Source organism: Tamlana crocina (genome assembly GCA_040429635.1).
GTDB classification, from domain to species: Bacteria; Bacteroidota; Bacteroidia; order Flavobacteriales; family Flavobacteriaceae; genus Flavisericum; species Flavisericum crocinum.
This window is the reverse complement of sequence record CP158972.1, coordinates 57,672-115,342: the sequence shown is the minus strand read 5'-3', so window position 1 is coordinate 115,342 and position 57,671 is coordinate 57,672. Positions and strand designations below refer to the sequence as shown.

Below are 57,671 nucleotides of genomic sequence, written 5' to 3'. Positions count from 1 at the left end.
GTTCAACCTTTTAGAGATAAAATTATATTTCAGATTTAAACTTGTAGCTTCCTGACCCGATTTCATACATCTTATATTCTCCTTCTTGTTTTAAGAACTTTATAAGATTTGAATCTATTTCATGACCAGACTCTAAAACATTATTGCCTTCCTTTGAAGGGATGTAAACGGTTGCGCTGGTGTTTACGGGTATTTCTACTTCTAAATTAAAATAGTGGCCTTCTATGGACCAAGAGGAGGTAATGTTTCCGTTTATAGAAGCGTATTTGCCGCTGGCGTGAGATAGTGACATGTTACCTAATTTAGGTTTTATTATAATATTATTAAAACCGGCGTCTTTGGTTTTTATGCCTGCAATGTCGCTAAACAGAAATTGTGAAAAAGCCCCAAAGGCATAATGGTTAAAAGAATTCATTTCGGCATTCATTTCTCCGTTAAAACCATTTTCAGGTGTGTAACTGTTCCATCTTTCCCAGATTGTAGTGGCGCCATTTTTAATCTGGAAACCCCAGCTAGGATAATCCTTTTTTAATAAAATTTCATAAGCCAAATCAGAGCGCCCAATAGAGGATAGTGCTGGCAATAATTGTCTAATCCCCAAAATACCTGAGGATGGCAAGTTGTTGTTTTTAGCTAATAAATCCACAAGATGTTTTCCTGCTTTTTCTTTTAGGTTAGGGGGTAATAAATCAAAATAAATAGCTGTTGCGTAAGCCGATTGCGTGTGACCTGTAAAGCCTTTTTCTCCTTCAAAATAACCTTTTCCGTCTCCGTAAACAGCTTCATCAATTTGAAATTTTCCGTCTTCATCTATATAGTGCTTTATAAATGCGGTAACCGATTCGTTATATAATACCTTATAATAGTTTGCCTTTTCTTGATTACCAATGGCAGCACTCATTTCAGACATAATCTTTAATGCATATTGGTAATGCATAGATGCAAGTATATCATGTGAAAGGTGTTTGTCGGTCATGGACAACCAATCTCCAAAACCACCTATAGGTCTTGCATCTGTAAATGAGTGCTCTGGGTAAAATTTATGTACTTTACTTTTTTCTATATGATAATCCATAAATCGTGTCATAGACTCGTAATGGTTTTCAATAACTTTGGTGTCATTGTAGAATTTGTAAGTGTTGTAAGGCACCATTACACCTGCTTCCATCCACCCTGGAGAATACCAAACCAATTTAGGGTAAGGCCTAGGGGCAAAAACGGCATAGGGTCCGTTATCGTATTGCGCATCACGAAGATCTGCAAACCATTTTCTGTTAAATGCACCTATGTTGGCATTGTATAGTGCAGACCTCGAGAAAATTTGTACGTCGCCCAACCATCCTAAACGTTCATCCCGCTGCGGGCTGTCTGTAGGAACTTCCATAAAATTAGAATGTTGTGTCCATATCACATTTTGGTACATTCTATTTAGTATTTCATCGGATGATGTAAAGGAGCTTTCAAAAGGGATCGAAGACCCAAAGGGTATGCCAGTAATGGTTTCTTTGGTTGGCTTTGTTTTTAACCCTGTAACTTCAACATACTGAAATCCATGATAAGTGAATTTTGGTTCCCAAGTTTCTACACCTTCACCTTTTAAAATGTAAGTGTCTGTAGCACGCGCAAACCTTAAGTTTTCTGTCATTAATTTACCATCGTCATGTAGTCTTTCTCCAAACCGGATAACTATGGTGTCGTTTTTGTTTCCTTGTACTTGTAGTCTTGCGTGCCCTGCAAAGTTTTGCCCTAAATTAAAGATATATGTGCCTTTTTCAGGTTCTGTAATTTCAATGGGTATAATTTCATCATATACTTGTATGCTATTTCCAGGATATGCCTGAATCACACCTTCTGTTCCTTGGTGGATGTAGACAGGCGACCAATTTTTATCGTCATAGTTGTTGGTGTTCCAATTTGTTAACTCTAAATTGGCGTTATATTCAGCTCCCATAAGTAAATCTGCATAAACAAAAGGGCCTTCGTTAGCTTTCCAGTTTTCATCTGAAGTTATAATGTCTTTATCGCCATTATCATATTCAATTTCTAATTGAGATAGTAAACCAGGGTGTAGGCCGTATAATTCTCTGTTTCTTGGTTTTGATAATACTTTTGGGCCAACATAACCGGCATACCAAGCATCGCCTAAAATAGCCCCAATAGTATTTTCGCCTTTCTTTAAATAATCAATAACATTATAGGTTTTGTAATAAATGCGTTTGTTGTAATCGCTCCAACCGGGGGCCAATAAATCGTTTCCTATTTTTTTTCCGTTTAGTGATACTTCAAAAGCGCCAAGAGCAGTTATGTACAGTGTTGCGTTTTTTATGTTAGGTTTTGTGGTGAACGATTTTCTTAAATATGGCGGGGGCGGTAAATGTAAAGTGTCCTTTTTGTTTTTATCTGTTGTTTTGTAACCAATCCATTTAGCCTTCCAGTCAGATTTTTTGAGCAGACCCATAGTCCACATATTTGTTTCGCTCCAGGCCGAGGCCACGTCGTTTTCATCCCAAACCCTAATTTTAAAATAGCAATGTTGGCCAGATTGTAGCGTTTTGCCAGCATAGCGTATCTGTGAGTTTTGTTCAGATATTAATTTGCCAGAATCCCACAGAATGTTTTTATCATTGTCTAGATCTTCTTTTAAACTGGCTACTTTAATTTGGTAGGCGGTTTGTTTTTTGTTTCTACCGTTTGATGTCATAATCCAATTAATGCTTGGATTAGGGTCATCAATACCCCAAGGATTGTCAAAATAATTAACTGTTATCTTGCTGATGGTTATGCTGTTGTCTGTTTTTTTTTCGCACGAATAAAGCAGGATAAGTGATAGAAATATTAATGTGATTTTTTTCATTTGTCTTTTTTTAAATTGAATGTGAAATTTACAAAGGGGTAGTTCTTGGATTAACAAACTTATGGCTAAAATTGGATTTTTGCATCCTGTAGTTTCTGTCAGTATTTGTTTTTTGCGGGTGCTTTTGTGTTGGCAGATGTGAAAAATAGTGGTGTTTTATGAATCTGTTTTGTGGCTTATTTTGAAAACATGTGGGCTGTTTTTTTTAGACCATAAAAGGAAGGGCGTATCAAATCGAATTTATGTTTTTATCTACAAGATTTTATAAAGAGTAAAAATATACTTATATAAAAGTGCAAGTAAACAAGTGGTTTTAGCAAACCTCTAAAGTGGTGATTAAAACCTTTGGTGCATCGTCTTTGGTTTAAATTGGTAAACCCGTTTAAAGGAGAGAGGTGTGTTTGTGTGTTCTTATTTAAAAATAACGAATAGCGAATACATTTGCCCCCCAAATTAAACACATTTGCCCCGTAAAAGTTTGAAATTGCCCCCCCTTGACGAAAACATATCTCCTCAGTTGGGAGGCGGAAACATTGTAATATTGCTATATGCTGCTTTGTGTTGGCATGAAATGGGGTACTATTTCTCATGCTATTATTTACAGGCAATACTTTAACCACTAAACTTTACTGATATGGAAATGACCAGCCTTATTAAAATCGATGATTATTCAAGAGAATCTAAATATGAACAAATTGTAAAATCGATAATCCATAATATTTCTGTTGGAAATTTGGTAATGGATCAAAAAATCCCATCGATTAATAGTTTTAGCGAAAATTTTTATGTGTCTCGAGATACTGTTGAAAAGGCGTATAATATTTTAAAGAAGCGTAATGTGATTTCGTCTGTAAGGGGTAAAGGTTTTTATGTAGCAAAAACACAGCTTATATCAAAGGTTAATATTTTGTTTTTAATAAATAGGTTGAGTGCTGATAAAATGAAAATTTATAATGCCTTTGCGCAAACAATTGGATCAAATGTGCATATTGACCTACATATTTACAATAGCGACGAAACATTGTTTTTAAATTTATTGGAAGAGCGTAAGCTGTCTTATGATTATTATGTGGTAATGCCTCATTTTAAAACAGAGAACAAAGAGCATACAGGAATGACCCCAAGAGTGTCTCATGCTTTGAAAAAAATCCCTGAAAGCAAACTTATTTTAATGGACAACGGTTTAAACTCTTATCAAAATCAGATTATAACGGTATATCAAGATTTTGAAAAAGACATTTACAGTGCCTTAATGGAGGGGTTGCATACATTGTGTAAATACCAAAAAATAACACTGGTGTATCCACAAGAATCTATTTGCCCATACCCACGAAGAATTTTTCATGGCATAAGAAAGTTTTGCAGCATGCACCAATTTGATTTTGAAGTTGTAGATGAAGTGTCTCACGATATGGTTATCGCCAAAGGGGATTTGTTTATTATTATCGAGGAGTCTGAATTGGTTGCTTTTGTTAAACAGGTAAGGGAGAAGGAGTATAAATTAGGAGAAGATATTGGGGTTGTTTCTTATAACGATACCCCCTTAAAAAATCTATTTGGAATTTCAGTGGTATCTACAGATTATGATGTTATGGGAGATATGGCTGCCAAAATGATTTTAAACAAGGAAAGAGGGAATTACAAAGTGCCGTTTAATTTTATCCACAGAGAATCGGCATAAAAACTTGTGTCGTCTTGATGATGTACAGGCTTATAGTAATCAGTATAACGATACTATTTTTGAAGCTAAGAGTGTAACCGCTTAAACGGGCTAGAAACAACAGGATTTTTCTTAATAGAATATTTCTTGCAAAACAATTTAAAACGCCCTTCATTGAGTCTTGTTCCGTAATTATTCAGAGAAGATAATAACCTTTTATTATTAGGGCAACATAGCGTAACAAAGCTAATGTCAATGGGTTTCTTAACAATTATGAGAGTGTAGATTTTTTTGGTCATGGTTCATACAACAGCCAGTAAGTGAATAACTATAGGGGTTGAGCAGATTCGACAGGATGCAATTCTATCTGAAATGATATAGATTTACAAGATACAATTTAAACATTGTGCTAAACCAATTAACTAAAATCAAACAAATTATGAAAAACAAACTAAAAAAAACTAAGAATAAAGTACTGTTCTTGTGCTTTGTTTTAATGTCTCTTGGAATGTATTCTCAAGAGAGTACAGTCAGTGGTAGAGTTACTTCGCAAGATGGTATGCCATTGGCTGGGGTGAATATTATTCAAAAAGGAACAAAAAATGGTCAGGTAACTGATTTTGAAGGTAGTTTTAATATAAAGTTAGTATCTGGTGAACAAGTGCTGGTTTTCTCTTATTTGGGATTTAGCACCAAAGAGATGTCGGTAGCTGGAAAATCTACAGTCAATGTTGTTCTTGAAGAAGACGCAGAAGGGCTTGATGCCGTGGTGGTGGTTGGTTATGGTTCACAAACTAGAGCTGATTTAGTAGGTTCCGTAGGATCTGTAAAAGGAGACGATATTGCTAAAATGCCAGTTCCTACGTTTGATATGGCCCTACAAGGTCGCACAGCAGGGTTAAACATTACCAATACATCTAGCGAACCTGGAGGTGAAGTTACCATTAGAATTAGGGGTAATAACTCTATATTGGGAGATAATTCACCTTTAATTGTTATAGATGGTTATCCAATGCCTACGGGTGGAGAAGCGAGTGCTCGGGGAGCAGGAGAAGGTAACCAAACTTCATCTAACCTTTTAAGTTTTTTGAACCCTGCCGAAATAGAATCTGTTGAGGTTTTAAAAGATGCGTCGTCAACTGCTATTTATGGTTCTCGTGGTGCAAATGGGGTAATAATTGTTACTACAAAAAAAGGGGATTACGAGCAAGCTACTCAAATTAATTTAACAGCAGAAACTGGATTTAGTGATATTAAAGATTTTCCAGAAGTTTTGGATGGACCAACGTATGCTGAATGGAGAAATGAAGTGGCTACTATAAACGGTGCGCCTTTGCTGTTTGATGGGGTTGATAGACCCTTGCCTGAAAATGCAACGACTACAGATTGGTTAGATAGGATTTTGAGAACAGCTATGACCAACAGATATCAACTTACGGCCTCTGGAGGTGGAAACAAGTCAAGATACTTCTTATCGGCTAATTACTTGAAAAATGAAGGAATTGTGAAGTTTACAGATTTTTCTAGAGCAAATATCAGGTTAAATGTAGATAATAACCTTACTGATCGTTTAACTACCAGTACATCTGTCAATTATGTGCGCTCATTGAATAACAGGTCAGGCGAAGGGTCTGGTTCTATTATAAACTCAGGATCTGTTTTTTCAGCCTATAAAAATGCTCCAACAGCAACTCCCGATGATCCTATTGACGAAGGTGACGGCACTAGTAATTTTTTTACGGACCCTTTGGTGGAGCTAAGAGACACAAGGAATGAAACCTATAATGAGAATTTAATTTTAAGTATCTTAACAAGATATAAAATAACAGAAAATTTAACCTTTAACCTTTCAACAGGTACGAATAGTTCAAACAGCCGAAGAGAAGTTTATTTCCCTAAAACAACCAGACAAGGTAGATTACGTAATTCTAGGGCTGTTTATAACGTTAGTAGCAATCGTAATTATTTAATTGAATCTTATTTGTCCTACAACAAAGCGTTTGAGAAAAGTAATTTGGATGTAACAGGCGGTTATTCATACCAAATTGATAACACACGTCGTTTGAATACTATTGTGGACGATTTTCCAATTGATATTTTAGAGACCGATAATGTTGGTTTGGGTTTAAATCCTTTAATACCTACAAGTTCTAGGATCGAAAGAGTTTTATCTTCTTACTACGCTAGATTTAATTATAATTACGATAAAAAATATTACTTATCATTAACAGCTCGAGCAGATGGATCCAGTGTTTTTGCTGAAAATAAAAAATGGGGGTATTTCCCCTCTGTAGGTCTAGGTTGGACTGTATCAAATGAAGATTTTCTAAAAGAATCAGAAACGGTGTCTAATTTGAAGTTAAGAGCTAGTTATGGTATTACAGGTTCTCAATCTATATCGCCATTACAATCTTTAACCCTTTTAGGTACTGCGAATGCTGTATATGGAGATATTCTATATTCAGGTTTAGCTCCTATTAGAATTGGAAACCCAGATTTAGAATGGGAAAAGACAAAGCAGTTTAACATTGGATTGGATTTAGGGTTTTTAAAAAACAGATTTACTGCTTCTGTAGATTATTACAATAAAACTACTGATGATTTATTGTTAAATTTCCCACTTCCAAACTCAGCCGGAATAAACTCTCTTACTGCCAATGCTGGTAGTATTGAAAACAAAGGATTTGAAATTGCGTTAGGAGGTTATATTGTAGACAATAAAGATTTTAAATGGAATACAAGCATTAACTGGAGTAATAATAAAGCAACCGTTTTAAGCCTTGGAGACAATGATGCGGATATATTTGGCCCTGGACCAGCCACAAATATTGTAACAGACCCGACAAACGTTATGCGGGTAGGTGAGCCATTTGGTGCTTTATACGGGCTTAAGGTAATAGGTATACTTCAAGAAAGTGATTTTGATACTTCTGGCACAGCAACAGTTCCAACAAACGGAAACCAAGTTCCTGGCCAATATAAATTCCAAGATATAAGTGGTCCAGAAGGAGTTCCTGATGGTGTTATAAGTGGTTTAGATCGCGGCATTATAGGAGATCCAAATCCAGATTATATTTTCGGTTGGAACAACGATTTTACATATAAAAATTTCACATTAAGTGTGTTTTTACAGGGGTCTATTGGGAATGATGTGATGAATCTCAATAACTCATTTCTAGGTACAGGTAGGATTGTTAACAATGCTTTTAAAGATTGGTATGATAACCGATGGACGCCTGAAAACCCTACAAATGATATCCGATACCCTAATTATACTGGGGGTAATGGAGGTTTTTTCGCGCCAAACTCTGCTACTATAGAGGATGCGTCATACATCAGGTTAAAAAACCTAAGTATAGGATATAATATTCCTGTTGCAAAAATTAAGGCAATAGCATCCGCAAGGGTATATGCCACTGCAACCAATCTTTTTACTATTACAGACTATTCCGGTTTTGATCCAGAAGTTAATATACGTGGCGGTAATAATCTTGCTCAAGGTATAGATTTTGCTTCTTACCCAAGAGCTCAAACGTTTACACTTGGTATAAACATTGGTCTCTAATTAAATGTTTAATTTTAAATAAAATAATAATGAAAAAATTAAAATATATAATTCTACTGGCCGGTCTCGTAGCTTGTTCTAATTTAGAAGAAGAAGTATATTCAGAAATCAGCCCATCAAATTTTTATCAAAATGTAGATGAGGCCGAAGTGGCAGTGACCTCAATTTATAATTCGTATAACAGGGCTGTTAGCCTCTATGATTTTGGTTTGTCATCATTAACTGTGGTGCCTTCTCCAAAAATACAATCTAAAATTAGTTGGAGGAGACAATGGGCGAACTATACTACCGATGCTACTGATGCCATTTCTTTACCTCGAGTTTGGAACCCCTTTTATCAAGGTATATTTAGATCTAATGTTCTTATTGCAGAACTAGAAGGGAGACAGTTTGAAAGTGAAGAGGAAACAGCAAGAAAGGAAATAATAGCTGAGGCTAAATTTTTAAGATCATGGTCTTTTTTCAATCTAATTCAACTTTTTGGTGCCGTTCCAATGCCATTAAAGCCTGCTGTTACGGCCGAAGAGGCACAACTTCCCAGAACACCAATAGCAGAGGTGTACCAGCAAATTATTTTAGATTTACAAGAGGCTGAAACAAACTTGCCTAGCGATAAGAGAGGTGATGCTCAAATAGGGCGACCTATTCAGGCCACAGCAAAGTTCTTACTTGCAAAAGTATATTTAACTATGGCGGGTTTGCCCTTAGAGGATCCAAGTGCTATGGCATTAGCAGAAACTAAATTGGGAGAAGTTCTTGATTTAGAAGATACTGCTCAAGGGTATAAACTATTAGAAAGCTATGAAGAAGCTATACGTATCGATAATAACGATGAGCGTATATTTGCTATTCAACAAACGCAATCTGTATCAAGTCAAGGTACGGCTTTTGGACATGTTTGGGGGTCTCGAAATAGGCTTAATAATGCTGGTCTTGGTCAACGACATGGTGGATTTACAAAAGATTTTTATGATTCTTTTGAAGCAACCGATGTGCGTAGAGATGTTACTATGGCATACTCATATGTAGATAGAGATGGCATTACACGTACTTTTGCAGATGGTTACTATCCTGAGCGTGAAGGTATATATCAAAATAAGTATGTAGACCTTGATCAAAATGCCGTTGATGGTGATCCAGATATGATTGTTTATAGATATTCTGACGCGCTACTAATGGCAGCAGAAATTGAGAATAGTTTAAATGGGCCTACAGCTACAGCCTATGGTTATTTAAACAGAGTGAGAACCAGAGCAAATGCAACAGATGCCCCAGATGGTATGACGCAAGAAGAATTTGCTGAATATATATATGAAGAACGTTATAAAGAGCTTTCTTTTGAATTTCAAGAAATCTATGATATTAGAAGGTTAGGTAAAGTAGAAGAAGTTTTATCGCAACACCCAGAAAATGTAACATGGTCTCCAACAAATACAGCGTACAATCCAAATTTCAATTTGTGGCCTTTACCGGTAAGTGAAATCAATTCCAATCCTAAAATCCTGGAAAATAATCCGGGATGGTAATTTTTTAAGTTAGTTTAATTATTTAGTTCTGGCTGCCCGAAAGGGCAGTCTTTTTTTTGTTAACCTTGCGATTTTTGCCGACTGTTTGGGATAGTCCTGTTTTGTAAAAAAGTACTTTACTTACCTTTTCAAATACAGCCGCCTCCTCACAGATAGGGCATGATTGTTTTTTAAAACTTTATCGATAATTTAGCTCTCCATGATTAGGATTGAATCATTTTATCAAATTTCAAAACTATTTTAAGCATATTCATCAATAAAACATAAGTATTTAAAAATGAAATCTATAATAAAACTGTCGCTTTTTGTATTATCAATGCAGATAGGAGCACAAGGCATTGATAAATCTCTTTACGCTTTTGATTTTAAAATGGATAGTTTAACCATCCCTCAGAGAGCAAAACTTTTTGATAAACTTGGCTACAGTGGTACTTCTTTTATCGTGAAAAACGATAAGCAAATAAAAAAACTACAAGAATATCTGGATACTGAAACCTTTTCTTCAGGAAAGTTGTCAATTCCTGTGGTTTACTTTCCGTTTAATTTTTCCAATGATCTTGAAAATGAAAATAAATTATGGCGTAAAACACTAAGTGTATTACCTGAAGGAACAGATTTATGGGTCATCATTTTAAAGGAAGATGCTACAGAGAAAAAAACTTTGGAACTTTTGAAAGATATGGCTGCCGAAGCTCAAAAATTAAACAAGAATATTGTTATCTATCCGCACGATAATTGTTTTATAGAATCTGCTGAAGAGGCCATTCCTTACATTGAAAAATTAAATGAGCCAAACCTGTTTCTAACCTTGCACTTATGCCATGAATTAAGAGCGGGTAATGGTAGCCGTTTGCTTGATGTTGCGATTAAAGCTTCTCCTTACTTAAAATTTGCTTCTGTTTCTGGTGCCAACATTACCATGTTTGAAAATGGAGAACAAGGTTGGGCTGATGCCATAAAACCATTGGACGAAGGGGATTATGATATCTCTGAGTTTATATCAGTCTTGCAAAAAATAAAATTTAAAGGCAAAACCATATTGCACACTTTTGGAATAGAAGATGCTCCTAAAGACCATTTATTGCGTTCTATTGAAAAATGGAACAATCTGGTTGATTCTACTTTCAAAAATCAAAACAACAACTTAAATAACATTCTTGATAATCCAGAAAACGCCTATTGGGATAAGGTGTCAAGGTCTTGGTTTATTTCTAATTTAGGAGGAGGAAAAGTAACGATTGAAAAAGATGGTTATGGTTGGATTACACGTTTAGATGAAAAAGGAAAAGTAATCTCAAATAGATGGATAGAAGGCTTAGATGCCCCTACCGGAATGGCCTCGTACAAAAACCTTTTGTATGTTGCCGACCGAGGCGTTTTAGTTGAAATAGATGTTGCTGAAGGAAAAATTATTAGGAAAATAAATTTACCAAATTCGGAGTTCGCCAATGATGTTGCCGCAACTCCCAGTGGAGACATATACGTATCCGATACGTTTACCAACAGTATCTATAAACTCCCTAAAAATAAGAATATAGAAATCTTTGTTAAAAATGATACCCTAGAGTACCCAAATGGCTTATGGGTTGATGGAAACCACTTAGTGGTAGCCACATGGGGGCCAATGACCAATCGCGCTACTTTTGAGACCAGCAGAAAAGGGACGCTAATGAGGATTGATCTTAAAACCAAAGAAATAAAACCTGTTGGAAAAGGTTTGCCGATTGCAAACTTTGATGGCGTTGTAAAATACAACAAGTCTTATTATGCTACAGATTGGACAGGTGGAAGACTTTTAAAAATTAGTGAGCACGGAGATGTGGAAGAGGTTATGTCCGGCTTTTCGCAATTCGCAGATTTAGGCATTAACATAAAAAACGGAATTGTCATGATTCCGGAAATGAGCAAGAACCGCTTTATACTTATACATCTAAAATCCTTGTTAACTCAATAAAAAATAGCTACTGCCCAAGATTTTTTGTTAACAGTCTTTTAGGTCTATGGATGGTTTAGAGAGGTACTAGATGTTGTTATTTTAAGCATACCTTCTTTGGCACAAAACAATAAACAAATTCGAATTGAATATCTGAAGCCAAAATATTGCTGCTTAGCCTAGAAGTTTATTATCTATGTTTTGTTTCCTGGTTAGATTTATTTTGTTATTTCAGAAAGAATTAAAAAAGTGTTTGTGTCTCCAAATTGCATGAGTTTATCTAACAGTTTTTGTAGGTGCAATTGATTTTCTACAACAACTTTTAAATGAATATTTTGGTTTCCTGTAATACGGTGCGCTACAGTAATTTCAGGAAATTCATTAACCTTGTTAATTACATACTTTAATTTTCCGGGAAATACTTTCAACAAAATAAAGGCCTCTAAATCATAGCCAATTAGTTTGTTGTTTATTTGTATATCATATTTTTTAATAACGCCTTCTTCTTCAAGTTTTTGTACACGTTCTCTAACCGATGATGGAGATAAATTTATTTTTCTTCCAAGATCGGCAAATGACAGGCGAGAATTCTCCTTTAAAATATCTAATAATTTTTTGTCTGTACTATCAACCATTGAATCGTTAGTTTTAGTGTTTAATTTTTGTGTTTTAAACGGTAAATATATCTAAAATATCATTTAATCAATTTTAAGATGCCTGTATTGTGTTTTATTTTTGAATAATTAATATAAATATGCTTTTTATTGTGAATATAATTCAGATAATTAGTGTTTATTGTGAAAATAAAAACCAAAAATAAATTTATGTTTGATAATTGTGTAAACAAATCGTTAGAAGCAAAGTTTGAAGCACTTGAGGCTGATAACGCTCCCGGCCAAGAGGTAAGGCAAGATTTAAGTGTCCTAGACAGTGTTATGCGGGGAGGTAAACTTAAAGGAGTACCAGTAGACTTTTCTCATGGGGATGTAGATGCTTTTACTCCAACTCCAGATTCTGAAAACTATTGGTTGGAGGGTTTCAAGCAAGGGGGCTCTCAAGCTTACACAGAATACAGAGGCGCTTTGAATATTAGAGAAATTTTATCCAAGCACCTAGGAAGGTTTACAAATGTGCCTGTGTTGCCCGATAGTGAATTAATTTTAACGCCAGGAACTCAAGGTGCGTTGTTTTTAGCTTTAGGAGCAACAGTGGCATCAGGAACTAAAGTGGCTATTGTAGAGCCAGATTACTTTGCTAATAGAAAATTAGTTAAATTTTTTGGAGGAGAAGTAGTGCCAGTTCCTTTGTGTTATTTAGAAGAATCCTCAAAAAACGGACTAAACCTAAATGCGCTAGAAAAGGCGTTTGAAAATGGCGCTAAGGTTTTAGTGTTTTCAAATCCTAATAATCCTACAGGTATTGTGTACTCTGAAGAAGTAATAAGTAAAATTGCTGTTTTAGCTAATAAATATAATGCTACGGTAATTGTAGATCAATTATACTCAAGAATGTTGTATAGTGGCGAAACATATGTGCATTTGCGTTCTTGTAAAGTGCGGCCAAAAAATATTATTACAATAATGGGGCCTTCTAAAACGGAATCTTTAAGTGGTTATCGTCTAGGAGTAGCCTTTGGAGCGTCAAATATAATAGATAGAATGGAGCGTTTACAGGCTATCGTTTCTCTAAGAGCAGCAGGGTACAATCAAGCTGTTTTTAAAACTTGGTTTAATGAGCCTAGTGGCTGGCTGGATAACAGAATTAAACAGCATGAAGCTATACGCGATGAGTTGCTTAATATTTTTAGAAGCGCGAACCTTAAAACTGCAACGCCTCAAGCAGGAAGTTACTTGTTTCCTCAACTACCTGCATTAAGTGTAGATTTAAATACGTTTGTAAGGTTGTTAAGATATCAAGCAAATGTAACAGTTACACCGGCATCAGAGTTTGCACCTCACTTAAACGATAGTATTAGGCTTAATTTTTCGCAAGACCATAGTGCTGCGATAGAGGCTGCAAAACGAATTGTAAAGATGGTTGAAATATATGCCTTATGAAAACAGTAAAAGAAAATCCAATACCACAAGGTAAGTATATTCCAGCTGTAAGACATGCCGATGTTATTTACACCTCGGGCATGACACCTAGAAAAGAAGGTAAGTTAATTTACTCGGGACAAATGAGCGCATCAGTTCCTGTTGAAACGTATAAAGAAGCTGTTGAGATAGCAACATTAAATGCTATTACGTCAGCTGTTAATTGTTTAGAGGGAAACGAAAAAATTGCAAAGGTATTGCAAATGAATGTTTTTTTAAACACAGAAACAGCATTTACAATGCATTCTAAAATAGCAGATTTTGCATCAGAAATTATTATAAATGTTTTAGGTATCCTATGTATTGGAACTAGGGCTGCAATAGGGGTGGCCTCTTTACCATCTAACGCGCCTGTAGAAATAACATTGGTCTGTAGCGTTAGCTAAAGGGTTTTAATTTCCCTTCGCATAACAATAACTAATGGTGCTTTTATTATCAAACTTATATAGCATTATTTAAACCGTTGAATCCTTTTTGTTATAGTTGAAAAAAGTTGTTTCAATGAAAAAAAGCAGAATTCGCCCAAGAATCGACTTTTGAATAATTTTTAATAAAACTACCTTTACAAAGTAAAATAATCCCAAAACAAGCATTTGTCTTAAATTAAAGTCACTATATGTCAATAAGTGTTGAATTATTGGTAATTATAGTTTTTTGCTCGAATCATTAAAAAATTATCATTTATGGAAACCAAACTTCAGTATGTTTTAAAGAAAACATTATTAGTTACAAGTTTGTTTTTAACATTTTTTCAAAGTAATGCTCTTAAATATGGCAAAGGTGCTATAAATAATGGCATCAGTTTTTTTGAATTGAAATGGGAAAAATCAAATTTAAATCTCCTTCAAAAAAGTATTGAAGGTAAAGTTACAGACGAAAGTAATGCTCCTTTAATAGGGGTTACTATTGTTATTAAAGGTACAAAAACAGGTGTCACCACCGATTTTGACGGAAAATTTAATTTAAATGCTAAAGAAGGGGATGTATTGTTGTTTTCGTATTTGGGTTATGCAGATGTAGAAATAACCGTAGGTAGTACATCATTTTATAATATAAAAATGAATCCTTCGGCAGAAGAACTTGATGGGGTGGAAATATTTTCTACAGGATATCAAAAAATTAGTAAAGAACGCGTAACAGGGTCTTTTGCAAAAATTAATACAAAGGTTTTAGAACGAAAGATAGATCAGAGTATAATTGGTAAAATAGCGGGAGAAGTCCCGGGCGTGCAATTTGACCCGTTTATTCAAGAAAAAAACAATATAGGTCTTGTAATTCGCGGAAGAAGTTCGATTAATGCCACAACAGAGCCTCTGGTAGTGGTTGATGGGTTTGCAATACCTGGAGGTTTTAATACCATAAATCCTAACGATGTAGAAACAATTACCATTTTAAAAGATGCGGCAGCAACATCTATATGGGGTATTCGGGCTGCTAATGGTGTTATTGTAATTACCACTAAAAAAGGTGAAAATAATAGTAAGCTCTCGGTAAACCTTTCTGTTAATTCTTCTGTAACTTTAAAACAGGATATTTTTAAGGCTCCTTATGCAGACCCTAGTACGCAAGTAGATTATCAAATAGGGTTGTTTAATTTTGAACAGTTTTCACAACAGAGAAATTTGTTTGATGGTACTTTGAATGAATTTTCTTTATTCCAAACTAACTCAGTTAGAGAAACTCTGCTAAGGCTTCAAAGAGGTGATATTGATATTGCTACCGCTGACAGTAGAATAGAAGCCCTTAGGAATAACGACGGTAGAGAGGAGTATTCAAGACTATTTTTAAGACAGCGCCTGTGGAACCAATATAACCTGAGTATATCTGGTGGTAGTGAAAAATATAACTTTAACTCCTCGCTTGTTTATAATCAAAACAAAGGTGCAATTGTAAATGATAAGTCCGATCAATTTATTTTAAACGTCGTAGGTAATTATAAGCTTACAGATAAATTGCAAGTTAGATTTTCTAGTAATATATCTCAAACCAAAAGTGAAAACGGTATTAGTACAGGACCTGTAGATTATTTAATAAATTATCCAATATTTGAACGTATTGTTGATGATAATGGTAATTACCTACCAATGCAAGGTGGTGTAAATATAGAAAGTTCTCAACTAGCACAAAGACAAGGTTATCCGTATCCTTGGACATTTAACCTTAAACAAGAATCTGATAACGTAGATAACACTTCAACATCAACAGATGTTCGTATTCAAACAGGATTAAATTACGAGATTTTAGAAGGTTTAAAAATTGACTTGAGTTACCAATATTTGTGGTCGTCATTTTTTGGGCGAAACTTGCTTAATGAAAATAGGTTCACAACCAGAAACTTAGTAAACTCCTTTGCTCTTGTAGATGAAAATGGTGTGGTTACAGAAACGCCTGTGCCTCTTGGTTCGTTATTAGATATTTCTACTAGAAGTACAACAGATAATACGTTTAGAGGGCAATTAAATTATTCAACAAGCTTCAATGATGGCCTTCATAACATTGATGCCATAGCGGGGTACGAGGTCCGTAAACAAATTACAGAGTTTAATAGAGACAGAAAGTTTGGATATAACGACCAATCTTTGATTTTTACACAGCCTAATTTTAATACCCTTTACTCCAGTCCAATTTTTGGCGGGCAACGGCTAATCAATTCAAACTCTAGATTATTATTTAATGAAAATAGATTTCTTTCATACTATGTTAATGGTGCATATAATTTTGATAAACGCTATACCGTATCGGGCAGTGTAAGATTGGATGATACCAACCTGTTTGGAGCGTCAGAAGAGTTTAGGAATACACCTTTGTTTTCCGTAGGTTTAAAATGGAATATAACTAACGAGAACTACTTTAATTCAAAGTTTTTTTATAATCTTAACCTAAGGGCAACCTATGGTTCTGGAGGAAATGTAGATAGAAATACATCACCATTTTTAGTAGCAAGACAAGGTAGAGATCAAGGAAGTTTTTTAAACAATTACCTTACTATTTCAAACCCACCAAACCCAACATTACGCTTAGAGAAAACAAAAACACTTAATTTAGGGCTAGACTTCTCTATGGCTAATAATAGAATTTATGGAAGCATTGAATACTACAACAGAAATAGTGATGACCTGCTGGCAAGACGTAATATAAGTCCAACCTATGGACTTTCTTCTTCATTTCTAAATGTTGCCGAACTATATAACAGAGGTGTAGATATAGATTTAGGTTTAAGAATTATTAATACTAAAGATTTTAAATTTGATTCAAGAATACTTTACAGCCAAAATAAAAATGAAATAACAAGTATAGACGAAAGTAATCCTGGAGAAATATTTCTCTTCACGCAATACGATGCTAATTCTTTTGTTGTGGGAGATCCGGTGGATAATTTTTATAGTTTCAGGTATGCAGGCTTAGACCAAGAAGGTAACCCATCCTTTTTTAATGAAAATAATGATGTTATAGAAGTGGGAGGTGATATAGGTGCTATAGAAGCTTTAAAAAGCGAAGGTTCTAGATCACCTACTCGTACGGGGTCGTTAACCAACACGGTTACTTATAAAAATTTATCGTTGCGTGTACTTACAGTATATTCTGGAGGAAATAGATTTAGGTTCGAAAGAAATTATGACCCTAGATTTTTTCGAACCAATGTGTTTAGCGATTATGTGAGTAGGTGGCAGCAGCCTGGAGACGAGCTGCTTACAGATGTGCCTAGGCTTACATCGCCAAATGAAACGGGAACACCACTTTACCTGTATCTTGATGAATCAGACAGAAATACCGATGATGCCTCTTACATTCGTTTGTCTCAAGTCAATTTATCTTATCAGTTTCCGGAAAGTCTCACCAAGAAATTATCTATGAATAGTTTTACGGTAAGCTTGCAAGCAGACAACTTAAAAGTTTGGAATTTCAATAAATGGGATGTCGATCCTATAAGTCGAACCATACCAATCCCTCCAACCTTTACACTTAATTTAACGACAACATTTTAATATCCAGATTTATGAAAACTACAAAATATACCATAATTATATTAGTATCGTTCGTATTAACCGGATGCACTAGAGATAATTTCTTAGATTTTCAACCCAAAGGAAAAGTTATACCCTCTAAAATTGAAGAATTTAGAGCACTCTTAGATCAAGTAGAACCAGATCCCAATGTAAACTTCACGCAGGGTTTTGGTACACATCACGATTTTACCATTATAGCAAGCGATAATTATTTGTTAACAGAACAAGTACGGGCCAGTTTTGGTATTAGCCCAGAAGAAATAAACCTGTATTTGTTTAAAGAACAAATTTCTACAGAAAATGGAGACGATAACAATTGGATTCGATATTACAATCAAATTTACGTTGCCAATGTGGTTCTAGAAGGGTTGAAAACGGTAGAAAATGGTACGCCAGAAGCCATTGCCGAAGTAAAAGCAGATGCATCATTACAACGCGCTTTTGCTTATTTCAATTTGGTGAACATATACAGTGTACATTACAATCCTGAAACCGCAGATACAGATTTAGGGGTGCCTATTAGAGATGGTATAGAATTAGAGGGTGCAGATTTTACAAGAGCTTCAGTTGCCGAAATCTATGATCTTATTCTTAACGATATTAACAACAATATAGAAGCTTTACCAGATTTACAACCAGCAAATTTAAGCTTTAGGCCGTCTAAAGCTGGAGCTTACGCATTTTTAGCTCGTGTTTTAATTTATCAAGCTAAATATGAAGAAGCTCTTGAAGCTGCTAATAAAGGCCTAGCTTTAAAAAATAGTTTAAGAGATATTAATAATGACCCGGCAGATCCAAGAGATGCCAATGTGCTAGCATATCCTTTGGCCGTTCAAGACGAGCAATTAATTTGGTTTAAAGATTCCGGAGGATTTACTCTAGTAACCACACCAGAATTTTATGGTTTATATGACGATAATGACCAAAGGAAAAAATGGTTTGCCGATGCCAGAACCTATTTTTTTGCAGAGATAGATAATCCTGTGTTTGTTGCCCATAGAGCTAACAATAATACCAGTGTATCTTTAACAACTGCAGACCTTTATTTAATGCGTGCAGAATGTTATGCCAGATTAGGAGATATCGAGTTAGCCAATAAAGATTTAAATACACTAAGGGTAAATCGTTTTAAAACTGGGGCCTATGTTCCTGTTGATATAACAGATCAAGACGATTTAATCGACTTTGTAAAAGATGAAATTAGAAGAGAGAAAGCCATGAGTACCTTAAGAATTTTTGATATTAAGCGTTATAATCGTTTCGATAATGCCAATATAACAGTTACTCATAGTTTTAATGGAGAAACAGTATCTATAGCACCAAATAGCCTTAATTGGGCTTTACCAATCGCAACCAATTACATTCTAGCAAACCCAGAAATAGAACAAAACCCAAGACAATAGTCTCAAACATAAAAAATGTAGTTATGAAAACAATTTTTAAAATAATCATAGGTGTATGTATATTATTTATTGGTTTTTCTTGTGATGAGACTAATGATAATGTCTCTGGGGTATCAATAAATACCGAAGATTTTACACTTGAAGCACCAATTGTTGTAAAAAAACGAGATACCCTAGGCTTTTTAAAAGGAAGCTCCAATAAAGGCGAAGTCACATTTTCTTTAATTTCTCAAACACCAGAAAACAGTGTTGTACTGGGGTTAAGGTATGGAGAAATAATAGTTGAAAGTCCAGAATTTTTTAATTCAGATATTACAGATGAAGTTAATTTAGTAATTGAAGTTAAAAAACAACAAGAAACAAAAATATCCAATGTAACCATTCTTAGAAATTTAAACGATCCAGACGGCGATGGTATAGAAAACAGTTTGGATAGCGACCCAAACAGCCCTTGCTTACCAATGCAAGATGAAAATTATACAGGTTACAATTTATACAATAGTATTTGGCGCGATGCCGATTGTGACCAAGATGGTATTTCTAATATAGATGAATTAACTAATGGTACTAATCCTTATTTTGATGAATCGTCAATTGGTGATACCGATGGTGATGGACTTAAAGATGATGTAGATCCAGATCCAAATAATCCTTGCTTGCCAGAACAATTTATTGGATATCAAGGCTTCGATGCCGAGAACGACGTTTGGGCAGCAGCAGATTGTAATGGTAATGGTATATCCAATGGTGAAGAAGTTGCCGCAGGTAGGTCACCATATCCTTTTCCAGATATACCTTGTAACGATGTATTTAACTTCGAGTTAGAAAATTATGCGAGAGAGTTAAGAACAGTAGATTCTAATAATGGAGAAGGCGTTACTATTGGGGTTGTTGGAGAAGAATGTGGCACTATATTTTTTACCGGCGGAGGCATATTCAATCAAGGCTGTTTTAATGATGATGTACGTATACCTTTCTATTTTGAACCTGCAGATCAAACCTCATCAAATGGTAGAGTGTTTGTAGAGCTTACAGAGTATTCATGCTTAGCCGAAGACAGGATGTCTAGTAGAAATTTTACAGTAGAGGGCTTAGGGACTTATGCTGGTGCTTCCAGAACCGTAGAGTTAACATATATCATTACACAATTAGATGATGGTATTCCTGATGAAGAAAGAGTAACTACCGGAACACTTATCATCAGGCCCTTATAGCAATAAAAATTGACGGGTTTTACATAATATCAACATAATAAAGCAAGAATTATGAAATATAAAATAAATATAAAATGGTCACTTTTGTTAGCAGGTTTTACATTGTTTTTTAATTATTCATGCGTCGATAATAACGAAGAATTTATTAGTGATGCAATGGATACTGATGGCGATGGCGTGCTTAACAGTTTAGACGAATTCCCTGATGATCCATGTTTACCCGTTAAAGATGGTACATATACTGATTTCAATGTTTTTAATGCGGTTTGGCAAAATGCCGATTGTGATGGTGATGGTGTTTCCAACGCAGAAGAGTTTGAAGATAAAACGCGTAATCCCTATGTAAATGAAGAAGCAGATACCGATGGCGATGGTGTTCCAGATTTCTTAGACGAAGCACCACAAAACCCTTGCATGCCCGAGCAAGATGAAGGTTATATTGGTTTTGATTCTGATAATGAAATATGGTCTAGCTCAGATTGTGATGATGATGGCGTATCTAATATAGATGAGTTTATTAATGGAACAGACCCATACAAAGGCTGTAATTTAGATTTCGATTTTAGTAATTTTGAAGGTGAGCTTCAAGCCCGAGATTCTAATAACGGAGAGACCATTATAGTAGCATCTTTATTAACGAGTTGTAACGAAATATCAATAAGCGGAGACTTTTTAAATTTAGGATGTACAAATGATGATATTGAGTTTTTACTATTCTTAGATCCTTTTGTAGAAGGCGGAAATGAAGGCAACGCCATTATTGAAAACGCTACTTTTAATTGTACTAATGAGGCAGGTGAAACTGTAGAATATACATTTAATGCAAATGGTTTCTTTAGCGGTAATGATGGGTTCATGGAGTTTTTTGGCTATACCCTAACAGGTGGCGGAGAAACCGTTACAGGAAACTTGTTTATAGATCAAATTTCAGATGGCGGTGGAGACGAACGAGATCGATGCAGTTTTGAAGGCGAATATAATAGTATTGTAAATATTGATGGAAATGAAAGTTTTGGTGTTGGCATATTTACACAAAGCCCAGAAAACTGTAATGAATATACGCTTTCGGGAGATTTCTTAAACCTGGGTTGTAATAATGATTTAGAATTAGGTGTGTTCTTCGGAGAAGAGGAAGGCGGTTCTGAAGTTATTATAAGCGAAACCACATTTTCCTGCGAAACAGATTCTGGTACTGTTGAATATACCTTTAGAGGCTTTGGGGGTTATTCAAATTCTGAAGGCTTTATAGAGTTGTCTGAATTTACATTAACCGATTCGTCTGGAAACGAATCAAATGGCACCATATTTTTTGAACCATTGTAATTAGAGCTTAAAAGATTTTTTAAAGATTTCAACATGAAAAAATATCTAATCATAGCAGTGATATCTGTTTTAAGTTTAGCTTGTAAAAATAAAACAGCTGAAATGGCAGATAAGGGCGATGTGGTTGAAAAAGAAGAAGTTAATAAAAATAAGAAGCCTTTATTTAGAACTTCCATTACCGCTACAGAAATAGATTTTATTAAAGCAAGCGATAAGGATGCATTTAAAAGTATTGAATTTGTAGGAAATGAAACTAAGGAAATGCCTGGGGCGCTCAATGCAGAAGAGTTGATGGATCATGGCACCTATGTGTTTAAAGCCCATTTTTCTGATGATGCATCTGTTGAAATTTGGCTGCACAGTAGTTTTGGTAGTAAAGAAAAAGCCAAAGAATACGCAAATAAATTAACAAGTAGATTGGGCAAGTTACCATCGTTTATGCGAAAAACATTAAATCATGTTGTTGTTCACACGGGTGATCACACAGCTTTTGCAGAAGATGCAGGAGGCTTTTTTGTGCTGTATTCAGATAATATGGACACCAGAATAGGCAATAACGATCTAGAAGAAACCGTTTTTCATGAAACCTGCCATGTTACATTTGATTTGAAATACGCAAAAAGTAAAGCGTGGAAAGCAATTCAAGCTGCCGATAAATCATTTATTACAGAATATGCCAAAAGCAAACCTTATCAAGAAGACATTGCGGAAACGGCATTATTTGTCTACACCATGAAAACATACCCAAACAGATTATCAAATGAAATAGAACACTGGGTAAAAACTAATATTCCCAATAGATATGAATTTTTAGAAAAGTTCTTTTAAAAGTAGTAGAATAAAAAAAAATGAATTATGGAATTAAAAAGTATAGCTAGAGTTTTTTATCTGTTGATGTTGTTGGTATTCACTAATTGTACTTCGGAAGAAAAACCATTTATTAGAGAAGATCTTAAGGATCAAGAAAATGGTAATGATAATAAGCCTTTATTTGAGTTTTCAATAGCTGGTACCGGTATAGATTATATTAAGTCTACAGATCCAGATACGTTTTTAAGTATTGAGTATTTAGGGCAGTTTAATAAAGAAGTTCCAGGTGTAGAGCCTCTAAATGATCTTGAAGCCTATGTTTTTGAGGCTACTTTTACAGGTGGAAAGAAAATAGGTATTTGGTGCCGTAGTAATTTTGGAACTCTGCAACGGGCTACTGAATACGCAAATAAACTCACAGATAAAATAGGAAAATTACCTGTTTTTATGAGGGATGAATTAAGTCATGTGGCGGTATTTTCTGGCGCAAGTAGAGCTTCTGCCGAACCTGATGGTAAATTCTTTTTAATTTCTGATGAGAGAATAGACGAAAGAATAGCGGATAATCAACTCGAAGAAACGGTTTTTCATGAAACAACACATGTTTATTTTGAAAAAAGGTATGGAACAAGTTCAACCTGGAAAAATGCCCAAAACGCAGATGGTGTTTTCGTAACAGAATATGCAGAGGATAATCCAAACGTAGAAGACATACCTGAAACCGCCATATTCGTATATACCATGGTAAAATATCCTGGGCGTTTATCTCAAAATATTGAAAATTGGGTAAAAGAGAATATACCTAATCGGTATGAATTTTTAGAGACATTTTTTGAAGATTAAAATAAAGAGTGTAGGGTTTGCTATTAATTTCGGTGGTATAAAAAATGTAAAAAGTTTAAAACATGGGAATAACAAAAGCTATATATGCACTTGTGTTTTTTTTCTTGCTAATTTCTAGCGAAAAAAAAAATGAGGGGTTTACAGTTCAACAAGATTTGAAGGCAGAAAATGAAATTTCTAATAACACTATTAGTGTACTCTCTAAGGATACCTTAAGAATACCTGTTGTGCATCATATATCTAGAGATAATAATGGTAATAATGCGGCTGTTCCAGAACAACGTATTAAAAAAATCATGGGAGATATAAATAAAAATTATAAACCAGGAAAAATTCAATTTTTTACTAAAGCCATTAAATTTATTGATAGTACACCATGGAATACCCAATTTGTAAAACAAGATGATTTTACTGAAAGTAAAGTTTTAGCACCGTTCGAGGACGAGAATGCTTTAAATGTATTTTATTTTATCAAATTATTAAATAGACGAAATGGAGAAATTACTGGAGAGTTGGGTGCAACAGCATTATTTCCAAATCAAGGTAATAATATAAAATTGAGTGCTTCTTCTGTAGAAATTGAAAATACGGCAACAGCAACACACGAAATAGGGCATTATTTAGGACTTTATCATACAGATGATGATTTTAAAGATAGTCAAGGAAGAATCGAGTTAGTCAACGGGTCTAATTGTACAGAAGCAGGTGATAAAATTTGTGATACACCTGCTTCACCAAGCCTTAATGATTCTAACATGAGCGATTGCGTTTATGTTGGAACAGAAACAGACCCTATTGGTGAAAAATACCATCCAGATACGTTTAACTTTATGACGTCATCGGGAAGAACAAGGGCAGATTCTAATGGTTTGTGCAGAAGACATTTTAGTGCTGGACAAATAGAAAAAATGATTTCAGTATTAAATAATGAAAGGGCGTATTTAATAACAAAAGAAGAATAGTATTTTAAAAAAAATCTAACTAATAAATTTACTTTTAACAACTCCATATCTTATCAATATCTCAATGAGAATATTATTTAGTAATATAATTTTTTTCCTTTTAGCTCTATGTGTTTACAGTCAAGAGGCTAAGCCATTATACATGCCACGAGAATTTCAAGAAGCCTATCAAAATAAAACACGAGCATTTAATGGTGGTGTAGCAGATAATTATTGGCAAAACTCTAGTAGCTATACAATAGAGGCAGAAATACATCCGGGTAGCTGGAAAATTTTTGGGAAACAAACCATATCATATACAAATAATAGTCCAGATAGTTTGTCGGAAATTGTCATTAAAATGTACCCTAACCATTATAAAAAAGGAGGCGTGCGTGCTAATAAAATTCCTCTTGAAAATTTAACCAATGGCATGGTTATTTCAAATTTAAAGGTTAATGATGAGGTGGTTAATTTAGGTCTAGACGCATCGGTAAGTAATTTGGCTCACGCTACCAAAAAAAAGAATCCAAGCAACAATATATCTGTGAGTTATAATTCCACCTTTTTAACATTAGAATTTAACAATAACCCTATACCACCAAATTCAACTACAAAATTGTCTATGGATTGGGAAACAGAAATGCCTTTAATTTATGTGAATAAAATAGGCGCTTATGATAAAGAAAGTGCTTTTATGGGCTATTGGTACCCTCAAATAGCAGTTTATGATGATATTGATGGTTGGGATAAAAATGAATATACTGGAGCTCAAGAATGTTATACCGATTTTGGAGATTTTGATGTAAAAATTAAAGTACCTATAGAGAACTACGTATTTGCAACTGGAGAATTATTAAATGCTGAAAAGGTATTGAGTCCGGAAGAATACTCAGCCTATGTTTTGTCAAAAACAAATACTGAAAGCACCGATATTTTAAAAGCCAAAACGTTAGGGGAAATCTCTAAAACAAAATCAACTTGGCATTTTAAAGCAAAAAATGTTAGAGATTTTGGGTTTGGTGTTTCTAACAATTTTAATTGGGTAGCAAATGCAGCATCTATTGGGGGTAAAGAGATTTCTTCAAATATTGTATATAGTGCTAAAGATGAAAAAAATCTTAAGAATCTTTTAAATACACAACAAAAAAGTATTGAATATTTATCCAATACATTGCCTGGAGTGCCTTATCCGTACCAAAGTTTTACATCGTTTATTGGAGTGCCTGAGTTTGATGGTATGGAATTTCCAATGATGGCAAATAACGGATTCTCGAATACAGAAATAAGGAATAACCTTATTACGTTTCATGAATTGGCACATACTTACTTACCACATTGGGTTGGTATAAACGAGGTAAAATATTCTTGGATGGAAGAAGGCTGGGTAACATTTTTAACCATGAAGTTTTGCCAAGACTTTTATAAAAACACAACATATGAAAATTTTGAATTGAACCGTGCCATAAAAAGTTATAATAGAAGCGCGGGAAAGCAATGGGAAACGCCTTTATTTAGTCCTTCAAATTACATGGTGATTAGAAATATGCATTTTCAGCAATCCTACCGTAAACCAGCCTTTATGTATTTGGCTTTAGAGCATTTATTAGGAGAAGAACTTTTTAAAACCTGCTTAAAAACCTATTTAAATAGGTGGAAAGGCAAACACCCAACGCCTTTTGATTTTATGCTCACGTTTAATGATGTAAGCGGTGAAAATTTAAATTGGTTTTGGAAAAAGTGGGTTTTTGAATATGGTTATGCCGATTTGGCCTTAACAAAGTTACAAGGCTCAAAAGTAGTATTAGAAAATGTAGGTGGCTTGCCTGTACCCGTGTCTTTAAAACTAACCTATGCCAATAATAAAACCGCTATCATTAATAAAACACCAGAAATTTGGTCATCAGGTAAGTCTAGTGTATTTATAGAGATTGTAAATGTGGAAGATTTGATTTCTGTAGAGTTAATTTCAGATTCATTTCCAGATGTAAATCCTTCAAATAATATAATTAAGACTAAAAAATAGAGTATTTTCTGCTTTTATTTATGTACACATAAAAGTTCTTTTACATAGGTCTATTCAAAATATAATATGAAAAAACTAGAATTACATTGGCAAATATTAATCGGGATGATTGCTGGTATCCTGTTCGGTTTCGGAATGACCCGAGTAGCGTGGGGACAACAATTTGTTTTAGACTGGATACAGCCTCTTGGGAGTATTTTCGTGAAACTTTTAAAACTTATTGCCATTCCTCTAATACTGGCATCCTTGATAAAAGGTGTTTCCGATTTAAAGGATATCTCCAAGTTTAAAAGTATTGGGCTTCGTACCATAATAATTTATACCATAACCACATTGGTAGCAATTAGTATTGGCTTGTTAATAGTTAATATCGCGCAGCCTGGAAGGGGAATTCCGCAGGAAACTATTGATAAACTAATAGAAACCTATTCTAGTGATAGCGGTGTAACCTCCAAATTAGCAGAGGCCTCCATGCAGAAAGAAAGAGGGCCGCTACATTTTTTAGAAGATATTGTGCCAGATAATGCTATTTTAGCAATGAGTGATAATGGCTTAATGTTACAGGTCATCTTTTTTACTATATTCTTAGGAATTTCCATTTTGTTGATAGGCGAGGAAAAAGGGAAACCATTAAAAAGCTTTTTTGATTCTTTAAATGAAGCCGTTTTAAAAATGGTCGATTTGATAATGCTTACAGCTCCTTTAGCCGTATTCGCTTTATTGGCAAGTGTAGTTGTATCTTCTAGTGACCCCGATTTGTTGTTGGCACTTTTAAAATATGCCGGCGTAGTTTTCTTGGGGCTATTATTAATGATTGTGTTTTATTGTATCGGTATAAGCGTGTTTACAAACTATAATCCGTTTACATTTTTAAAAAGATTAAGTCCTGCACAATTGTTAGCTTTCTCAACAAGCTCTAGTGCAGCAACGCTGCCGGTAACTATGGAACGGGTAGAGGAACACATTGGGGTGGATGCCGAAGTATCAAGTTTTGTTTTGCCCGTAGGAGCTACAGTTAATATGGATGGTACAAGTTTATATCAGGGTGTGGCGGCAGTATTTATTTCGCAAGCCTTGGGCTTTGATTTGACTTTTGCTAATCAGTTAACCATTGTATTTACTGCTTTATTGGCTTCAATAGGGTCTGCGGCAGTTCCTGGTGCGGGTATGGTTATGCTGGTAATTGTTTTAGAAGCTATTGGTTTTCCTTCAGATAAATTGGCTATTGGTTTGGCTTTAATTTTTGCGGTAGACCGTCCGTTAGATATGTGCCGTACTGTAGTTAATGTAACCGGAGACGCCACCGTGTCTATGTTAGTGGCTAAATCTGTCGGAAAATTGGGTAAACCAAAAATCATTAATAATGCTCATGTAATTAAAGTGAGTGTAGAAGATGATAAATAGCGGGTTAGTGTGCTAATTTGTAGTTTAAAAAAAGCCCTTTTTAATTAAGTGATTAAAAAGGGCTTTTGTACTCAAGGTGGGAATCGAACCCACACTTCCGAAGAAACTGGATTTTGAATCCAGCGCGTCTACCAATTCCGCCACTTGAGCAATTTTGGACTGCAAAAATAGATATTTTTTTGATATATCACACAAAAATACTGAGTAATATCCTTTACAGGTAAAAATAAATACATAAATTTGCACCTCATTAAAAATAAGGTGCGTTTTGTGCCTAAAAAACAACGATGTAAAGATGCCAATCGTGATAACAGAAGCTAAAATTTTTGCCTGCACACAGAGTAAGGTGCTTGGCGAAAAAATTGCAAAAGCCTTTGGGGCTGAATTGGGTAATGTTATTACCTCTACGTACAGTGATGGTGAATTTCAGCCATCGTATGAAGAGTCGATTAGAGGAACGCGAATTTTCATTATAGGTTCAACTAATCCTGGGCCAGAAAACCTAATGGAAATGTTGTTGATGATTGATGCTGCAAAGCGTGCGTCGGCAAGGCATATTACCGCTGTTTTACCTTATTTTGGATGGGCAAGGCAAGATAGAAAAGACAAACCAAGAGTGCCGATTGCTGCTAAATTAGTTGCAAAAATGCTGGAGGCTGCTGGGGCAACCCGTATTATCACTATGGATTTGCATGCCGACCAAATTCAAGGGTTCTTTGAAAAACCGGTGGATCATTTGTTTGCATCAACTATATTTTTGCCTTATTTAAAAAGTTTAAATCTAGATAATTTAACCATAGCATCGCCAGATATGGGTGGCTCTAAAAGAGCTTATGCCTATTCAAAGGCTTTAGGAAGCGATGTGGTTATTTGTTATAAACAACGTGCCAAAGCGAATGTGATTTCGCACATGGAGCTCATTGGTGATGTTACGGGGAAAAATGTTGTGTTGGTTGATGATATGGTGGACACTGCCGGAACATTGACCAAAGCGGCCGATTTAATGATGGAGCGCGGGGCTTTAAGTGTACGTGCTATATGTACCCACCCTATTCTGTCAGGTAAGGCTTATGATAATTTGAACAATTCAAAATTAGAAGAGTTAATTGTAACCGATTCTATACCTGTAAAACCTTTAAGCGATAAGATTAGAGTGTTGAGCTGTGCCGATTTATTTGCGCAGGTTATGGAAAAAGTACACAATAACCAATCGATAAGTTCAAATTTTGTAATGTAGCCAAAGGCTACCCTAATCAAGAGTAATTATTATTAACTATAAATTTTAAAAATGAAATCAATTACAATCAACGGATCTCAAAGAGAAAGCGTGGGCAAAAAAGCAACAAAAGCCCTACGTAATGCTGGTCAGGTTCCTTGCGTACTATACGGAGGAGATAAGCCAGTACATTTCTCTGCACCAGAATTGGCTTTCTCTAAACTTGTATACACGGCAAACGCGCATACAGTTGTGATTGAGCTAGACAACGGTACTACTTTAAACGCGGTACTTCAAGACATCCAATTTCACCCAGTAACCGATAACATCTTACACGTAGATTTCTATCAGTTATTCGAAGACAAGGAAATTGCACTTAATATCCCTGTAAACCTTGTTGGTAACTCAAGAGGTGTAAAAAATGGTGGTGTTTTAAGAAGAAACAACAGAAAACTTCGTGTAAAAGCTTTACCGGCCAACTTGCCAGATTTTATCGAAATAGACATTACACCATTAAAAATTGGTGATAAGGTTTATGTTGGTGAATTACCAAAAGAAGGCTACCACTTCTTACATACCGATAACACAGTAGTATGCCAAATTAAAACGTCTAGAACAGCAATTGCTGATGAAGACGAAGATGAAGAAGAAGGGGCTGAAGCGGAAGCAGCAGCAGAAACTACTTCAGCTGAAGAATAGAGAAATATCTATTGAAATTAAAAAACCTCTTAATGCTAGTGCTTTAAGAGGTTTTTTTGTTTTTAAATTCAAATAACTAGTAACAAAAAAAGTTAAAACAAGTAAGTGAAAATATTTATAGAGATAACAACAATAACTAAAATAACGAGTCCTACGAAACAACATCTGTTTAAAATGTTATTCTTTTTTTCCATAAGTGTTTCCATTTTTCAGATTTTAAATTTTAAATACTCTGCACCATTACGGTGCAGAGTCCTTAAAAAATCCTCTCTCAAAAGAATTAATTAATAGCATCGCAAATTTACGTTGTATCTAAAACAAAAAAAATACGCACTTCTACGTATTTTTAAATTCAAACTCACTTATATAAAAAAGTGAAGGCTCTAAATAACAATGATTTAGAGCCTTCTTTAATTCTCCCTAAGAACTAATTAATAGCACTGTAAATATAGTTAATATTTTCCATACAAAAAATACGTACAACTACGTATTCTGTTAAAAACTATAAAAAATCCTTGTTTTTATTGGCCCAAACGAAAAGTGAAGTGGGTTTGTTGTCCAATTTTAGTTTATGGACTATGTTGCTTCTGTGTTTATCAACGGTTCTTACAGAAATAGATAACTCGTCGGCTATTTCTTGGCTGGTATAGTTTTCAGAAATCAGTTTGACTATTTTTATTTCAGATTTTGTCAATAAATCTAAAATTTCAGGTCTTAATGCCGTTTGGCTGGCCTTCAAGTATTCGGCAATTTCTTCACTAAAATAAGGTGTGCCGTTTACAACATGTTTAATGCAAGCTTCAATTTCTTCAATGGCAAACTCTTTTAAAATATAGCCGTAAACGTTAAAGGCCTTGGCTTGGTCGTACAGTTCTTCTTCCTTATCGAAAGTTATCAGGATAATTTTTGTTGGTAAATGGTTTTTTTGACAGGCTTCGGCAATTTCCAATCCTGATTTTAAGGGCATCCTAATGTCAAGAATGGCAATTTCGGGCTTAAGCTTTACAATAAGATTGTATGCCGCATTGCCGTCTTCGGCACTGCCAACAATATTGTAACCTTGGGAAGTTAAAAAATCGGTGAGGCCACGAAGCATCAGCGGATGGTCGTCTGCTATTAAAATAGAAGTATTCATTAAGATTTAGAGAGAGTGATTAATCAATTAACGTTATAGTTAGATTCTTAAATATAAATATTTCTTTTCGTAATCAATAACAGCTTTGGCTTTTTTTAAAATGTCGGCACCAATAATGCCATCAACAGGTTTGGAGTTGTGGTCTATCAAAGCGGTATTGACGTGGGTAAGGTTAAAAAGCACCAAAACAATTTTGTTGTTGCTCCATTTACCAATTTTTACCTTGTTTTTTTTTGCCATTTTGGTTTCCATATTTATCGCGCCAGCGCCGGCAGCTTTAATCATAGAATCTTCGGCTTTTAATTTAAAGGTTTCAATGCCTTCAAAACCAACGCAAGAGCTGGAGGCTCCGGTATCTAAAATAAAACGGCCCTTTTTGCCGTTAATACTAGCCTTAATTTCAAAGTGGTTGGTTTTGGTAAGATGCAGCTTTACCTTGGTATAGCCTTTATCGAGAAGGAATTGTTGAAGTGTTGCTGCCATATCGTTTTCTTTTGAAGACTAAAAATAGGGCAATAAAAAGTAAAAGTATCCCAAAAATGACATAAAAATGTAAGTTTTGTTCTTTTTCTATGTCCAACGACCCGTAATAAACAAAGGCACTCCAATAGTAGGGTGATTTTTTGATGTTGCTGATGGACTCGTTGTCTAAATATTCCGTTTTCGATTGGCTATTAGCAACAAATGCCGAATGGTGCTCGCTAAAATTTGTATAAAACGACTGCATAATTTGCGAGGTAGAGAGGTCGTTTATCTGCCAAAGGGAAAACAATACACTTTGTGCCCCAGCATACTGAAAACCACGGGCAATGCTCATGGCACCTTCCGATTTGTAAAGTTTGCCAATGCCTGTTTCGCAGGCACTTAAAACGACCAAACTGCTGTTTAGGTCGAGCGCATAAAGTTCGTTTAAAGCAAGGTCTTCATCATAAAATGAAATACTGGCGGGATTGACAACATCACCACTTTGAGCGTGGGTGGAGAGGTGTAAAATACCATAATTTCCACCTTTTTTAATGAAATCGTGTTTGCTGGCTTCGGCATGCATCAAAAGTGTGGCGTCCATTTCATCTTTAAGTACTTCGGCTTCAGCTTTCGAAAAGGTTAAAGCTTGGCTGCTGCCCTCAAAAACCGGAAAAATGCCCAAAACATTTCTGTTGTTTGATGCGGTTTCGGTATTCAAATACATGGCTATGCTCGCGGCAAAGGCTAAGTGGTTTGAACGGACTACAAAAGGCATTTTTTCAAAAACTGTGGTTTTTGTTTCTTGGGTGAGCAGAGCATCGAACGGAATAAAGTTTAGGAGCCCGTCGGTAATAAATAATACATTTTTATGGTTAATAACCTTTTGTAAATTCAGAAGTTTGAATATTCCGAAAGCCTGATTTGTAAAGTGCGGAATATCATTATTAATAGTGCTTGGTTCGTTAAAAAGATTGATGAAATCAACAATGTTTTTTTCGATTTTTGGAGTTTTGGTGATGCGGAAAAAATCAATACCCTGTGCTGAAACTATAAATTGATAAATGTGATGTTTTCCGTAGAAATATTCAACTAAAATAGCATAGTCTTTTTGTAATTTTTGTTGCAATTCTAATAGCGAAAACTGATTTTGTTCAGAAGGATATGCTTTTGAAATAGTCTGTTGCAGCGTTTTTAAATCCAAACTAATTTGACTGAGCGTTTTATTGTACTCATTTATTTTTGAAACGCGGTTATTGCCCAATTGTTCTTTAACCAATAAACTGGTGACATGTTCTTGTTTTTTGAGGAGCCTAAATTCGTTTTGTAAAAGGGTGTCGTTTGGGAATTTTTTTAAACGTTGCTTTTTCAAAAACATATCCATTAAAGATGATGCTTTGCTGTTTTCGGCATACTGAAGGGCTTTGAAGGCAATGGAATCGTTTTTCGTTTTTTGAAAAGTGTTGAAAAGTAAATCGATACATTTTTCACTACGGATTCTGGTGGCCGACTGGTTTAATATTTTGGTTTCCTGTGCAGTCCAGCTACTTCGCAGTAATTCTGAAACATAAAAACTAAGGTCGAAATAATTAAGCGCCGTTTCGGTATTCGGAGCAATTTCAGCGTATAAATCAAAAATGTCGATAAAGGTGTTTTCGGCGTATAAATCGGTTTTCTGGGGAAATGATCCTTCTTTAAAATTCGGAATTAAAACAGTTATGGCGGTGTTTAAACTTTGTGCGGCTTTGTCATTTTGCTTTAAAAGCACAAGCAATTGAGCTTTCTCAACGTAAAGTTTTGCCAAATTCCGTTTCGATAGATTGTCTTCCGAAAGTGCTTTCGTTTTAACTTTTTCGAATTCCAAAAGGGCTTCTTTGTAATTGCCTTTTTGCAAAGCCAGTTTGTATTTCTGTTCGCCGTCAAGAAATTTGGGTGAGTTGCCATCGTTTGAAATCAGACCAAGTTTCATTTGGCTGTCAAGTTTTATTTCAATTAATTTTTGTTGTTGGGACTTTGTGGCGTTGGAGTTCTGTGCGTATTCTGAGGTAATTTTTAAAACGGTTTTGTGCCGTCCTAGCGTTTGGTACAGTTTGGCTAGGTTAATGGCGCCACTGATTTGGTGTTTGGTGTTTTTATTTTTTTCGGCTAAAAAAATGTACTGCTTTATGGTGCTTTCGGCATTGGTAAAATCGCCCGTTTTGGTGTAAAGGTTGCCCAATGGCATCATGCAGCTTTCAATAATATCAAAATCTGAAATATTTGAAAGCTGGTGTTGGTTAAAGCGTTTTAAAGCGTCTTCAAAAGTGGTGATGGCTTCTTTTAGTTTCGCCTGCGAATCGAGATAAAACCCTTTATGGCATTGTAAAAACACTAAAGCCAAATGCTCGTCTTTGGTAACGGCTAGGTTTTTAAATTGATGTTCTTTTTTGTTTAAAATATTGAATGAAGCGTCATTTTTATTTGCGATAAAGTTTTCGGCAGCCACATAAATTTGCTCTTCCAGATTTTGTGAAAAACTGAAAGCGCAGAGGAACATAAAAAGAAAACATAGTTTTTTCATTTTAAGTGATATGCCAAAGGAGCTTTAAATTCAAAATTTCCAAATGGCATAAAACTGCCAATAGTTAAAATCGTTTTCAAAATTCATAATATAGCGGGCGCCCAAACTCGGGCCAATGCGCGCAAAACCTGCGGTGACCTCAAACAGTAACCCTGTTCGTATATTGGTGAAGGAGTTGCTAACTTCGTTGCTTTCTTCTTCGGTTTCGAACACGGGCGCATCGGGCTGTACGCCTTCATAACGCTCAATTAAAATATCTTGCTGTTGTTTTTCGCTAACCGAAATAGTGTTTTGCAGTCCTGCGCCTAAACCAATATAGTTGTTAAGGTTACAACGCAATAAAACGGGTACGTCCCAATCTATATTTTCGTAAGATGTATTGGTGGTGGTGCGCTGCCTAAACCGAAAGCCAGAGGCATCCTGAACAATTCCTTCTTCAGCTTGAGTGTCGGCATCGTATTTGTGAAAGTTATTCATAAGTTCCACTTGCCAATACCAGCGGTACGATTTGTACGGAGAAATGGTCGCGCCGAAAAAGTAACTTTTAGAGTTTCTTAAATCTGAAAACGAATTGTAGCCCACTTTAGCGCCAATGGAAATGCCGGGCATAAATCGGGTTGTGGAATAATTGGTGATAATGGGTTCGTTTTTGTCAAAAATAATGGCCGTGCGACTTTTGGTTTTTTTCTTATGGAAATCTTTGGCAAACTGGATTTTGTATTTTACGAAGCCTTTAGTACTATCGTATTCCTTTACGTTTTTTTGTTCGCTGCCCGGCAGGTAAATATTTTTAAAAGTGAAAATGGCTTGGGTGTCGGTATACGCGGTGTCCAAACAACTGTAAAGCACGTCGCGTTTGGGGCAGATGTCGCATTTGGGGTACATATCGGTGACTTCGATGGTCGATTTGTCCAACATATCCGGAATATCGGTTTCCAGCCGAATGGTGCGTGCGGGACCTTCACCGTTATTTTGAAATTTGATCTTGTATTTTAAGGTTTTAAAACGGACCAATCGGTAATTCATCAAAGTGCCGTTAGATGACATTTTGTTGGGGTCGTGCGAGGTCACGATTTCCATTTCCATGTCTTTTACCTTGTGGTCGTCGTAATTGGCATCGGGCACGTAAACGCCGCGTACCGAAATAATGGCACTGGTATCTTTTACCATTTCGGGTGTGGTTTTTAAAGTGAAAAACATATTGCGTTCTTCTTCGGGTTGCATACCATCAAACTCTAAAACTTGCCAGTTGCGGTATAGCGATTTTGCTTCGGAAATGGTAAGTGGCAAATTGGTTTTTTCGGTGGAATCTTGTAGAATTTGCTGTTTTTCAATCCTAAATTTATTTGTTGACGCCAAAAGTGTGTTGTCGTCATCAGTTTTATGAGTGAAAGCAAAACCCTCAGTTGAAACCGATTTTTCGCCGTGATAAGTTCTGGTATCCAAAATTTCGAAATTATCGGCTTTAAATTTCTGTTCGTTGTAAAACAAATAAATTTTACCGTTGGTTTCGTAGCCCTTTGGGTTTTTGTACCGTACGATTAGCACCATGTCTTGATCCGGAACAGGTTCGCGGTTGCGTTTTAAAATGAAATCTTCATCCATTGAAGCTGTTTCTTCGTAATCTGCAGAAACCGAATTTACGTTTACTTTTTTAGGACGGGATGTGGGTGGTTTTCCGGTATCGTAATTGTTGGTGGCCCAAAGTTTTACTTCGTATTCGCCTTTTTCCTTATAAATATGTTTGGGGTTTTCTTCGGTGCTGAAGTGGCCGTCGCCAAACTCCCAATAATGGGTGTAAAAGGCTTTTGGCGCTCCGGCAATTTGTTGTAATTCGGGCGTTTCTGGATTAAACATCACCAAATTCTCATTGATTTCCGTTTTTATGGTGGCTGTTCTGGCCAAAGTATCGTTCAGGATTTCTTGGGCCGAAGAACATATAAAACTTGCTAAACAAAATATGGTAAATAAGTAAGTTTTCATAGTAGATTCAAGTTTAGTGGTTGTTAAATATACAAAAAGAGCTGTTTTAACATGAGCCAAGCTGCGTTTTGACGTTTGTTATTATAATAATTAGGTTAGCTATGATGATTAAAACAATACAGATAACGATTATTATGTAAACCATTTTCTTCATATTATTACATCAACCAAGGGCTGAATTTGTTACCCTTAAAAGGAAAAGCCAGAAACGGTTGGTTTCTGGCTTTTGTGAGTAGGTTAAAGTGAGGGCTCCATAACAAGTAGGTTCTATACTGGCAGACGTTTATGGTAATCCATTAATGATGGTTTCTAGTTGCGATTGTGTTACTATTGAAGTTTCGCCTTCTGTAATAGTAATGACCCCGTTTTCAACAATAGTCACACTTTGTATGGCGTATTTCCAGTCGTTTGCAGATTCGGTTACGAAAATAACGTGGCATTCCAAACCGATTGGGATTTGTCCGTAATGCTCACTGAACAAACCATCTACTGGGTCGTAAGTATCTAAATTTGCTAAACCAGTGTCTTCGCCATCGTATGATAAAAATACTGAGCAGTTGGTGTTGTCGTAACCTTCTGGTACATCAACAAGAATAGTGGTTTTTGGTCTTGGGTCGTTATAAAAGCGGTCTACATTGCTCCAGCCAAAGTCGCCGATAAAAGCGTAGTACTGGTTTCCTTCAGTGAATACACCACCGCCATCGCCTTGTGGGCCGGTTCCGTCTTCACGCTTGTTCTCTTCCCAGGCAAGGTTGCCATCTTCGTCAATGGTTCCTGTCCACAAGATCATTTCGGGATCTGGGTCGCCGGTCAATTCAGTTGGAATTCCCAATTGAATATTACAATTAGTTTCTAAAGCTACGCCGTTTTGCGTTGCTTCGATAAAGAACTCACCACCTGTTAGCAATAAGGCTTTGTCGCCGTTTGGCATAACGCCCATGGTAGGTTTGTTGGTAACCAACATGCTTCCTTTGCTAAAAATTTCAACAAATTCTAAATCTACTTGTCCGGTTACTGGGCTTCCGTTTTGTGTTAAACAAGAACCATTTATTCCGATGCTTACACCGTTTTCTGAAGTGAGGTTTATCCAGCCGTCTTCAGCATTAAACTGGAAATTTTGGGTAAGGTCTTCTAATGCTTCGTTTTGCAGATTTGAGTAATCTTCAGCCGAAGGATAAAAGATAATATCGGCATCGTCGTTGTTCTTGCTACAGCTGGTAAATATTAAAGCTGTTAAAAATAATGTTCCTAAAATGTGCTTAAAATTCTTCATGATAAATTGGTTTTAAATTGTTATTCGTGTTTATATCAACAGGGCAACTTTTTTGTTACCCTGTTTTGGGATTTTTTTATAGAAAATTATTGTTGAGGTTGACTAATGATGATTTTAGATACAATGGCATCGCCAGAAGCCACTAGTTCAATCATTTTATCGGCATAAGCTTTGTTTGAAGCATAACCTTTGGCTTTTCCGGTTTTGGTTTCCACTTCCCAGAAATAATTTCTTTTGGCGTTATTGTTCAGTTCAGATTTTAAAACCAAATAACTTTTTATTTCTTTTCCTCTTACTATTTCACCGGCGCTGGAAAGTGCCATCATGTTTTGGGCTTCCTTTAGCGATAGAGCCGTGCCCGAATAGGTGCTTTTGGCAGTTTCTACTTTCCACTCAAAAACTTGGGCAATGGCATCTCTGGTAATTTCTACAGTTTCAGTACTGTTAAAAGGTTCGTTTTTGTTTGTAGCGTTTACATTTAAAAATGATATGGCTACGATTGCGATAGTTAAAATTGAAGTTTTCATAATTTCTAAGTTTTTATGATTAATTAATTTTTTGTTTCGTCTTTTATTTTGACTGTTACACCCTTATATCAAAACCCTTTTAAAATTGTTACCCACTTTTTTGAAAGTTTTTTTACATTAGTAGCAAATACAAGGGCTAATGGGCGAAAAAAAAATTCACGAAGACCAGAAATACATCAACGGATTGCTGGAAAACAACTCCTTTATCATACAGGCCATTTACGACAAGTTTGTGCCCAAAGTGGTGAATTACATTAAACAGAATAGTGGTGATGCCGATAAAGCTCAAGATGTGGTGCAGGATACATTAATGACTATCTATAATCAAGCCAGCCAGAAAAAATTACAATTAACCTGTCCGTTTGATGCCTACTTTTTTTTGTTGTGCAAACGCAAGTGGTTAAACGAACTCAAAAAATCTTCCAATAAAGAGGTAACAATTAATGAGGAAGTGTTATCTAAAGATGACGACGCCCAAGAACTGGCTTTTGAAACTTCGGTATTTGGTGAAAAACAAAAACTGTTTGCCGAAATGTTTGCCCAATTAGGCGATGCCTGCAAAGATTTACTAAAAGCTGCTTTTAAAATAAAATCTATGGAAGAGGTAGCCAAGAGTTTAGGTGTAACCTACGCCTATGCTCGAAAGAAAAAATCGTTGTGCATTGGCAAGCTTACCAAATTGGTTCAAGGGTCGCCAAAGTTTAACCAACTTAAAAATTAAAGTTATGGACGACCAAAATTACATACTATTTGAAGCCTACCTCGCCAACGAATTGTCTGCGGAAGAAAAGCTCAATTTCGAAAATCGATTAAAAACCGATGCTGAATTTAATCAGTCGTTCCAAACCTTTAAAGAATTGTCTTCCTTTCTAGAGCATAACATCGGCAACGAAGAGGCTTCGGCAGCTTTTCAGCAGAATTTAAAGAAAATTTCGGCTGAACATTTCAGTAAAAATACCATTGCCGAAGAAGTGGTAAAACCTAAGGTGAGAAAACTGAATTTTTATAAATATGCCATAGCCGCTTGTGTGGTTTTGCTTTTCGGTGTTTTTGTGTTCAATCAGTTTTCAACGCCAACCTATTCCGATTACAATGATTTTGGCACCATAAGTTTAAGTGTGCGTGGCAACCAAGATGAACTTTTAAAAACGGCCGAATCGGCTTTCAATAATAAAGATTTCGCTAAAGCGGAAGCAGCTTTTGCCGAGCTTTTAAACTCGGATAACTATAATGCAGAATTAAAACTCTATCGATCCATTTCGAATATTGAGTTGAATGTTTTTGAAACTGCCGACAAATTGCTGAACGAATTGCGTAACGGAAATTCTGCTTACAAAAACAAAGCGACTTGGTATTTGGCGTTGAGCAAACTAAAGCAAAAGGAAATCGAAGCCTGTTTGGAAATTTTACAAACACTGCCTGAAGATGCCGACGATTACAAGCGTGCTCAAAAATTGATAGTTAAGTTGGATTGAAACTGCATTGTATTGAAAACGGTTCTTTAATTCCTTTGTCAGGTCGAGCGGAGTCGAGACCTAAATGAAGATAATGTGTAATTTTAAGACTTCTCGATTTCTCTCGAAGTGACAAAAGATTATTTTTGCACCATGATAATTACAGATACCCACACCCATTTATATAGCGAAGCTTTTGATGACGACCGAAGCGAAATGATTAACCGTGCCATTGAGCAAGGCGTGTCGCGGTTTTTTATTCCTGCCATCGATTCTGAATATACCGAGGCCATGCTTCAGTTGGAAAAAGACTTTCCTGAGAACATTTTTTTAATGACCGGTTTGCATCCCACGCACGTAAAACCCGAAAGTTGGGAGGAGGAATTGAAACACGTTGAAGAGCTTTTGGCACAACGAAAATTTTACGCTATTGGTGAAACGGGCGTTGACTTATATTGGGACAAATCGACTTTAGATATTCAGAAAAAAGCATTTAAACGTCAAATTCAATTGGCAAAGCAATATCGATTACCCATCGTGATTCATTGTCGTGAGGCTTTCGATACCATTTTTGAAGTTTTGGAAGAGGAGAAAAGCGATGATTTATTCGGGGTCTTTCACTGCTTCACCGGAACTTTTGAGCAGGCATACCAGGCACTGTCCTATAATATGAAGTTGGGCATTGGCGGCGTGGCGACTTTCAAAAACGGGAAAATTGATAAATTTCTCAACGAAATCGATTTAAAAAATATTGTTTTGGAGACCGATGCGCCCTATTTGGCACCAACCCCTTTCCGCGGCAAGCGAAACGAAAGTGTATATATAATAAAGGTATTGGAAAAATTGGCGACCATATATAATAGGTCTGTCGAAGAAATTGCCGAAATTACTACCACGAATTCAAAAGACGTTTTTGGCATATAATTTATGAAGAACAAAAAACCGAACATACTCCTTATATATACAGGCGGCACTATTGGTATGGTGAAAGATGCCAAAACAGGTGCGCTTAAAGCATTCAATTTTAAAAATCTGTTAACACGTATTCCAGAAATCCAGCTATTGGATTGCGATATCGATACCGTGTCTTTTGACAGTCCGATTGATTCGAGCAATATGAACCCCGAATATTGGATGCAAATGGCCGAAATCATTGAAAGCAATTACAAGGCGTTTGATGGCTTTGTGGTGCTCCACGGCAGTGATACCATGAGCTATTCGGCTTCGGTATTAAGTTTTATGCTAGAAAACTTGGCAAAACCTGTGATTTTTACGGGGTCGCAATTGCCCATTGGCGATTTACGTACCGATGCCAAGGAGAATTTAATCACGTCGATTCAATTAGCATCGCTACAGGAAAACAGTCAACCGGTTGTAAAGGAAGTTTGTTTGTATTTTGAATATAAACTGTATCGTGGCAACCGCACCACGAAGTTAAATGCTGAACATTTTCAAGCCTTTGCTTCCATGAATTATCCCGAATTGGCAGAGTCGGGTGTGCATCTTAAAATTAATAAGGAGTATTTGTTTCAGCCGAAAACGGACAAAGCATTAAAAATTAATAAAACTTTTGATAATAATATTGCCCTAATAAAGTTGTATCCCGGAATTTCGGAAACAGTGGTTAAAACTATTTTTGGTACGCCAAATTTAAAAGGTGTCATCATTGAAACCTATGGTGCAGGTAATGCTACAACCCAAAAGTGGTTTGTCGATATTTTAAAAGAACAAATTTCAAAAGGCATATATATTATTAATGTCACCCAATGCCCAGGTGGAAGTGTTATGATGGGGCACTACGAAACTAGCAATGAGTTAAAGGAAATTGGCGTTGTTTCGGGCAAAGATATTACCACCGAAGCTGCTATAGCTAAATTAATGTATTTATTGGGGGCGAATGCAGAAAATGGTAACACGTTCAAAACCACGTATGAAACTTCGTTGCGTGGAGAAATCTCGTAAAATTAACTTTCAAAATTTTAGCAATCGAAGATTTTTTCGTTATTTGACCCCTGTTAATTAAGATGATTAATATACAGAGAGGTGGCCGAGTGGTCGAAGGCGCACGCCTGGAAAGTGTGTATACGTCAAAAGCGTATCGAGGGTTCGAATCCCTTCCTCTCTGCTGTTATTTTATTTTTAATTGCTTTTTTTTTATATCTTTAAACACTTTTAACTAATAAAATTAAGATTTTAGAACATGAAAAGATTATTTTCAATCCTTGCCATAACAGGAATGATGGCATTTGGAACGGCTAATGCAACAACCATTGCAAACACGAATAGCGCTGTTACAACTACAGTAACTGTGGCTCAAGAAGAGGATTCAGCAGCAGCTGAAGAATCGTTAGGTTTTCACCAAGAATTAAAGAAACGTTTTATTGAAGGAGGCCCTGGTTTTATGGGGATCGTATTGTTATGTTTAATTTTAGGATTAGCCATTGCCATAGAAAGAATTATCTTTTTAAACCTTTCAACTACAAACACAAAAAAGTTAACTCAAGAAGTAGAAGATGCGTTAGCTTCAGGTGGTGTTGAGGCTGCAAAAGAAGTTTGTAGAAATACAAAAGGTCCTATTGCGTCTATTTTCTACCAAGGTTTGGATAGAACAGATGAAGGATTGGAAGCTGCCGAAAAAGCGGTTGTAGCCTACGGTGGTGTTCAAATGGGACAATTAGAGAAAAACGTATCTTGGATTTCATTATTTATAGCCTTGGCACCAATGCTTGGTTTCATGGGTACGGTAATAGGTATGATTCAAGCATTCGATAAAATTGAAGCTGCCGGAGACATGCAGCCATCACTTGTTGCAGGTGGTATTAAAGTAGCACTTTTAACAACAGTATTTGGTCTTGTGGTAGCAATTATCCTTCAAATTTTTTACAATTACATTATTGCTAAAATTGATAGTATTGTTAACGATATGGAAGATGCTTCTATCACGTTAATGGATCTATTGATTAGAAATAAAAAGTAATAATAATTGAAAACTAAAAAATTATGGGTTTACATAAAATATTAAAAATAGTAGCCTTCGCTCTAGCTATTATTGGTGCCATTTTTGCACTAATGATTATGGCTGGTGATGAAGAAAGCGCACAAAGTATGAGCGGGAATATGCTGTATGTGGCCTATGCAGTTTTAGGTATTGTACTTTTATTGGTTGTATTGTTTGTTATCAAAGGCTTGTTTGCTGGTAACCTTAAAAAAACATTACTTACCGTAGGTGTATTTTTGGCCATTATATTAATTTCTTATGGCATTTCGTCGGGTACAGATTTAAACTTAAAACCGTTTATAGATAAAGGCGCAGATGTGACGGAATCAACATCCAAAACTGTAGGCGCAGGTTTATATGCATTTTATATCCTTGCAGTACTTGCCATAGGATCGATGCTATACGGCGGAGCAAAAAAAATATTTAACAAATAAATTATGGCGAAAAGAGCAGCACCAGAAGTAAATGCAGGCTCCATGGCCGATATTGCTTTCTTGTTATTGATATTCTTTTTGGTAACTACAACTATTGAAACCGATTCTGGTTTAAATAGAAAGTTGCCTCCTATTGAAGAAACCGAACCTCCTATCATCAAGCAAAAAAACATCTTTACGGTTCTTTTGAATGGTAAAGACCAGTTGTTGGTTGAAGATGAGATTATGGAGTTGAAGGATTTAAGGGAAGCTGCCAAAGAATTTTTAGATAACGGAGGCGATGGATCATGTAGTTTTTGCAAGGGTAAAAAGAACCCTGATTCTTCTGATAATCCAGACAAAGCTATCATATCGTTAAAGAACGAGCGTGAAACGACTTATAAAACGTATATCGCCGTACAAAACGAACTTGTAGCAGCATACAACGAACTTAGAAACAGAAGGGCAGAAGAGCTTTACGGGCAAACATTTGCTGAAATGGAAGCAAATTATAACGACGTAAACTGGCCTGGGAACAAAACAAAGCTGAAAGATCAAATCGAGCAGATAAAGCTTGATTATCCGCAAAAGCTTTCTGAAGTACAATAGATAAAATTTAACATTCAAAAATATGTCTAAATTTAAGAAGAAAAAGGGAGGCGATATACCAGCTGTAAACACAGCGGCTTTACCAGATATCGTATTTATGTTATTATTCTTTTTTATGGTGGCCACAGTAATGAGGCAAAACACCCTTAAAATTGAAAATAACCTTCCCTATGCCGATCAGGTTGAAAAACTTGATAAGAAAGATTTGGTAATGTACATTTATGCGGGTAAGCCAAGTGCCAACTATAAGCAGTTTGGTACCGAGGCTAGAATCCAGTTAAACGACGATTTTGCCAATGTAAGTGATATTGCCTCGTTTATCGCTGAAGAGCGCGCTTCTAAACGAGAGGAATTGGTTCCATTTTTAACCACTGCATTAAAAGTTGACAGTGATGCCAATATGGGATTGATTGGTGATATTAAATATGAACTACGTAAAGTTAATGCACTAAAAATTAATTACACTACAAAAAAAGGAAGTGTACTTGAAAACCAATAATTTTACACTCTTAATTTTATAGAAAAAGGCGTTTTGAATATTCAAAACGCCTTTTTGTTTTTTATATTTGGTTCAATAATGCCCATTCTACATGAAACGATTTGTTGTAGTCATACTTTTTTTTGTTTTTGGCACCATGTATAGCCAAGATCATTCGGTTAAAGAAATCGATTCTCTTTACAAAGAAGATCATTTTTATGTAGGGGTAACCTACAATGTACTTGTGAATAAACCTTCTGGCATAAAACAAAGCGGTTTTTCATTGGGGTTTCATTTGGGTTTCATTAAAGACATGCCCATTAATAAAAGCCGTACTTGGGCCATTGGTATTGGCTTGGGCTATTCGGCCAATTCGTTTAACGAAAATTTGTTGGTCAGTAAATCAAATTCAGGCGAATTCAATTATAACGTTATTGAGGATAAAGGAACCTATAACAAAAACAAGTTTGCATCACATTTGGTGGAATTGCCCATTGAATTCCGTTGGAGAACATCTACGCCAGCCGATTATAACTTTTGGCGCATTTACACCGGTTTTAAGTTAGGGTATTCTTTTGTGAATACCAATAAGCATAAAGGCGATTTGGGAGATTTTAAGTACAACGACAATCCGGATTTTAATAATCTTCAGTATGGTTTAACATTAAGTGCTGGTTACAACACATGGAATCTTCATCTGTATTATGCTTTAAACCCCATTTTTAACAATAATGCCCAGATTAATGGGAACACTATCGATATGAGTGCCATCAAAATCGGTTTGATGTTTTATATTTTGTGATTCGGGCTCTAAATACTTTTACATGAAAAAACTATTCTTTTTAATTTTTGCATTGTTGCTTGTCAATTGTCAATACGGACAAAAGGCACAAGGGGATGATTATCAGGCAGAATTTGCTAAAAGCATATCACACAAATTGCTGTCATCGCAGAAAGAAGGCGGATTTTATAAATTAAATGAAGAAGAAGCTACCCAAAGAATGGTTGAAGGATTAAATGAGGCCATTCAAAAGGAGACCTATAAAAAGATTAAGCAGGCAATTGGGCATTATAAAAGCTTGGAATTAGATACTGTATTCCAGATTAAACAAGATAAGTCATACCAAGTTTATAGGTTTAAGGGAAACTTTGAATCTAAAAAAAAGGTTGAAATAAGAACAGTGTTGGATTTAGAAGGCCAACTTGCCGGTTTTTTTGTTGTACCTTGGATAGAAGGTTTTTAATGTTTTACAACCAATAATTAACCAAAATTAATTGGGGTATAATACCAATAAACGTACCGAGAAGAAGTTCTTTATAATTGTGCGCCTTTAAATGTAAACGAGATGTTGCCACAGCGCCCATAACAACGCACATAAGTGCCAGGGTACCGTTTATGTTTACGCTAAAGTGAATGCTAAGCGCCACAAAAAACATAAACACGCCAGAAACAGCAACCATGTGTAAACTCACCTTAAATTTGATAAGGGCCATTAATAAACAGGCCATGTTCGAAATGAGCACCCCAATAAAGAAAAAATAAAGTTCGGAGGACAGCGAAGGTTTTACAATGCGCTGTAACACAAGCAATAAAATACAGCCGTACAGAATTAAAGGATAAATCCGTTCACGTACGGTTTGAAGATGGATGCTGCTTACTCTGCCCAATGTTTTTAACAGAAAATAAATTAAAATGGGCAGGATAAATGTTAATATGCCCAGCGCAATAAGTTTTCCGTAAACCACTTCATCTGAAATATATCTGGGCGATATTTCAAAATAAAACCATGCCGCAAACAAAGGCATAATAAGCGGATGAAAAACATACGAGATGCTTTTTAAAAGTTTATCCATTATATTTTTTTACGGAGTCGTGCTACCGGAATATCCAATTGCTCGCGGTATTTTGCTACGGTACGCCGGGCAATAGGGTAGCCTTTTTCTTTCAATATAGATGCTAAATTTTCGTCTGTTAAGGGTTTTCTCTTGTTTTCTTCGTCGATTACGGTTTCTAATATTTTTTTGATTTCGCGGGTAGAAACGTCTTCACCTTGATCGTTTTTCATCGATTCTGAAAACAAATCCTTTATCAAAATAGTGCCGTAGGGCGTATCAACATATTTGCTGTTTGCCACTCGTGAAACTGTAGAGACGTCCATGTTAATTTCGTCTGCGATATCCTTCAGGATCATAGGTTTTAAATTGCGCTCGTCGCCTGTTAAAAAATAATCCTTTTGATAATGCATAATGGCACTCATGGTTACAAACAAGGTTTGTTGGCGTTGCTTAATAGCTTCAATAAACCATTTGGCAGCGTCTAATTTTTGTTTGATAAAGAGTACGGCATCTTTCTGCGATTTCGATTTGTCTTTAGCATCCTTGTACCCTTTTAACATGTTGTTGTATTCTCGAGATACATGCAATTCGGGAGCATTTCTTCCGTTAAGGGTAAGTTCCAGTTCGCCATCTACTATTTTAATGGCAAAATCGGGCACCACGTGCTCCACAATACGGTTGTTCCCAGAATACGAACCACCTGGTTTGGGGTTTAAATGCTCAATTTCAGAAATGGCACCTTTTAATTGTTCTTCGGTAATATCGAATTTTTGAAGCAGTTTTTTGTAGTGCTTTTTGGTAAATTGGTCAAAGGCATTATCAATAATATCAATGGCCAAATCGGTATCGGCATTTTTTTCTTTACGATGTAATTGTATGCTTAAACATTCTTGTAAATCTCTTGCCCCAACCCCAGCAGGGTCTAATTGGTGTACTTTTTTAAGGACCTTTTCAATGTTTTCCTCGGTGGTGTAGACGTTTTGAGTAAAAGCCAAATCGTCCATAATATCGCTAAGGCTTCTTCGTATATAGCCGCTTTCATCTACGCTGCCTACCAAAAATTCAGCAATATCGCGTTCTTCGTCGCTTAACCTGTACGTGTTTAACTGATTTAATAAGTGCTGTGTAAACGAGGTGCCTGCCGCGTAGGGCATGGTTTTGTCGTCGTCATCACTGCTGTAATTATTGGTTTGGGTACGATAGTCTGGAACTTCATCGTCGCTTAAATATTCATCAACATTTATTTCATCAGCTTCAATGGTTTCGTTGTCATTGTATTCGTCTGCCGAATTATCAAAATCAGAATCCAAATCGTCTTTGGCATCATCCTTTCCACCTTCTAAAGCAGGGTTTTCTTCCAACTCTTGCTTTAGGCGCTGCTCAAAAGCTTGCGTAGGCAACTGTATCAATTTCATTAATTGAATTTGCTGCGGCGATAGCTTTTGTGATAATTTGAATTGTAGTTGTTGTTTAAGCATGTTTTGATTAAGGCTTGTTACTCAAAGATAAAAAAAGGGTATGTTATTCCAAAGCCGTGCCAAATTACACTTTTTTTAATTTTTTTGTTAAAATTCTGCATTTTGTGGCGTTCGTGGAAACGGAATCACATCTCTAATATTACTCATGCCGGTGGCAAACATTACCAAACGTTCAAAACCTAAACCAAAGCCGGAGTGTACGGCAGTACCGTATTTGCGCAAATCGAGGTACCACCAAAGTTCTTCTTCTGGAATATCTAAAACGGACATTTTCTGTTTTAAAACGTCCAACCGTTCTTCACGTTGGGCACCTCCAACAATTTCGCCAATGCCGGGAAAAAGAATATCCATCGCACGAACGGTTTTGCCGTCGTCGTTAAGGCGCATATAAAAGGCTTTTATATTGGCAGGGTAATCAAACAGAATTACGGGGCACTTAAAGTGTTTTTCAACGAGAAAACGCTCGTGCTCGCTCTGTAAATCGCAGCCCCAATCGTCAATTAAATATTTAAATTTTTTCTTTTTATTGGGTTTGCTGTTGCGTAAAATATCGATGGCCTCGGTATAGCTTACACGCTTAAAATGGTTGTCGGTAACAAAATTCAGCTTTTCAATAAGACCCATACTACTGCGTTCGGCCTGTGGTTTGGTTTTGTCTTCGTCTTGCAAACGTTTGTCCAAAAACTCCAGATCTTCACGGTTATTATCTAAAATATATTGGATAACCGACTTCATAAAATCTTCAGCTAAATCCATATTTCCGGCCAAATCCATAAAGGCTACTTCGGGCTCAATCATCCAAAATTCGGCCAAATGGCGCGAGGTATTCGAGTTTTCGGCACGAAAGGTGGGTCCAAAAGTGTACACTTTTCCGAGTGACATGGCGTAGGTTTCGGCTTCCAATTGTCCGGAAACGGTTAAATTGGTTTCCTTTCCGAAGAAATCTTCAGAATAATCAATATTTCCGTTATCGTCTTTTGGTAGGTTTTTCAAGTCCAGATTGGTAACTCGGAACATTTCTCCGGCACCTTCGGCATCACTTCCTGTAATAATTGGGGAATGCATGTAGTAAAACCCATTGTCGTTAAAATATTTGTGGATGGCAAACGACAGTGCCGAGCGCAACCGCATTACCGCACTGAATGTGCTGGTACGGGTGCGTAAATGGGCGTTTTCCCTTAAAAATTCAAAAGAATGTTTCTTAGGTTGGATGGGGTATTTTTCAGGATCCGAATCCCCTAAAACAACCAACTCTTTCACTTGTATTTCAACGCTTTGCCCTTTGCCTTGGCTCGCTACCAGCTTGCCTTTTACATGAATGGCTGCCCCGGTAGTAATACGCTTTAGGGTGTTTTCGTCAATTTTTTCAAAATCTACAACACATTGAATGTTGTTTAAAGTAGAACCGTCGTTTAAGGCAATAAATCGGTTGGCCCTAAAGGTTCTTACCCAACCTTTTACTTCAACATCTGGTGTAACAATATCTTCGGTTAATAGCTGTTTAACTGTTTTAGATTGCATACCTTTAAATTTATATGGTAAATATAACGGTTTAAAAGAAGAAAATTCAAATTACGAATTCCAAAAAAGCAATAGATTTTTGGGCGTATACTTTAGATTTTTTCGTCTTCGTCCTCCTCGGGAATAATATTGATAGATGGCTTTCTTAAGACTTGCTTGTTGGCAATATTACGTTCTAAAGATAGCAGTAAAGACGGAAGAAGCAGTAAATTAGACAACATAGCGAAAAGCAAAGTGGCCGAAACCAAAGCACCCAAGGCTACCGTGCCGCCAAAGCTGGAAATGGTAAATACCGAAAAACCAAAAAATAGCACAATTGAGGTGTAAAACATACTTACTCCAGTTTCTCGTAAGGCGCCGTAAACCGATACTTTTATTTTCCATTTATTGGCCTGCAACTCTTGGCGGTATTTGGCCAAAAAGTGAATAGTATCATCTACTGAAATACCAAAAGCAATACTAAACACCAAAATAGTTGATGGTTTTATAGGAACCCCCAAGTACCCCATTAAGCCTGCCGTTACCAGTAATGGAAGAAGGTTTGGGATGAGCGATACAATAATCATTCTTGCCGAGCGGAACATGTACGCCATAAACAAGGCGATTAAAAGAATGGCCAAAGACAATGAAATGGCTAGGTTTTTAACCAAATATTTGGTGCCTTTTTGAAACACGAGCGCTTTTCCGGTCATGGTGACATTGTAGCGTTCTTTCGGGAAAACCTTATCGATTTTCGTTTGAAGATTTTCTTCAATACGCTCCATTTTATCGGTGCCAATGTCTTTCATAAAAGTAGTGATACGGGCGTATTGGCCGGTGCTATCCACAAAATTATTAAGCAAATCGACGTTTGAAGAGGAGTTTTTGGCGTACGATAAAATAAAGTTGTTTTCCTGTGAGGTAGGTAGTTGGTAGTATTTGGGCTTACCATTGTAATAAGCCTGTTTGGAATATTTTACCAAGCCCACCACCGAAATGGGTTTGGAGAGTTCGGGTGTTTCAACAATCAATTCCTCCAGTTCGTCCATGCGCTTTAGGGTGGAGAGTTTCATCACGCCTTTTTTACGTTTGGTATCGACCATAATTTCCAAAGGCATAATGCCGTTAAATTCTTCCTCGAAGAAACGAATGTCCTGAACAAATTCAGAATCCTGCGGCATGTCTTCAATCAAGCTGCCCGAAATCTTGATTTGGTATATGCCAATAATGCTAATGGCCAATAAAATAACCGCCGTAAAATAAATGGTGATGCGGCGTTGCCTTACCATGCGTTCCATCCAATCTACAAAACCGCCAATCCAACGTTTGTTAAGATGCTCTAAGTGGCGGTCTTTTGGGAACGGCAAAAAGGTGTAAATAATGGGGATGATGAGTAGGCAAAGTATAAAAATGGCCAAAATACTTAATGAGGCTACCACGCCAAATTCCTTCAGCAATTTGCTTTCTGTTAAAATGAATGTGGCAAAACCCGAAGCCGTGGTAACGTTGGTCATTAATGTGGCGTTTCCAATTTTAGTAATTACACGTTGTAACGATTTTACTTTGTTGCCATGCAGCTTTACCTCATGCTGGTATTTATTGATAAGGAAAATACAGTTGGGAATACCAATAACGATAATAAGCGGCGGAATTAGAGCCGTGAGCACGGTAATTTCGTAGTTGAGTGCCCCAATAATGCCCAAGGTCCACATCACGCCAATACATACCACAATAAGCGAAATGAAGGTAGCCCTGAACGACCTGAAAAAGAAAAAGAAAATAACAGAAGTAACCAAAAGGGCTACACCTACAAACCACCCAATTTCATCAACAATAAGTTGGGCGTTTAAGGTGCGAATGTACGGCATGCCAGAAACCTTAACATCTAGGTTGTGTGTAGCTTTAAAAGCTTCAATTTTTGGTAAAAGTACGTCAATTACAAAATCCTTTCTAGCGGCTGTATTAACGATATTCTTTTTTAGATAGATGGCACTGCGAATGGTTTTGGTGTCTTTGTTGAACAGGAAATTATCGTAAAACGGATATTTTTCAAAAAGTTCGTTTTGAAGTGTGTCAATTTCAGCTATGGAAGAAATTTTTCCTTTTATGAAAGGTTCCAATTTGAACTTTTCATTTTCGGTATCCTTCACCAGTTTTTGAAGGTCTTTTATGGAAATGACCGTTTCCACCGCCTCGTCCGATTTAAAGCTATGGGCAAGCTGGTTCCAAGCATTCAATTTTTCAACCGAAAATAAGCTGCTGTCCTTAACACCAAGTACAATTAGGTTGCCTTCTTCACCGAATGTTTTTAAAAAATCGTTGTACACCAAATTTACCTCATGGTCGTCTGGCAACAGGTTCGCTTCGGTGTAAGTGAAGCGCATGTTTTCCCATTTCTGGGCTAGTAAAAATGTAGCGACGATTATTGCGGCGAGAATGATGATTTTATTGCGTAAAATCAATCGCGCAACAACGTCCCAAAAGTCTTTTGTGAAAAGTTTTAACATGCTAGAGCCTGTTTAAATTCATATCAATCGTTTTTCTATGCCCCTTTTTGCTCATAATTTCGTTAAAATTTCATCAAGTAGCTTTGGCTATTATCTTCAATTTTGCCTCATTCTGCATCAAAAATGACCTATCGAAAAAGTCAATCATATAAATTCAAACAGGCTCTTAATAAAAAGTTGCGCAAAGGTAGAAAAAACCACTGCAAAACTTTATAAAGTGACGTTAAATGTAAATTTAAAAGCCACATTGTCGTCAATTTGCGGCAAATGGTATGCCCCATAACGGTAGGTGAAACTAATACCGAAACCAAAGAGTAACTTGTTGAGTTCGAAACCCGATTCGGTATAGCCTTTTTTGAGGGAATTAAAACTGATATTTTGATGCCTTTCGGGCTGAGCCATATCTCCAATAGCATATCGGGTAATTAAAACCATTTGGGGCTTAAAACGTTCGGAAATGTTAAACGGTCTTAAAAAATGTTTGAATTGAACGGTCGCAAATTTATCGGAGAAAAACTCATTGAAATACATGGTTTCAAAACTGTTCAATCCGGCCACCGAAAAACGTTGTAAAATGGTTTCCTTGGTGATATTATTGGGGTAGGCGTGATACAAATGCGTAATTGGGGTGTTGCCATTGGCGATGCCCGAAACTAATATAATTTCTGAAAAGGTATCGTTTTCGTCCCCGAATTTATAAAGCGTCCTGAAGTCGACTTTTGAAAACTCCAAATTGCTTTTAAAAAGGTTGTTAAAGCTTTTGGTATATTGCAGGGTGAATTTTGGGTAGCCCTGTTTTGTTTGTGTTTTTCCTGTTTCTGAAGCTATAATTTTATTAAACGGATCCCATTGCAAGGCAACTTTGGCGATACTCAAATCGAATGAACTGATAGTAGTATTGTTGAATTGATAAGCATATCTATAAGTGGGTAAAATATTGCTGATAGAAAATTCGGTTTCGGACAGTAGTTTAGGGTGTATTTCGTGATCGAACGAAATGGCTTTGGTAATGTGCCTATGGAAGAGGTCGATGTTAAGCAAGCGGGGTTCAAAAAACTGGAAGAATCTGCCATCGGTTAAAAATTTGGTGCTGCCGGTTTCTTGTAAGTCGTCGGTATAGGAAAGGTTCACCCAACTATTTGTTTTTTCTGAAACCCTAAAACCGCCACCAAAACTGTACTTAAAGCGATGGTCTCTAAAACCATAAACCACGTAGGTGTTCAGACGATATTTTTCTGAAAACGCACTATTGGTTACTCCGCCAAGTCCGGTACGCACACCTTCGTATTGATTATATTTTATTAAATACCTTAAATCGGCATTGAAATATTTTGAGGGGAAATACCCGTTACCAATACTTTGAAGGAATTGGCGTTTTTTTAGCGAATCTTGTTGAATGCTGGTAGCGGAAATATAATCGGCTTGCGAATTTCCAAAGCTTGAAACGGCAATAAAAAGAAGAAAAATAAAACGCTTTAGCATGGAACAACCTAAAATAATCCTGTTTATAAAAAAAGCGACTTAATTGCCGCTTCTTAATTTATACTGTCATGATTTCTTTTTCTTTGTTGTCAAAGAGTTCATCAACCTTTTTAACGTAATTATCGGTGATTTGTTGTACATCGATTTCGGCATTGCTTTTAACGTCTTCCGATACGTCATCCAGTTTTTTAATATCGTTCATGGCGTCTTTCCTTGCCGTACGGATACTTACTTTGGCGTCTTCAGCTTCGGCTTTGGCTTGTTTGGCCAAGGTTTGTCTGCGCTCTTCAGTTAATGGCGGTACGTTAATGATAATGGTGTCGCCATTGTTCATCGGGTTAAAACCAAGGTTAGCGTAAGCAATACCACGCTCAATTTCCTGTAGCATGCCTTTTTCCCATGGCTGAACGGTAATGGTCCTTCCATCGGGGGTGTTCACATTGGCCACTTGGCTAAGTGGGGTTTGCGAGCCGTAATAATCAACCATTACACTGCCCAACATGGCAGGGCTGGCTTTGCCAGCACGAATGTTAAGAAATTGCTTTTTTAAGTGCTTAATGGCGTTGTCCATCGATTCTTTAGTGCCGTCTAATATAAATTGTATGTCTTCGTTCATCTTTTTAAGCTTTTAGTTGAAAATTAAGTTATTCAAAAATTACGCCAAAACCTATACGTTAACCACTGTACCTATGTTTTCACCAGAAACGACCTTAAGCAGATTCCCTTTGGTATTCATATCGAAAACAATAATAGGCAATTTATTTTCCTGGCTTAAGGTGAAAGCAGTGGTGTCCATTACTTTTAAGCCTTTTCGTAAAACGTCGTCAAATGAAATGGAGTTGAATTTAACTGCAGTGGTGTCTTTTTCCGGATCGGCGTTGTAAATACCATCTACACGAGTACCTTTTAAAATCACATCGGCTTCAATTTCAATGGCACGAAGTACGGCTGCCGAATCTGTGGTGAAATAAGGATTTCCCGTTCCGCCTCCAAAAATAACCACACGGCCTTTTTCCAAATGACGCATAGCTTTTCGTCTTATAAAAGGCTCGGCCACTTCATTGATTTTTATGGCTGTTTGCAATCGGGTTGGAATATCGATATCCTCCAAAGCGCCTTGTAAAGCTAGTCCGTTAATTACGGTAGCAAGCATACCCATGTGGTCGCCCTGAACACGGTCCATGCCCTTGCTGGCTCCGGCAACACCCCTAAAAATATTTCCGCCCCCAATAACTATGGCTACCTCTATACCTTTATCGGTAATGGTTTTAATGTCTTGCGCATATTCGGCCAATCGCTCTGGGTCGATACCATATTGACGACTTCCCATTAAGGCTTCACCAGATAATTTAAGGAGTATTCTTTTATATTTCATAGATTTTTGATGAGATTTCCGCATGCGCGGAAACAGAGTTGTGCAAAACTAAGCAAATTTTTTTTGATTTGAATTTTTAGATATGCTGAAATTGGACAATTTTTTACTGAAATATATACCATTAAGGATATAAAAAAGCCACTATCCTAAAAACAGAATAGTGGCTTTTGTTATTGTAGATTCCTTTTTTGGAGGAATTTATTATCCTACTGTAGCACGTTTGAAACCAGCGATTTCAACTTCACCATAAGATGAGACGTACTCGGCAACAGTTTTCTTTTCATCTTTGATGAACTTTTGATCCAATAAGCATTGCTCTTGATCTAAAGTAGTGTTGTCTGAAACAAAACGTTGCATTTTTCCTGGTAAAATGTTACCCCAGATTTTTTCTGGTTTTCCTTCAGCAGCTAATTGAGCTTTAGCTTCTTCTTCAGCTTTAGCCAATACTTCAGGAGTTAATTGCGCCATAGAAATGTATTGTGGTACATTTTTAAGAGTTTTTCCTAAACGGCCCAATTCGATGTTTTCTTTTTCGATAACAGCGATTCTAGCTTCAGTTTCAGAAGCGACGTATGCTGGGTCGAAATCTTTGTAAGATAAAGAAGTGGCACCCATTGATGCGACTTGCATAGCAACGTCTTTCACTAAAGTTTCAGCGTTGTCAACTTTAGCGGTCAATCCTACCAAAGCAGCAATTTTGTTAATGTGAACGTAAGAACCAACGTAAGGTGCTTCTAATTTTTCAAAAGCGTTGATGTCTAGTTTTTCACCAATTACACCAGTTTGCTCAACTAATTTATCGGCAACGGTCATGCCGTTAAAATCGGCCGCTAAAAATTCTTCCTTAGAGTTGTAGTTTAAAGCAAGCTCGGCCAAATCGTTAGCTAAAGCCAAGAAGTTTTCGTTTTTACCAACAAAGTCTGTTTCGCAACCCAAAACGATAGCAACGCCAGCGGTTTGATCTGCATTAACTTTAGCAACAGCAGCACCTTCAGAAGAATCTCTATCGGCTCTCTTTTCTGCTACTTTTTGTCCTTTTTTACGCAATACTTCGATAGCTTTATCGAAATCGCCTTCAGCCTCAACAAGCGCTTTTTTACAGTCCATCATACCTGCACCGGTAGCTTGTCTTAATTTGTTTACTTCAGCTGCTGTAACTTTTACTGTAGTACTCATAGTGATTTATAATTTAAAAAAGTCGTTCAATTGATTTCCACAAAGAAAAGCATCAAACGACTTAATCATGTTTTGTTAATGTTATTTTATTCTTCTTCGTTTGCGGCAACCGCTTTTTTAGCTTTAGGAGCATCTTTATCAGAAGCTTCTTTTTCAGCTTTACGCTCTGCTAAACCAGTTGAAATTGCTGAAGTTACGTGAGATAAAATTTTATCAATCGATTTTGAAGCATCGTCGTTTGCAGGGATTACGTAATCAACTTGACGTGGGTCAGAGTTGGTATCAACCATTGCAAAGATTGGAATGTTTAATTTTTGAGCTTCTTTAATCGCGATGTGCTCACGCTTAATATCTACAACAAACAATGCACCTGGTAAACGAGTCATGTCGCTAATAGAACCTAAGTTTTTCTCTAACTTAGCTCTTAAACGGTCTACTTGTAAACGCTCTTTTTTAGATAATGTGTTGAAAGTACCGTCTTTCTTCATTCTATCGATAGAAGCCATTTTCTTTACGGCTTTTCTAATCGTTACGAAGTTGGTTAACATACCACCTGGCCATCTTTCTGTGATGTAAGGCATGTTAATATCGCCAGCTTTTTCAGCAACAATATCCTTTGCTTGTTTTTTAGTGGCAACGAATAAAATTTTACGTCCTGAAGCTGCAATTTTAGCAAGAGCTGCTCCGGCCTCATCAATTTTAGCCGCTGTTTTATATAGGTTAATGATATGGATGCCGTTACGCTCCATATATACGTAAGGCGCCATGTTTGGGTCCCACTTACGTGTAAGGTGTCCAAAATGTACACCTGCTTCCAGTAATTCTTTTACTTCTACTGCCATTTTTTAATAGTTTACGTTCTGTTGAATTAGCAATGATTAAGTGGTCATTTTTAAAATTCGCCTCAACCATTTAGATGCTAAACTAATTCTAGTCTTTTCAACTAGTACAACAATAACTGTGTTTAATTTTTGATAATAGTGAAATGCAGCGCCGAAGCGCGGCATTGCAATGAAAATGATATTAACGTTTAGAGAACTGGAATTTCTTACGCGCTTTCTTCTGACCGAATTTCTTACGCTCTACCATTCTTGGATCTCTTGTTAACAAACCTTCTGGCTTAAGGATGCCTCTGTTTTCTGCATCTACTTCGCACATAGCGCGCGAAATGGCTAAACGTACAGCTTCCGCTTGTCCAGTAATACCACCTCCATATACATTTACGGTAATATCAAAGTTGCTTTCATTGTTAGTCATAGTTAAAGGTTGCTTTACTTTGTACTGTAAAGTAGCTGTAGTAAAGTAATTAGCTATGTCTTTTTTGTTAATCGTTATGTTTCCGCTTCCAGCAGCAACATAAGCACGAGCAACAGCCGTCTTTCTACGGCCGATTTTGTGAATTACTTCCATTAATTAAATTCGTTTAAATTGATTGCTTTTGGCTTTTGGGCTTCGTGTTTGTGCTCTGTACCAACAACAACAGTTAGGTTACGGAATAAATCGGCACCTAATTTGTTTTTAGGTAACATTCCTTTTACTGATTTCTCTACTACTCTTGCAGGATCTTTTCCGTACAATTCGGTAGCAGTTAAACTTCTTTGACCTCCTGGATATCCAGTGTGACGAATGTACGTTTTATCGTTCCATTTGTTACCAGATAAAGTGACTTTGTCTGCGTTGATAACAATTACGTTATCACCACAATCAACATGAGGTGTGAAGTTTGGCTTGTGTTTACCTCTTAAAAGTTTTGCAACTTTAGAAGCTAAACGACCAAGCGCCTGACCTTCAGCATCAACAACAACCCACTCTTTATTTACAGTAGCTTTGTTGGCCGAAATCGTTTTGTAGCTTAATGTGTCCACACTAATTGATTTTTAATTATTAAACATTCCTCTCTCAAAAAGAGTTTGCAAATTTACGATTATATATTTGATTACCAAATAGTGAAGCTATATTATTTTAAACCAGATTTTTGGATACCTCAGATTGTGGGAAGCACTGATTTTCTGTTGGTTTAAAATCGATAATTTAATAGATGTTAACAAAACCTGTTAAGCTTGGGTTAAACACACTACTAGCTTTGGGCATTGTAAAGAACATATGTATCTTTAGATAAACGCAAAATAATAACTAAAATAATTTACAAATGGAAGATTTAAAGAAAAAGACCGTTGCAATTTTAGCAACCAATGGATTTGAAGAAAGTGAATTAAAAGAACCTAAAAAAGCTTTGGAAGAAGCCGGTGCCGATGTTCACATTGTTTCTCTTGAAAAAGGAGAAATTAAAGGTTGGACCAACGGCAATTGGAGCAGTGAAACCTATCAGGTAGATAAAACTGTAGATGAAGTGACCCACAGCGATTACAATGCTTTGATGCTTCCAGGCGGGGTAATTAACCCTGACTTGCTCAGAAAAAATGAAAAGGCAATAGGTTTTGTAAAATCGTTTTTTGAAAATAAAAAACCAGTCGGCGCCATTTGCCATGCACCTTGGTTGTTGGCGGAAGCCGATGTATTACAGGGAAGAAAAGTGACTTCTTACGATTCTATTAAAACCGATATTAAAAATGCAGGCGCCCATTGGGTAGATCAAGAGGTTGTTGTAGATGAAGGATTGGTAACCAGCAGAAACCCTAACGATTTGCCGGCATTCAACTCGAAATTGGTTGAAGAGGTTTATGAAGGTAAACACGAAATGCAAACAGCTTAATCCAATTTAAAATAACTATTTAAAGAGCAGAGTCTTAATTTAAGATTCTGCTCTTTTATTTTTACGTATTTTTGCATCGCTATGCAAGAGTTAAAACTTTCAGATTGGTTACCCACCACAAACAAAGAGGTAAAGATTCGCGGATGGGAAGAACTTGATGTTATCCTGTTTAGCGGCGATGCTTATGTGGAT

At 36.3% G+C, this 57,671-nt stretch carries 48 protein-coding genes and 2 tRNA genes (1 of these 50 only partly in view); 30 read left to right on the top strand and 20 right to left on the bottom strand.

The window, feature by feature from the left end; all coding sequences use genetic code 11:
• Positions 1 to 22: 22 nt before the first annotated feature.
• Complete coding sequence (locus ABI125_00480; protein XCF06353.1) at positions 23 to 2,854, bottom strand: family 78 glycoside hydrolase catalytic domain; 2,832 nt, start codon at positions 2,852 to 2,854, stop codon at positions 23 to 25.
• Between the two features lie 634 nt (positions 2,855 to 3,488).
• Here ABI125_00480 and ABI125_00475 point away from each other — a divergent pair.
• From ABI125_00475 to ABI125_00460, 4 genes are all read left to right on the top strand, one after another.
• Entirely contained in the window at positions 3,489 to 4,535 is a 1,047-nt protein-coding gene (locus ABI125_00475) for a GntR family transcriptional regulator (GenBank protein XCF06352.1), read from the top strand.
• 418 nt (positions 4,536 to 4,953) lie between these two features.
• Positions 4,954 to 8,079 (top strand): TonB-dependent receptor, encoded by a 3,126-nt coding sequence (locus tag ABI125_00470; protein ID XCF06351.1) that lies wholly within the window; start codon positions 4,954 to 4,956, stop codon positions 8,077 to 8,079.
• Between the two features lie 29 nt (positions 8,080 to 8,108).
• Positions 8,109 to 9,605, top strand: a complete 1,497-nt coding sequence (locus ABI125_00465; GenBank protein ID XCF06350.1) for a RagB/SusD family nutrient uptake outer membrane protein — start codon at positions 8,109 to 8,111, stop codon at positions 9,603 to 9,605.
• Positions 9,606 to 9,882: 277 nt separating this feature from the next.
• The gene (locus tag ABI125_00460; GenBank protein XCF06349.1) at positions 9,883 to 11,559 is read left to right on the top strand and encodes a TIM barrel protein; all 1,677 of its coding nucleotides are present in this window, start codon (positions 9,883 to 9,885) and stop codon (positions 11,557 to 11,559) included.
• Between the two features lie 197 nt (positions 11,560 to 11,756).
• On the opposite strand, the gene ABI125_00455 is transcribed toward ABI125_00460, so the two are convergent.
• Entirely contained in the window at positions 11,757 to 12,173 is a 417-nt protein-coding gene (locus ABI125_00455; GenBank protein XCF06348.1) for an Lrp/AsnC family transcriptional regulator, read from the bottom strand.
• A gap of 162 nt (positions 12,174 to 12,335) precedes the next feature.
• Between ABI125_00455 and ABI125_00450 the strand changes: the two genes are divergently transcribed.
• The 11 genes from ABI125_00450 to ABI125_00400 all read left to right on the top strand — a co-directional run bounded on the left by ABI125_00450 (position 12,336) and on the right by ABI125_00400 (position 27,605).
• Entirely contained in the window at positions 12,336 to 13,595 is a 1,260-nt protein-coding gene (locus ABI125_00450; protein XCF06347.1) for a pyridoxal phosphate-dependent aminotransferase, read from the top strand.
• Positions 13,592 to 14,020: a RidA family protein gene (locus tag ABI125_00445; protein XCF06346.1), complete on the top strand. Its 429-nt coding sequence runs from the start codon at positions 13,592 to 13,594 to the stop codon at positions 14,018 to 14,020. The genes ABI125_00450 and ABI125_00445 overlap by 4 nt, the downstream gene beginning before the upstream one ends.
• 297 nt (positions 14,021 to 14,317) lie before the next feature.
• Entirely contained in the window at positions 14,318 to 17,620 is a 3,303-nt protein-coding gene (locus ABI125_00440; GenBank protein ID XCF06345.1) for a SusC/RagA family TonB-linked outer membrane protein, read from the top strand.
• Between the two features lie 11 nt (positions 17,621 to 17,631).
• Positions 17,632 to 19,044: a RagB/SusD family nutrient uptake outer membrane protein gene (locus ABI125_00435; protein XCF06344.1), complete on the top strand. Its 1,413-nt coding sequence runs from the start codon at positions 17,632 to 17,634 to the stop codon at positions 19,042 to 19,044.
• Positions 19,045 to 19,067: 23 nt separating this feature from the next.
• Positions 19,068 to 20,258, top strand: a complete 1,191-nt coding sequence (locus tag ABI125_00430) for a hypothetical protein (GenBank protein ID XCF06343.1) — start codon at positions 19,068 to 19,070, stop codon at positions 20,256 to 20,258.
• Positions 20,259 to 20,309: 51 nt separating this feature from the next.
• Complete coding sequence (locus ABI125_00425) at positions 20,310 to 21,581, top strand: hypothetical protein (GenBank protein XCF06342.1); 1,272 nt, start codon at positions 20,310 to 20,312, stop codon at positions 21,579 to 21,581.
• A gap of 33 nt (positions 21,582 to 21,614) precedes the next feature.
• Complete coding sequence (locus ABI125_00420; protein XCF06341.1) at positions 21,615 to 22,409, top strand: hypothetical protein; 795 nt, start codon at positions 21,615 to 21,617, stop codon at positions 22,407 to 22,409.
• 27 nt (positions 22,410 to 22,436) lie between these two features.
• A complete protein-coding gene (locus ABI125_00415) occupies positions 22,437 to 23,234 on the top strand; it encodes a hypothetical protein (GenBank protein XCF06340.1) in 798 nt (265 codons plus the stop codon).
• Between the two features lie 62 nt (positions 23,235 to 23,296).
• Positions 23,297 to 24,196 (top strand): M57 family metalloprotease, encoded by a 900-nt coding sequence (locus ABI125_00410; GenBank protein ID XCF06339.1) that lies wholly within the window; start codon positions 23,297 to 23,299, stop codon positions 24,194 to 24,196.
• Positions 24,197 to 24,338: 142 nt separating this feature from the next.
• A complete protein-coding gene (locus tag ABI125_00405; GenBank protein XCF06338.1) occupies positions 24,339 to 26,201 on the top strand; it encodes a M1 family metallopeptidase in 1,863 nt (620 codons plus the stop codon).
• 66 nt (positions 26,202 to 26,267) lie between these two features.
• Positions 26,268 to 27,605 (top strand): dicarboxylate/amino acid:cation symporter, encoded by a 1,338-nt coding sequence (locus ABI125_00400; GenBank protein XCF06337.1) that lies wholly within the window; start codon positions 26,268 to 26,270, stop codon positions 27,603 to 27,605.
• Positions 27,606 to 27,673: 68 nt separating this feature from the next.
• Here the strand turns inward: ABI125_00400 and ABI125_00395 are convergent.
• Positions 27,674 to 27,755 (bottom strand) — tRNA-Leu (locus ABI125_00395).
• 145 nt (positions 27,756 to 27,900) lie between these two features.
• On the opposite strand from ABI125_00395, the gene ABI125_00390 reads away from it, so the two are divergent.
• Both ABI125_00390 and ABI125_00385 read left to right on the top strand, forming a co-directional pair.
• Positions 27,901 to 28,842, top strand: a complete 942-nt coding sequence (locus ABI125_00390; GenBank protein XCF06336.1) for a ribose-phosphate pyrophosphokinase — start codon at positions 27,901 to 27,903, stop codon at positions 28,840 to 28,842.
• A 51-nt stretch (positions 28,843 to 28,893) separates the two neighbouring features.
• Entirely contained in the window at positions 28,894 to 29,520 is a 627-nt protein-coding gene (locus ABI125_00385) for a 50S ribosomal protein L25/general stress protein Ctc (GenBank protein ID XCF06335.1), read from the top strand.
• Between the two features lie 502 nt (positions 29,521 to 30,022).
• On the opposite strand, the gene ABI125_00380 is transcribed toward ABI125_00385, so the two are convergent.
• The 6 genes from ABI125_00380 to ABI125_00355 form a co-directional block, all read right to left on the bottom strand.
• Complete coding sequence (locus tag ABI125_00380; GenBank protein XCF06334.1) at positions 30,023 to 30,655, bottom strand: response regulator transcription factor; 633 nt, start codon at positions 30,653 to 30,655, stop codon at positions 30,023 to 30,025.
• A 39-nt stretch (positions 30,656 to 30,694) separates the two neighbouring features.
• Positions 30,695 to 31,138, bottom strand: coding sequence for a retropepsin-like aspartic protease (locus ABI125_00375; protein XCF06333.1), 444 nt, complete (start codon positions 31,136 to 31,138; stop codon positions 30,695 to 30,697).
• The gene (locus tag ABI125_00370) at positions 31,104 to 33,677 is read right to left on the bottom strand and encodes a CHAT domain-containing protein (GenBank protein XCF06332.1); all 2,574 of its coding nucleotides are present in this window, start codon (positions 33,675 to 33,677) and stop codon (positions 31,104 to 31,106) included. Before ABI125_00370 ends, ABI125_00375 begins: the two co-directional genes overlap by 35 nt.
• Before the next feature lie 30 nt (positions 33,678 to 33,707).
• Entirely contained in the window at positions 33,708 to 35,660 is a 1,953-nt protein-coding gene (locus ABI125_00365) for a PKD domain-containing protein (protein XCF06331.1), read from the bottom strand.
• 283 nt (positions 35,661 to 35,943) lie between these two features.
• Positions 35,944 to 36,933, bottom strand: a complete 990-nt coding sequence (locus tag ABI125_00360) for a hypothetical protein (protein ID XCF06330.1) — start codon at positions 36,931 to 36,933, stop codon at positions 35,944 to 35,946.
• 86 nt (positions 36,934 to 37,019) lie between these two features.
• Complete coding sequence (locus tag ABI125_00355) at positions 37,020 to 37,460, bottom strand: hypothetical protein (protein ID XCF06329.1); 441 nt, start codon at positions 37,458 to 37,460, stop codon at positions 37,020 to 37,022.
• 139 nt (positions 37,461 to 37,599) lie between these two features.
• Here ABI125_00355 and ABI125_00350 point away from each other — a divergent pair, with 139 nt between their 5' ends.
• From ABI125_00350 to ABI125_00300, 11 genes are all read left to right on the top strand, one after another.
• Positions 37,600 to 38,181: a sigma-70 family RNA polymerase sigma factor gene (locus ABI125_00350; GenBank protein ID XCF06328.1), complete on the top strand. Its 582-nt coding sequence runs from the start codon at positions 37,600 to 37,602 to the stop codon at positions 38,179 to 38,181.
• A gap of 4 nt (positions 38,182 to 38,185) precedes the next feature.
• Positions 38,186 to 38,935 carry a hypothetical protein gene (locus ABI125_00345; GenBank protein ID XCF06327.1) on the top strand — a complete coding sequence of 250 codons (750 nt, stop codon included), beginning with the start codon at positions 38,186 to 38,188 and terminating at the stop codon, positions 38,933 to 38,935.
• Positions 38,936 to 39,067: 132 nt separating this feature from the next.
• The gene (locus tag ABI125_00340) at positions 39,068 to 39,838 is read left to right on the top strand and encodes a TatD family hydrolase (protein XCF06326.1); all 771 of its coding nucleotides are present in this window, start codon (positions 39,068 to 39,070) and stop codon (positions 39,836 to 39,838) included.
• A gap of 3 nt (positions 39,839 to 39,841) precedes the next feature.
• Positions 39,842 to 40,876, top strand: a complete 1,035-nt coding sequence (locus ABI125_00335) for an asparaginase (protein ID XCF06325.1) — start codon at positions 39,842 to 39,844, stop codon at positions 40,874 to 40,876.
• Positions 40,877 to 40,951: 75 nt separating this feature from the next.
• Positions 40,952 to 41,039 (top strand) — tRNA-Ser (locus tag ABI125_00330).
• 75 nt (positions 41,040 to 41,114) lie between these two features.
• Positions 41,115 to 41,891 carry a MotA/TolQ/ExbB proton channel family protein gene (locus tag ABI125_00325; GenBank protein XCF06324.1) on the top strand — a complete coding sequence of 259 codons (777 nt, stop codon included), beginning with the start codon at positions 41,115 to 41,117 and terminating at the stop codon, positions 41,889 to 41,891.
• A gap of 23 nt (positions 41,892 to 41,914) precedes the next feature.
• The gene (locus tag ABI125_00320) at positions 41,915 to 42,346 is read left to right on the top strand and encodes a hypothetical protein (GenBank protein XCF06323.1); all 432 of its coding nucleotides are present in this window, start codon (positions 41,915 to 41,917) and stop codon (positions 42,344 to 42,346) included.
• 3 nt (positions 42,347 to 42,349) lie between these two features.
• The gene (locus ABI125_00315) at positions 42,350 to 42,934 is read left to right on the top strand and encodes a biopolymer transporter ExbD (protein XCF06322.1); all 585 of its coding nucleotides are present in this window, start codon (positions 42,350 to 42,352) and stop codon (positions 42,932 to 42,934) included.
• Between the two features lie 22 nt (positions 42,935 to 42,956).
• Positions 42,957 to 43,433 (top strand): biopolymer transporter ExbD, encoded by a 477-nt coding sequence (locus ABI125_00310; protein ID XCF06321.1) that lies wholly within the window; start codon positions 42,957 to 42,959, stop codon positions 43,431 to 43,433.
• Positions 43,434 to 43,524: 91 nt separating this feature from the next.
• Entirely contained in the window at positions 43,525 to 44,214 is a 690-nt protein-coding gene (locus tag ABI125_00305; GenBank protein XCF06320.1) for a porin family protein, read from the top strand.
• Between the two features lie 22 nt (positions 44,215 to 44,236).
• On the top strand, positions 44,237 to 44,656 hold the full coding sequence (locus tag ABI125_00300; GenBank protein ID XCF06319.1) for a hypothetical protein: 420 nt from the start codon (positions 44,237 to 44,239) through the stop codon (positions 44,654 to 44,656).
• A 4-nt stretch (positions 44,657 to 44,660) separates the two neighbouring features.
• On the opposite strand, the gene ABI125_00295 is transcribed toward ABI125_00300, so the two are convergent.
• The 11 genes from ABI125_00295 to rplM form a co-directional block, all read right to left on the bottom strand.
• Positions 44,661 to 45,266: a hypothetical protein gene (locus ABI125_00295; protein XCF06318.1), complete on the bottom strand. Its 606-nt coding sequence runs from the start codon at positions 45,264 to 45,266 to the stop codon at positions 44,661 to 44,663.
• The gene (rpoN, locus tag ABI125_00290) at positions 45,266 to 46,726 is read right to left on the bottom strand and encodes an RNA polymerase factor sigma-54 (GenBank protein XCF06317.1); all 1,461 of its coding nucleotides are present in this window, start codon (positions 46,724 to 46,726) and stop codon (positions 45,266 to 45,268) included. Before rpoN ends, ABI125_00295 begins: the two co-directional genes overlap by 1 nt.
• An 87-nt stretch (positions 46,727 to 46,813) precedes the next feature.
• Positions 46,814 to 48,247, bottom strand: coding sequence for an asparagine--tRNA ligase (asnS, locus tag ABI125_00285; GenBank protein XCF06316.1), 1,434 nt, complete (start codon positions 48,245 to 48,247; stop codon positions 46,814 to 46,816).
• Positions 48,248 to 48,339: 92 nt separating this feature from the next.
• Positions 48,340 to 50,733, bottom strand: coding sequence for an efflux RND transporter permease subunit (locus ABI125_00280; protein XCF06315.1), 2,394 nt, complete (start codon positions 50,731 to 50,733; stop codon positions 48,340 to 48,342).
• A gap of 210 nt (positions 50,734 to 50,943) precedes the next feature.
• On the bottom strand, positions 50,944 to 52,215 hold the full coding sequence (locus ABI125_00275) for a DUF5686 family protein (protein ID XCF06314.1): 1,272 nt from the start codon (positions 52,213 to 52,215) through the stop codon (positions 50,944 to 50,946).
• 58 nt (positions 52,216 to 52,273) lie between these two features.
• Positions 52,274 to 52,831, bottom strand: a complete 558-nt coding sequence (gene frr / locus ABI125_00270; GenBank protein XCF06313.1) for a ribosome recycling factor — start codon at positions 52,829 to 52,831, stop codon at positions 52,274 to 52,276.
• A 51-nt stretch (positions 52,832 to 52,882) separates the two neighbouring features.
• Positions 52,883 to 53,590, bottom strand: coding sequence for a UMP kinase (gene pyrH / locus ABI125_00265; GenBank protein XCF06312.1), 708 nt, complete (start codon positions 53,588 to 53,590; stop codon positions 52,883 to 52,885).
• A gap of 201 nt (positions 53,591 to 53,791) precedes the next feature.
• Positions 53,792 to 54,766, bottom strand: a complete 975-nt coding sequence (gene tsf, locus ABI125_00260; protein XCF06311.1) for a translation elongation factor Ts — start codon at positions 54,764 to 54,766, stop codon at positions 53,792 to 53,794.
• An 86-nt stretch (positions 54,767 to 54,852) separates the two neighbouring features.
• The gene (gene rpsB / locus ABI125_00255) at positions 54,853 to 55,608 is read right to left on the bottom strand and encodes a 30S ribosomal protein S2 (protein ID XCF06310.1); all 756 of its coding nucleotides are present in this window, start codon (positions 55,606 to 55,608) and stop codon (positions 54,853 to 54,855) included.
• A gap of 181 nt (positions 55,609 to 55,789) precedes the next feature.
• Complete coding sequence (rpsI, locus tag ABI125_00250) at positions 55,790 to 56,176, bottom strand: 30S ribosomal protein S9 (GenBank protein XCF06309.1); 387 nt, start codon at positions 56,174 to 56,176, stop codon at positions 55,790 to 55,792.
• Positions 56,176 to 56,631, bottom strand: a complete 456-nt coding sequence (gene rplM / locus ABI125_00245; GenBank protein XCF06308.1) for a 50S ribosomal protein L13 — start codon at positions 56,629 to 56,631, stop codon at positions 56,176 to 56,178. The genes rpsI and rplM overlap by 1 nt, the downstream gene beginning before the upstream one ends.
• A 284-nt stretch (positions 56,632 to 56,915) precedes the next feature.
• On the opposite strand from rplM, the gene ABI125_00240 reads away from it, so the two are divergent.
• Positions 56,916 to 57,479 carry a type 1 glutamine amidotransferase domain-containing protein gene (locus tag ABI125_00240; GenBank protein ID XCF06307.1) on the top strand — a complete coding sequence of 188 codons (564 nt, stop codon included), beginning with the start codon at positions 56,916 to 56,918 and terminating at the stop codon, positions 57,477 to 57,479.
• Between the two features lie 81 nt (positions 57,480 to 57,560).
• A protein-coding gene (locus tag ABI125_00235; GenBank protein ID XCF06306.1) for a YgiQ family radical SAM protein crosses the window boundary here: on the top strand, positions 57,561 to 57,671 show its 5' end (the start). It continues 1,836 nt past the right edge of the window; the window shows 111 of its 1,947 coding nt (coding positions 1–111); its start codon is at positions 57,561 to 57,563; its stop codon lies off the right edge, out of view.

Bases quoted from the DNA above. Each gene is read 5' to 3' on its own strand.
- ABI125_00480 (XCF06353.1), bottom strand. From the start codon at position 2,854: ATGAAAAAAATCACATTAATATTTCTATCACTTATCCTGCTTTATTCG.
- ABI125_00475 (XCF06352.1), top strand. From the start codon at position 3,489: ATGGAAATGACCAGCCTTATTAAAATCGATGATTATTCAAGAGAATCT.
- ABI125_00470 (XCF06351.1), top strand. From the start codon at position 4,954: ATGAAAAACAAACTAAAAAAAACTAAGAATAAAGTACTGTTCTTGTGC.
- ABI125_00465 (XCF06350.1), top strand. From the start codon at position 8,109: ATGAAAAAATTAAAATATATAATTCTACTGGCCGGTCTCGTAGCTTGT.
- ABI125_00460 (XCF06349.1), top strand. From the start codon at position 9,883: ATGAAATCTATAATAAAACTGTCGCTTTTTGTATTATCAATGCAGATA.
- ABI125_00455 (XCF06348.1), bottom strand. From the start codon at position 12,173: ATGGTTGATAGTACAGACAAAAAATTATTAGATATTTTAAAGGAGAAT.
- ABI125_00445 (XCF06346.1), top strand. From the start codon at position 13,592: ATGAAAACAGTAAAAGAAAATCCAATACCACAAGGTAAGTATATTCCA.
- ABI125_00440 (XCF06345.1), top strand. From the start codon at position 14,318: ATGGAAACCAAACTTCAGTATGTTTTAAAGAAAACATTATTAGTTACA.
- ABI125_00435 (XCF06344.1), top strand. From the start codon at position 17,632: ATGAAAACTACAAAATATACCATAATTATATTAGTATCGTTCGTATTA.
- ABI125_00430 (XCF06343.1), top strand. From the start codon at position 19,068: ATGAAAACAATTTTTAAAATAATCATAGGTGTATGTATATTATTTATT.
- ABI125_00425 (XCF06342.1), top strand. From the start codon at position 20,310: ATGAAATATAAAATAAATATAAAATGGTCACTTTTGTTAGCAGGTTTT.
- ABI125_00420 (XCF06341.1), top strand. From the start codon at position 21,615: ATGAAAAAATATCTAATCATAGCAGTGATATCTGTTTTAAGTTTAGCT.
- ABI125_00415 (XCF06340.1), top strand. From the start codon at position 22,437: ATGGAATTAAAAAGTATAGCTAGAGTTTTTTATCTGTTGATGTTGTTG.
- ABI125_00410 (XCF06339.1), top strand. From the start codon at position 23,297: ATGGGAATAACAAAAGCTATATATGCACTTGTGTTTTTTTTCTTGCTA.
- ABI125_00405 (XCF06338.1), top strand. From the start codon at position 24,339: ATGCCACGAGAATTTCAAGAAGCCTATCAAAATAAAACACGAGCATTT.
- ABI125_00400 (XCF06337.1), top strand. From the start codon at position 26,268: ATGAAAAAACTAGAATTACATTGGCAAATATTAATCGGGATGATTGCT.
- ABI125_00390 (XCF06336.1), top strand. From the start codon at position 27,901: ATGCCAATCGTGATAACAGAAGCTAAAATTTTTGCCTGCACACAGAGT.
- ABI125_00385 (XCF06335.1), top strand. From the start codon at position 28,894: ATGAAATCAATTACAATCAACGGATCTCAAAGAGAAAGCGTGGGCAAA.
- ABI125_00380 (XCF06334.1), bottom strand. From the start codon at position 30,655: ATGAATACTTCTATTTTAATAGCAGACGACCATCCGCTGATGCTTCGT.
- ABI125_00375 (XCF06333.1), bottom strand. From the start codon at position 31,138: ATGGCAGCAACACTTCAACAATTCCTTCTCGATAAAGGCTATACCAAG.
- ABI125_00370 (XCF06332.1), bottom strand. From the start codon at position 33,677: ATGAAAAAACTATGTTTTCTTTTTATGTTCCTCTGCGCTTTCAGTTTT.
- ABI125_00365 (XCF06331.1), bottom strand. From the start codon at position 35,660: ATGAAAACTTACTTATTTACCATATTTTGTTTAGCAAGTTTTATATGT.
- ABI125_00360 (XCF06330.1), bottom strand. From the start codon at position 36,933: ATGAAGAATTTTAAGCACATTTTAGGAACATTATTTTTAACAGCTTTA.
- ABI125_00355 (XCF06329.1), bottom strand. From the start codon at position 37,460: ATGAAAACTTCAATTTTAACTATCGCAATCGTAGCCATATCATTTTTA.
- ABI125_00350 (XCF06328.1), top strand. From the start codon at position 37,600: ATGGGCGAAAAAAAAATTCACGAAGACCAGAAATACATCAACGGATTG.
- ABI125_00345 (XCF06327.1), top strand. From the start codon at position 38,186: ATGGACGACCAAAATTACATACTATTTGAAGCCTACCTCGCCAACGAA.
- ABI125_00340 (XCF06326.1), top strand. From the start codon at position 39,068: ATGATAATTACAGATACCCACACCCATTTATATAGCGAAGCTTTTGAT.
- ABI125_00335 (XCF06325.1), top strand. From the start codon at position 39,842: ATGAAGAACAAAAAACCGAACATACTCCTTATATATACAGGCGGCACT.
- ABI125_00325 (XCF06324.1), top strand. From the start codon at position 41,115: ATGAAAAGATTATTTTCAATCCTTGCCATAACAGGAATGATGGCATTT.
- ABI125_00320 (XCF06323.1), top strand. From the start codon at position 41,915: ATGGGTTTACATAAAATATTAAAAATAGTAGCCTTCGCTCTAGCTATT.
- ABI125_00315 (XCF06322.1), top strand. From the start codon at position 42,350: ATGGCGAAAAGAGCAGCACCAGAAGTAAATGCAGGCTCCATGGCCGAT.
- ABI125_00310 (XCF06321.1), top strand. From the start codon at position 42,957: ATGTCTAAATTTAAGAAGAAAAAGGGAGGCGATATACCAGCTGTAAAC.
- ABI125_00305 (XCF06320.1), top strand. From the start codon at position 43,525: ATGAAACGATTTGTTGTAGTCATACTTTTTTTTGTTTTTGGCACCATG.
- ABI125_00300 (XCF06319.1), top strand. From the start codon at position 44,237: ATGAAAAAACTATTCTTTTTAATTTTTGCATTGTTGCTTGTCAATTGT.
- ABI125_00295 (XCF06318.1), bottom strand. From the start codon at position 45,266: ATGGATAAACTTTTAAAAAGCATCTCGTATGTTTTTCATCCGCTTATT.
- rpoN (XCF06317.1), bottom strand. From the start codon at position 46,726: ATGCTTAAACAACAACTACAATTCAAATTATCACAAAAGCTATCGCCG.
- asnS (XCF06316.1), bottom strand. From the start codon at position 48,247: ATGCAATCTAAAACAGTTAAACAGCTATTAACCGAAGATATTGTTACA.
- ABI125_00280 (XCF06315.1), bottom strand. From the start codon at position 50,733: ATGTTAAAACTTTTCACAAAAGACTTTTGGGACGTTGTTGCGCGATTG.
- ABI125_00275 (XCF06314.1), bottom strand. From the start codon at position 52,215: ATGCTAAAGCGTTTTATTTTTCTTCTTTTTATTGCCGTTTCAAGCTTT.
- frr (XCF06313.1), bottom strand. From the start codon at position 52,831: ATGAACGAAGACATACAATTTATATTAGACGGCACTAAAGAATCGATG.
- pyrH (XCF06312.1), bottom strand. From the start codon at position 53,590: ATGAAATATAAAAGAATACTCCTTAAATTATCTGGTGAAGCCTTAATG.
- tsf (XCF06311.1), bottom strand. From the start codon at position 54,766: ATGAGTACTACAGTAAAAGTTACAGCAGCTGAAGTAAACAAATTAAGA.
- rpsB (XCF06310.1), bottom strand. From the start codon at position 55,608: ATGGCAGTAGAAGTAAAAGAATTACTGGAAGCAGGTGTACATTTTGGA.
- rpsI (XCF06309.1), bottom strand. From the start codon at position 56,176: ATGGAAGTAATTCACAAAATCGGCCGTAGAAAGACGGCTGTTGCTCGT.
- ABI125_00240 (XCF06307.1), top strand. From the start codon at position 56,916: ATGGAAGATTTAAAGAAAAAGACCGTTGCAATTTTAGCAACCAATGGA.